Consider the following 55,771-nt stretch of genomic DNA (forward strand, 5'->3'; position numbering starts at 1 on the left):
GCCCGCAGGAACTGCCTCGATGCTTTCCAGTGGCTCCCCGCGTTCGCGGGGATGACGGTGTATGCACAACCTCCCCACCCCCTCGTCACCCTCGCGAACGCGGGGGCCCACTAGACGTGGCCCGCAGGAACTGCCTCGATGCTTTCGAGTGGTTCCCCGCGTCCGCGGGGATGACGGTGTATGCACAACCCTCCCCCCCTCGTCACCCTCGCGAACGCGGGGGCCCACTGAACGGGACCCGCAGCCCGTGCCTCAGTCCGCCACGGTCACGCGGTTGCGGCCCTCGCCCTTGGAGCGGTAGAGCGCCTCGTCCGCGCGCTTGTAGAGGCTGGCGCGGGTGTCGCCCGGCTCGCTCAGGGCCACGCCGATGCTCACCGTCAGCACGCCGGAAACCTGCGAGCCCTCATGGGGGATGCCCAGGGCCTCGACACGCTGGCGCACGCGTTCGGCGGTCCGGGTGGCGAAGTCCGGCACCAGGTCGCAGAACACCAGGGCGAACTCCTCGCCCCCCAGGCGGGCGGCGATGTCCAGGGAGCGCCGGGGCAGCGCGCCCAGGGTCTCCGCCACCGCCTGCAGGGCGGCATCGCCCATGGGGTGGCCATAGCGGTCGTTGTAGGACTTGAAGTAGTCCACATCCACCAGCATCAGCCCCAGGCAATGGCGCTCGCGCTGGCTTTCGAGCAGGGCGCGCTCGAGCAGGATCTCGAACATGCGCCGGTTGAACAGCCCGGTGAGGCTGTCGCTGTCGGCCAGCTCCTTGAGCGCCGCGCGGGTGAGGAACTGGCGGCGCGTGGCCGACTCCTGGAAGTAGCGCGACATGCCGGCGAAGAACATGGCGACCAGCGGGTAGATGGACAGCGCGACGAAGTCGTCGAGATACCCCGCCGGCAGAAAGGCCGGGATCGCCACCAGCATGGTGATGAAGGTGACCAGCGCGCAGACCACCGAGCCCCAGTAGCTGTAGCCGACGGGGAAGAAGATGGCGATCAGCACCAGGATCATGCCGTCGAGGTTGAAGGGCATCCCGACCTGCTCCAGCACCTGCATGTAGAGGATGTTGCTGACCAGCGTCGTGGTGCCGATGAAGAACACGGTGCAGGGCACCCAGAAGGCGCCGGCCGAGCGATCGTTGCCGTAGAGCACCATGGTCGCCGAGAGCATGATCCCGGCCAGGGCGATCAGGCGCATGCCGAAGATCGCCGGGGTCAGCGTCGCATCGTAGTGGCGCAGGGCGTAGAAGATGTCGAAGCCGAGGAAGAACAGCAGCGCCAGCAGCAGCGTGCAGAGGGCGCCGATTCGCGTGGTGCGAAAGGCCCGGTAGTTGGAGAGGCGGTATTCCGCCTCCAGTTCGGGCTCGAAACGCAGCCAGCCGAAGCCTTTGTTGAGCTGCCGCGTGTAGCGGCTCTCGGCGTAGTGGCTGAGCAACAGCTGGACCTTATCCATCCCTGACCTCACCTCCCGCACCCTCGGGTAAACAGCTTTCAGGGGATCGCCCATGAAAGCCGACATGCCAAAAGTATGGCATGGCGCCACCAGCGCCAACCGTCCCCACATCAATCCTTGTGCGGGTTTCAGGCCATACCGCTGGTCGTCAGGCGCCGCCTCGCGCCCCCTGGCGCCATGCCGTTGAAACGCTTGAAGACGCGACTGAATGCCGCATCCGTGGTTCCGGTGCGCTGCTAAGCTCGCCGCCTCACAGACGCATGGATGACGACGATGAAACTGCTACTGCCGCTGGCCCTGCTGGTGATGGGCTCGAATGCTCTGGCCCAGGGCTGCGACTACCACCCTGCCCCCCAACAGACACTGGCCGGCGGAAAGCGGGCGGGCATGCCGCTGGTGCTGGCGGGCAAGGAGAAGGTGCAGCTGGGCCTGGTGGAGCAGCCCGAGCTGCTGCTGCACAGCGGCGACCTGCTGATCGCCCGCTACCCCGGCGGCCACAGCCTCGCCCACCACCCGATGACGCAGCAGGAGCTGGGCAATGCCGGCCTGGGTACACCGGCGCAGCAGGTGCGCCTGCTGTTCGGCGACGACAGCGCCGCCACGCCCGAGGCCCGCGAGTGGGTGTTCGCCATGCGCCAGGCCATGGACCTGTGCAGCGAAAAGGCCAGCCTCACCCCCTACCGCATCGACGGCATCGAACTCTTCGCCTGGCGCACCAGCCAGGACGGCAAGCCCTACCAGGTGTTCTTCATCCCCGATGGCGAGCAGGTGCATTACCTCGAAGTGCGCGGCCCCGCCGCCTTCGCCGACAAGGTGCTGGCCGGCGTGCACAGGCGGCCACCGAAGCCATAGCGGAGCGTCGGGTTTCACCCGACCTACGAGAGCCAGCGTCGTGCACGCCCGTAGGTTGGGCCGAGGTACGAGGCCCAACGCGCGGAGTCGAGTCCGCACCGTTGGGCCTCGCTGCGCTCGGCGCCAACCTACGGAGAGCGGTCCATCATCGCCTGCATCAACTGCCGATCACGCCGCCGTCGTTCTTGGTGATGAGCACGGTGGTGGAGCGCGGGCGGCTCTTGCCGTCGCTGGCGGGGTAGCTGATGCCGGGGTGCTGGATGTTGACCCACATGCTGCGGCCGTCCGGGGTGAAGGTGATGCCGGTGAGTTCGCAGCCGCGCGGGCCGACGAGGAAGCGGCGCACCTCACGGGTCCTGGGGTCGGCGCAGAGCAGCTGGTTGCAGCCAATGCGCGCCATGGCCGGTTCGATGTCGTCGAAATCGGTCTCGATCCACAGGCGGCCGGCGGGGTCGAAGGCCAGGCCGTCCGGCGAGGAGAAGGCGTCGCCGTTGATGGTGCCGATGAGGTTGGCCGGCACCGGCTGGCCCTTGTCGTCCCTGGCGCCCTGGGGTTCGCCGGCGAGGAGGAAGATCTCCCATTCGAAGGTGGTGGCGGTGGGGTCGCCGCCCGCCTCGTTCCAGCGCAGGATCTGCCCGTGCAGGTTGTGCGGGCGCGGGTTGGCGGCGTTCACCGGCTTCTTGGTGCCGCGCTCGTCGTTGTTGGTGAGGGTGACGTAGACCTCGCGGGTCTCCGGGTGCGCGGCCACCCACTCGGGGCGGTCCATGGGCGTGGCGCCGAGAACGTCGCCGGCGGCACGGGCGTTGAGCAGCACCTCGGCCTGGCTGGGGAAGCCGTTCTCGGCGGTGAGGCCGTTCTGCCCGTGCACCAGGGCCAGCCACTGGCCCTTGCCGTCGTCGTCGAAGCGGGCGACGTAGAGGGTGCCCTCGTCCAGCAGGTCGCGGGCGGCCTTGGGGTTGGCGGCGTCGAAGCGGCCGCTGGGCACGAACTTGTAGATGTACTCGCCCTTGGTGTCGTCGCCGTAGTAGTAGGCCATGCGCCCGTCCTTGCCGAGGGACAGGGTGGAGCACTCGCGGCAGAAGCGGCCGACGGCGGTGCGCTTCTTCGGCTTGCTGGTGGGGTCGAAGGGGTCGATCTCCACCACCCAGCCGAAGCGGTTGGGTTCCTGCACGTGGCCGTCGTGGGGCTGGTCGCGGTAGGGCGTGGCGTCGAAGCGGGCGTCGGCGGTCTCCCAGCCGTAGTTCTTGCTCAGCCCTTCCTTGGCGATGCCGTAGCGCTTGTGCGACACGCGCTGGGCATGGTCGGCCGCGTCGCGGTTGATGAAGTAGTTGTGCCAGTTCTCCTCGCAGGCGAGGTAGGTGCCCCAGGGGGTGACGCCCATGGAGCAGTTGTTGAGGGTGCCGATCACCTCCCGCCCGCTGGGGTCGGAGGCGGTCTTCATCAGCGGGTGGCCGGCCAGCGGGCCGCTGAGCTGCAGGGGCGTGAGGGTGGAGATGCGGCGGTTGTAGCGCGAGCCGGCGACCCGCTGCCAGTGGCCGTCGCCGTCCTTCTTCACCTCGATGACGCTGACGCCGTGGGCGGCCTGCTCCTTCTTCACGTCCTCCACCTTGCGCTTGCCATCGACGTAGACGATGCCGGCGGCGTGCAGGGTGGGGTTGATGTACTCGTGGTTGATCACCAGCAGGCCGTGGTCGTCGGGCGCCTCCGGGAAGGGGAAGAAGTGCATGCCGTCGTGGTTGTCGCCGGCCTGCTTGAGCTGGTCCTCCCAGGTTTCGCTGGCGTCGCCCTTGAAGGCCGGGGCATCGGCGAGCACGGCATCGCCCCAGGAGAAGAACGGCCGGGCGCTGTAGCCCTCGGCGACGATGACCTGGTCGAATTTCGCATCGAACTGCTGGGGCACGCCCTTGAAGCCCAGCAGGGCGTCGCCGGCCACCGCGCGGCAGGCGCTGATGCCGCCGCCGAAGAAGCCCAGGGCGGCCATGGCCAGGCCGCCCTTGAGCACGTTGCGGCGGCCGGCATCGACCATCTGGTCCAGGGGGCGGTTGCCGCTGGGGTTGATGGCCACGTCGTCGTGGGCGGCGAGTGCGGCGTGGAAAGCGTCGTAGTCCCGGTTCATCACGTCTCTCTTCTGGTTATGCGCCGGCGCTGCGCGCTCAGCGTTCGATGCGGTAGTGGAAGGTGTTGCGCACGCCGGGCACGGCCACGGGCTGGCCGTTTTCGAGGCGCGGCTGGTAGCGGAAAGTCTGCGCCGCGGCCAGTGACGGGCGGATGAACAACGGGTGACAGTCGCCCACCACCTGCGGGTCCTCGACGCGGCCTTGCGGGTTGACCCGGTACTCCACCGTGCAGTCGCCCTGGATGCCCTTGTCGAGGGCGCGCTGGGGGTAGTCCGGCGCCTCCTTGGCGATGGGCAGGTACTGGCGGCTGTTGGCGGTGGCTTCGGCAGCGGCCTGGCGGGCACGCTCGGCAGCCAGGCGTTGCTGTTCCGCCTGGCGGGCCAGCTCTTGCTGGCGCTGCTGCTCGGCGGCGGCGCGCTCGGCCTCCAGGCGCTGCTGCTCGCGGCGCTGGGTTTCCCGCTGCACCTGCTCCTGGCGCTTCTGTTCTTCCACGCGCCTGCGGGCCAGGGCGGCCTGCTCCAGCTTGCGCTGCTCGATTCGCGGGTCCGCCTGCGGCGGCACCGGCTCGACGGGCGTCGGCAGCGGTTCCACCGGGGCGGCTTCCGCGACAGCCGGCTGCACCGGCGCGGGAACCGGTTCGGGGGCTGGCGCAGGCAGGCTGATCAGTTGGGTGGTAAGCACCCGCTGGGCCGGTTCGGCGGGGCGCTCGGGGGCCCAGCCGGCTATCAGCAGCGCCAGCACGCCCAGGTGCAGGGCCAGGGCGCAGCCGGCGGCGAAGGCGTTGCGCCAGGTACGGGCGCTGGGCAGCGACAGACGGGAGAGAGGCGCATCGCTCATGACCATCACGCTCATTGCGGCGCCTCGGTGATCAGCCCCAGGTTGGCCACCCCGCCCTGCTGCAGCGCGGCCATGGCTGCCACCACCTTGCCGTAGCCGGCGTCCTGGTCGGCGCGGATGTACACCTGGGTGTCGCCGCGCTCGGCGATCAGCGCGCCCACCTTGGCGGTCATCTCCTCCAGGGCCACGGCGCTGTCGGTCTGGCTTTCGGTGTCCAGCTCCGTGCCCAGGTTCCAGTAGTAGCCGCCGTCGGCCTTCACCGAGAGGGTGAGGATGCGCTGCTGGCTGTCACGGGGCAGCGCCTCGCTGGCCACCTTGGGCAGTTCGATCTTCACGCCCTGGGTGAGCATCGGCGCGGTGACCATGAAGATCACCAGCAGCACCAGCATCACGTCGATGTAGGGCACCACGTTCATTTCGGCCTTGGGGCCGTGCTTGCGCTGGGGACGGACGAGCATGCTGCACCTCAGGCTGCGGCGGCGACGGGGTTGGCGCCGGCCAGGCGGCGTTGCAGGCGGCCCTGCAGTTCGTTGCCGAAGGCGTAGTAGCGCGCCACCAGGCCCTGGGCGCGGGCCGAGAAGCGGTTATAGGCGATCACCGCGGGGATGGCGGCGAACAGGCCGATGGCGGTGGCGATCAGCGCTTCGGCGATGCCCGGGGCGACGGTGGAGAGGGTCGCCTGCTGCACCTGGGACAGGCCGATGAAGGAGTTCATGATCCCCCACACGGTGCCGAACAGGCCGATGTAGGGGCTGACCGAGCCGACGGTGGCGAGGAAGGTGAGGCCCTTCTCCAGGCGCTCTTCCTCCTCGGCGATGGCGACGTAAAGGCTGCGCTCGACGCCGTCCACCACCCTCTCCGGGGCGATGCCCGGCTCGCGGCGCAGCTGGGCGAATTCCTGGTAGCCGGCGTGGAAGATGCGCTCCAGGGCGGCGTCCTCGTCCGGCTCGCCGTCCTTGCGCTGCAGCTGGCCGAGTTCGGCGGTGCCACGGAAGCGCGCCTGGAAGGCCTTGGCCTGGCGCTCGACGCGCGCCAGCAGGGCGCCGCGCTGGACGATCAGGTACCAGCTGAACAGGGAGGCGAGCAGCAGGATCGCCATCACCCCTTTCACCAGCAGGCTGGCGTCGCTGATCAGGCCCCAGACGGTCATCTGTTCCAGTGTTGCGTGCATGGTTGGTTCCTCGTGTTGCCGGGCCCCGCGGGGCCCTATTCGATTACGCGGCGATGACGGGTTGATGACAGGTCAGTGCAGGCCCAGGGTCCGGGCCACCTCGGCCCAGGGCACGAACTTGAAGTTCTGGGTCTGCTCGGGCATGCGCTTGCGGCCGTCCTGCACCACCAGCATTCCCTGGGTCCAGGGGCCGCCGAGGTTGGCGGAGGTGACTTCCAGGCCGTCGGTCTCCGAGGCGCCGTCGATGCCGGCGGCGGCGTTGAGGCCGACGCGGAAGGCACCGCGCAGGGCGAAGGGCGGCTCGGCGTCGAGCACCACGTAGCTGTCGTTGCCCTGGCTGGAGATCACCAGGTAGTCGCGGGCCTCGCTCTGGTACAGGCCCAGGCCCTCGACATCGGCGTGCAGCGTCTCGCCCACCTTCATCACCGACTTGAGGTCGGCGGGGGCGTCGGCGCGGGCGTCCAGGGCCCAGACGCCGACGTCTTCCTCGCCGATGAACAGGCGCTGGCGCTGGTCGTCGGCGACGCAGCCCTCGGGCTGGCTCTCGACGCGGAACTCGCGCACCAGTTGCCCGCTCGCCTCGCCGCTGGCGCCGTCCAGGCGGTACTGCAGGAAACGCCCGTCCTTGCCGTTGGCGAAGGCGTAGAGCTCGCCGGAGGCCGGCTGGAACAGGCAGATGCCGTAGATCTCCTTGAGCGGGGTGCGCACCTCGCCGGCCGGCTTCACCTCGCCGGTGACGCGGTCGATGGCGAACAGGCTGAGGCTGTTGGTGTCGCGGTTGCTGGCCACCGCCAGGTCGACCCGCTGGCCGCCCAGGACGAAGCCGGGGCGCACGTCGACGTTGTTCAGGCGGCCCACCGGCAGCTCCTGCAGCAGCTGGCCGTCGAGGCCGTAGACCAGCAGGCCCTGCTTCTTGTTGGTGCCGAGCACGCGGCTGGCGGCCGCATCGTTGGGGTTGACCCAGATGGCCGGGTCGTCCGCCGCGTCGCCCTGGCGGCCCACCGGCTCGCTCTGGCGCAGGGCGGCGACGCTGGGCAGCACCGGCGGCAGGGCCACGGGCTGCGCCTGCCAGTCCAGCCGGCCCTGGTAGAGGCGCCCGCTGGCGTCGTCCTGCAGCAGCAGGTCGGTGCCCTGGGCGCTGGCGGCCACGGCGATGCGCTCGGGCTCGTCCAGGCCCGGCAGCGCCAGGCTGGCCACCGCGTTCCAGGCCTCGCCCTGCTGCTGGTAGAGGTGCAGGCGGGCGGCGGAGGGGTCCAGCGCCAGCAGGCCGCCGGGGACCACGGCCATGGCGCCGGCGCTTTTCGCCAGGCCGCCGAAGGGGGCCACCAGGTCCACCGGCACGCGGGCGCTGTCGGCTTCCGGGTGGGCCGGGTAGGCCCAGAGGCCGACGTTCTCTTCGTTGACGAACAGGCGGTTGGCGGCGTCGTCCACCTGGCAGTACTCGGCGGCCGGCGGCAGGGCCAGGCCGCGCACGTGGCGGGCTTCGGCATTCAGGCGCGGGCCTGCGCCCACCAGCCACTGCTCGCCATGGCCGTCCTCGCCCACCAGGAACAGGTAGAGGTTGCGGGCGTCGTCGCGGTACAGGCAGAGCCCGGCAACGGCGTAGTCACGGGCCGGCAGTTGCAGCGGGGCGCCCCAGCGATGGGTCTCGGTATCCAGGCCCACCAGGGTGGCCTGCTGGGTGGCGTTGTCGAGGCTGGCAACGATCACGCCCTTGGGGCCGGCGCTGCGCAGGTCGAGGCTGGAGAAGGAGCCAGGCAGGCGCGCCAGCTCGCGGCCTTCGCCGTCCAGCAGGAGCAGGCCGTTGCGCTCGCTGGCGGCCAGGCGCAGGGCGGAGCCGGGCAGCGGGCGCAGGTCGTCGGCCCTGACCTTGGCCGAGGCGCCCCAGGGGCTGAGAGCCAGTTGCGGGGCCTGGGCTTCGGCGGCCGGCTGCGGCTGGCAGGCGGCCAGGCCGAGCAGGGCGGCGAGCAGCAGGGGGTTGCGGGTGCGGGTGTGGGTCATCGGGCGGTTCCAGGCGATACGGGGGAACGGCCCTCCCCTAGCGGGGAGGGCGCGGCGATCAGAAGTGGGTGAAGGTCAGGCCGAGGCTGTAGGTGGGGCCGTATTCCTCGTACTGGGCGTTGTAGCTGCGGCTGCCGGTGTAGACGTAGTAGCTCTCGTCGGTGAGGTTCTGCGCCTCGAAGGACAGCTGCAGCTCCTTCGTCAGGAAGTAGCGGGCGCTGAAGTCGACGAAGGTCTGCGCATCCACGTGCAGGTCGTGCTGGCGGTCGCCCACCGGGGCCACTTCGTAGAGGTAGTCGGACTTGTAGTTGGCCGAGAGGCGCAGGCTGAGCGTGTCGTTCTCCCAGCCCAGCATCAGGTTGCCGACGGTGTCGGACTGGTTGGGCAGGTCGATGTCGCGCTCGAGGGTGCGGCCGCTGGCCTGGTCGAAGCCCTCGATGCTGGCGTCGGAACGGCTGAAGGTGGCGTTGGCGCCCAGCAGCAAGCCGTTCCAGGGGGCGGGCAGCCAGTCGAACTTCTGCGAGTAGGCCAGTTCCAGGCCGTAGAGCTTGGCGTTGTCGCCGTTGGCGAAGGTGTTGGCTTCGTCGAAGGTCGCCCAGGCGCCGCTGCCGGCCAGGTCGGTGTTGTAGATGAAGTTGTCGATGTCCTTGTAGAAGACGAAGGCCGAGACCACGCCGGCGCGGCCCAGGTAGTGCTCGATGCCCAGGTCGAAGTTGCTCGACTCCAGCGGCGACAGGTCGGGGTTGCCGAAGCTGGCTTCGTCGCCGTCGATGACGAAGCCCGGGGCCAGCTGGCCGAAGGTCGGGCGCACCACGGACTTGGTCCAGGCGGCGCGCAGCTGGGTGTCCTTGTCGATCTGGTAACGCGCGTGCAGGCCGGGCAGCCAGTGGTGGTAGTCGCGCTTGCGCTCGATGCTTTCGAAGTCGCCGTCGCGGATGCCGGTGCCCTTGGCCTCGAACTCGGTGCCCTCGTAGCGCATGCCGGCGATGAAGCGCCAGTCGTCCACGTCCAGGGTGTTCATGAGGTAGGCGGCGTTGATGTCTTCGCTCATGTCGAAGTCGTTCACCCGCGACTCTTCCTCGTTGTAGAAGTCGGCGGCGTTGAGCTGGCCCAGCAGGCCCTTGACGGCGCTGGCGCTGATGCCGGGGCCGAAGCGGTCGAGGGCGTAGTGCACGGTGCCCTTCTGGAACTGGCCGAGGTTGAGCTGCTCGTCGGTGAAGAAGGTGTCCAGGTCCTCGTAGGTCCAGGCTTCCAGGTCGTTGGTCTTGTCGCGGCGGCTGAGCTTGCCGCCGAACTTGGCCTGGGCGGCGTAGCCGGAGAGGTCGTAGTCGCGGGCGAGGTCGAGGCGGATGTTCTTCTCGGTGTCCTCGGTGTTCTGCTTTTCCCAGTCGACCTGGTCGAGGGCGAAGTTGGCCGGGTCGTAGAAGGCGTCCTCGACGTTGAGGCGGGGCTTCTTGCTGTCGTCGAAGCCGGTGCCGGTGAAGTCGCGGGTGCCTTCGAAGGTGGCGCCGGCGATGTGGCCGGGGCTGTCTTCGCTGGACTGGCTGTAGCCGGCCTGCCCGCTCAGGGTCCACAGGCCCATCATGCGTTCGCCGCCGAACACGTAGGACTGGATCTCCTGGGTTTCCTCGCGGTCCTTCAGCTCGCGGTAGCCCTCGCCGTCGCCGGTTTCGCCGGGCAGGCGCGCGTCGTCGAACTCGATGCCGGCGGCGTTGCGCGTCTCGCTGTCCTTGAAGCGGCTGTAGAGGGTGCGCAGGTAGTAGCTGGAGCTGTCGTCGGGCTTGTAGTCGAAGTTGAGGCCGCCGCCGGCACGCTCGCGGGTGATGGCGTAGTCACGCTGTTCCAGTTCCTCCAGGCGGGCGCCGTCCTCGAAGTCCCAGGCGCCGCCGGTCTCGACGTTGTCGGAGCCGAACTTGCGCTCCTGCCAGCTCAGGGCGGCGGCCACGCCGAAGTTGTCGATGCCCTCGCCCAGGCTGAAGCGGTCGCTGATGGCGCCGGAGAACTTGGGGCTGGTCTTGTCGGTGTTCTCGTCGTAACTCGCCTCGGTGCTGCCGGTGTAGAACAGGCCCTCGTGGTCGAAGGCGGAGAGGCTCTCCACGTCGACGGTGCCGCCGAGGGAGTTGGCGTCCATGTCCGGGGTGAGGGTCTTGATCACGGTGAGCGACTGCACCAGCTCGGCGGGCAACACATCCAGGGCCACGGCGCGGCGGTCGCTTTCCGGGGCCGGCACCAGGGTGCCGTTGATGGTGACGCTGTTCAGGTCCGGGCCCAGGCCGCGCACGCTGACGAAGCGGCCTTCGCCCTGGTCGCGCTCCACCGAGACGCCAGGCAGGCGCTGCACCGCTTCGGCGGCGTTCTGGTCCGGCAACTGGGCGACGCCGTCGGCATGCACCACGCTTTCAACGCTGTCGGAGGCGCGCTGCTCCTTCAGGGCCTTGTCGATGCTCACGGCCTGGCCGACCACTTCGACGTGCTCGGTGGCGCCGGCGGCGTCCTCGTCGGCGGCCAGCGCGACGCCGGCCATGGCCAGGCTCAGCGCGCTGAAGGTGAAGCCCGCGAGCCGGGCGGCGGTGCTGCGCTTGTACATGAATGCTCTCCCCAGGATGGAATCCAGGCCGGGCAAATGGCCCGGCAACTTGGGAGCGGACGCTAGGCAGCGCGGATGAAGCTTCTGTGACAGGACAACGGCACAGGGCCCCAATGGCGGGGTTTTGCGGGGGTAACCCTGGGGTTTTGAGCTGATAGGACCCGCCAGCGCCGCTGTAGGGGAATTCATTCGCCCACCGCCCCGCAGGGGCGACGCAGCGTCCAGGCCACACGGGGCAGCCCTGCGGGCTGCCTGGCGAATGAATTCGCCCCTACGAAATGCACCCCGGACACCTGAAAATCCACGCACCTGCCCTGAGCCGATCCGACCCTCCCACCCCGCTCCGGCGCTGCAACCTCGCCGTCACAATCATCTGCTCTGCTGGCCCGGTCGAACCTCCCGGACACCGCCATGACCTCCCTGCTCAAGCTGCATCGCCTCAAGCTCACCGCGCTGTTCCTGGCTGCCAATGCCGGGTTGCTGCTGCACCTGGCGGTGGGCGACCTGAAGGCGGCGTCGGAGTGGGTCTGGCTGGACATCCTCGGCGAGGGCGGCTCGGCGCTGCTGGCGCTGGTGTGGATCGGCCTGGTGCTGAAAAGCCGGCCCGCCGGGCGGGTCACCAACCTGCTGGTGCTGGGGCTGGCGGGGGTGTTCTTCTCCTGGTGGATCGACAGCCTCGATGAGTTCATCCGCATGCCCGACACGGTGCACTGGGACCACTGGCTGGAGTCGGTGCCCATGCCCATCGGCCTGGTGCTGCTGACCCTGGGCATCTACCACTGGCACCGCGAGCAGCTGGCCATCAGCGCGCAGATGGAGAAGCGCGAGCGGCTGTTCCGCGAGCACCGCCAGTTCGACACGCTCACCCCGCTGGGCGACGCCGACTACCTGCGCCGCCAGCTGGAGCTGGGCCTGGGCGAGGCCGCCGCGGACGGCCAGCCGCTGTCGCTGGTGATCCTCGACATCGATGACTTCAGCCAGGTCAACGACCGCTTCGGCCACGACGAAGGCGACCACCTGCTGCTGGCGCTGACCCAGTTGCTGCTGCTCAACCTGCGCCGCCAGGACCTGCTCTGCCGCCTGGCCGGCGACCGCTTCGTGGTGCTGCTGCCGAACACCGGCGAGCGCCAGGCGCACCAGCTGGCCACGGAGCTGGGCGAGGCTGTGGCGCACTTCGCCCACCGCACCCGCCAGCACGGCGAGCGCCTGCAACTGCGCGCCAGCACGGCAGTGGCGATGGCGCTGGAGGAAAGCCCCGAGGCGCTGCTGCAACGGCTCAACCTGGCCCTGGCGAAGGCCCGCTCGCCGCGCCTGGCCCATAGTGCCTGAGGTGCGCGATGACCATCAGGGGTGACTGGTACGAGTGCGACAGCCGCTTCATCCCGGCCCACGGCCAGCCGGCGGTGCTGATCGACCTGGCGCTCTCGCGGGGGATCGACAGCCATCGCCTGCTGCGGGGGACCGGGCTGTTCTACGAGGACATCCTCGCCGGCGGGCAGCTCGTCAGCCCGCAGCAGTTCCTCGGGCTGATCGGCAACGCCCGGCGCCTGCTGGCGGCCGACGACACGGCCTTTCTCTTCGGCCAGCGGCTTTTGCCCGGCCACTACGGCGCCGCCAGCCACACCCTGCTGCACGCCGAGCACCTGCAGGATGCGCTGGGCCAGTTGATCCGCCAGCGGTCGCTGCTGACGCCGTTGCTGGCGCCCCGGCTGTTGCTGGACGAGCAGGACGCCTGGCTCTACTGGGTGGACGCCTGCGGGGCGGGGGAACACCGGCGCTTCCTGCTGGAGGCGAGCATGACGGCGGTGGCGGCGCTGTGCCGGCGCCTGGGCGGGGAGCGGCTGCCGTGGCGCTACCACTTCGCCCATGCCCAGCCGCGCTGCATCGAGCAGTACTGGGTGCACCTGGGGGAGGAGGTGCGCTTCGACCAGCACGTGGACGCCATGCAGGTGCCGCGCGCCTGGCTGACCCGGGCGCTGCCGGAGGCGTCGCAGACCGCCGGCCAGGTTGCACGCCAGGAATGCGCGCGCCACCTGGCGGCGCTGGGCCATCGCGCCAGCCTGCTGGACCGGCTCTACGGCTGGCTGCTGGAGCGGGTGCGCGAGGCGCCGGTGCTGGAGGATGCGGCCCAGGCCTTCGCCATGAGCCCGGCCACTTTCAAGCGCAAGCTGGCCAAGCACGGCACGCACTACCAGGAGCAGCGCGACCTGGTGCGCAAGCACGTGGCGCTCTACCTCTACCGCATCAAGGGCTACGGCAACGACGAGGTGGCGGCGTACCTGCACTTTCACGACAGCACCAACTTCCGCCGCTCGCTCAGGCGCTGGACGGGGCTCTCCCCCAGCGCGCTGCGCCAGCTGTTCGGGGCCTGACCGCGCTACTCGTAGAACAGGGTGAGGATGGCGGTGGTCAGCACCTGCCCCGGGCTGACCGTGGGCTCGAGCTGGTAGTAGCGCGCGACCAGCGGAATCGCGCTGGGACCGCCAGCGGTGCCGGTGTTCAGGTGCTCGTTCCTGACGCCCAGCGCCAGGGGCGCCCCGCCATTGCCCTTGAGCAATTGCACGCCGATGCCCCTGGCCATGTCCCGGCCTATCACGTTCTTGAGCACCGAGCCGGCTTCATGCAGCCCGTCCACACGGTAGGAGATGCGGATATCCGGGTCGCAATCGAGATTCAGGCTGAAGGCCTTCTCCCGGGTCGTGCTGCCGACCCCAGTGAAGTGATGCAGGTTGGTGGTCGGCAACGTCACCGTGGTGTCAGGGGTGCGCAGGCTGCAGCCCTTCTTGGTGAAAACCAGCTGGGTGGGCGGGAAGGTCAGCTCGTTGGTCAGCAGGTTGTGGTAGTAGACCCGGATCGGGTTGAGCTTGAGCGTGCCCGTCTCGATGGGCCCGGTCTTGATCAGTTGGATCCACCAGCGCTGGGCGGGCACGTAGCTGGTAGCCGAGATCTCCGTCACGGTGCGCGGGAAGCCCATGAAGGCGCCGCCGCTCATGGTGGCGGGCGGGCGGTTGGCGTTGTTGCTCCAGGCCACCTTGATGCCGATGCCGGGCACCCCGGTTTCATAGACGTGTTCAAGGGCCGTCCGGGCGGGCCCATCGACGTAGCCGCGGTCCTGCCAGAGGGTGCCCGGCCCGGAGCAGGACGCGCTGGCCTCCCCCGTACCGACCCAGCCGTTGGTATCGAAAAGCACCGTACCGACCGGGGCGTCGCGCTGCTGTGAAAGGGTTGTGGGCAGCGGGTAGAGGGTCTTCTGGCCCGAGCCGCTGCAACTGGCCCCCCAGGCCAGTCCGGAAACGAGGAGCGCCAGAGCGCCTGCCAGCCTGCTGCAGATGAGAAGGTTCATGGGATCGCCCAAAGAGAATGCGAGCGAAAATCCTAACGACCGCAAAAGTGGCGACACGTAGGAAAAAGCCTCGGGCAATCCGCCCCTAGCTGTAGGCCATCACCGCTGATCGCCGGATGGCACGGCTCCGCCGGCCGCTTCACCGGCACACCGTGACTTCAGCGGGCATTCGGGTAGCCTTGTCACTCCCTGACCCGCCCGAAGCCTCGCCATGCCAGATGCACCCGCCTTTCTCGACGAAACCGACCGCCAACTGATCGCCGCCTTGCAGATCAATGCACGGGAAAGCGTCGCCACCCTTGCCCGCCGCCTGGGCATCGCGCGCACCACGGTGAACTCACGCCTGGCACGCCTTGAGCGCACCGGTGTCATCAGCGGCTACGGGGTGCGCCTGGGCCAGCGGGTTGCGGAGGGGGGCCTGCAAGCCTATGTAGGTATCACCGTGCGGCCCCGCAGTGGCAAGGACGTGCTGCGCCGGCTGACTGGCATGGCCGAGGTCCAGCTGCTGTGCACGGTGAGCGGGGAGTTCGACTACGTGGCCTGGCTGCGGGCCGAGTCGCCGGAGCGGCTGGACCTGTTGCTGGATGAGATCGGCAATGTGGAGGGGGTGGAGCGCACCACCACCTCCATCATCCTCAGTTGCAAGATCGACCGGGGCCAGCCATTGCCGGGCCCGGCCTGAGCGGTCAGCGGTAGAACAGGGTCAGCGTGGCCGTGGCGACCACATGGCCGGGAGTCACCAGCTCCTCGACCTGGCGGTAGCGGGCCATCAGCGGGATGCGCACGATTTTATCGCCCACCGCACTGCGCCCGAGGGGATGCTCGCTGCCGATCGTCAGCGGGATGCCCTGCGGGTCGGTCAGTTGCACCCCGACGCCACGTGCCAGGGTGATGCCAACGGTGTTCTTCAGGGTCGACGCATCATGGGTCAGCCCGTCGAGACGGTAGGCGATGTCGAGGTCGGGATCGCATTCCAGGTCGATGCTGACATCGAGCGGCCAGGCAGTGCTGCCGATGCCGGAAAAATCCTTGAGCCAGGTCTTGTGCAACGTGCGGGTGAGGACACTGCCTTCGACCAGGCGGCAACTGCGAGCCTGGAAGGCGATGGCGATGGCGGGGAAGACCAGGGCGTTGGTGCGCTCGTCGTGGTAGTGCACCTCCACGCTCGGGATGCTGTAGGTGCCGCTGGAGATCGGCCCGGTCTTGATCAACTGGATCCACCAGTTGCTCGCGGGGGTGTAGCGGCCCCAGGCCAGCGCGTCCGTCTTGCGCGGCGAGTTCATGAACTCGCCGCCACTCATCTGCGCCGGCAGCGTCGTCGCGTTCCGCGACCAGGCCACGCGGATGCCGATGCCCGGCACGCCGCTGGGGTAGACGTTCGCATGCCCCGCAACGCTCGCCCCGCTGGTAAAGCCCCGGCGCAGCCAGAGGTCGCCGTGCTGCAGGAACCCGCCGCAAGTGACGTCCGCCTTGCCGCCCTGGACCCAGCGCTGGGTATCGAACAGCACGAGGCCATTCGGCGCGTCGCGCGGCACCACCAGTTCCGGTGGCAGGGGGGCCATGGTCGGGGGCGCCCCGGCAGCCATCTTGCAGTAGGCCGTGATCCCCCACGCAGGCTGCTGGCTGATCACCAGTATCGAGAAGGAAAGGATGAATGAACGAACGAGCCCAGCGTGCATGAGGCATCTCCCGGTGTTTCGGATTCGAAGGCCCGGATGATCGCCGATCCATACCGGCACCCGGCCCGCGCGCGTCTTGCCCTGTTGGAAGACTTGTCTCTATGCATGGATGAATTTTCCGTCGCTGCCTGGCTGGGCAAAATGGAACTTCGCCATAACGATCAAAATGATCGTCATTTCGCTATAAAAACAGGCTTAGTGACGACACAAAACGTCTTATGGACGAAAAACAGCCTCCCTAGAATGACGCCAACGCTGCCCAGACAGCCCTCTCATTCTTCAGGTCGCCATGCACACCACCAATCGCCACCCCGCCGCCGGCAAGAAGCCGATCACCATCTTCGGCCCCGACTTCCCCTTCGCCTTCGATGACTGGATCGAACACCCCGCCGGCCTGGGCAGCATTCCCGCCGAGCGCCAGGGCGAGGAAGTGGCCATCGTCGGCGCCGGCATCGCCGGGCTGGTGGCCGCCTACGAGCTGATGAAGCTGGGCCTCAAGCCCGTGGTCTACGAGGCCTCGAAGATGGGCGGGCGCCTGCGCTCGCAAGCGTTCGAAGGCACCGAGGGGATCATCGCGGAGCTGGGCGGCATGCGCTTCCCGGTGTCGTCCACGGCCTTCTACCACTACGTCGACAAGCTCGGCCTCGAGACCCGCCCCTTCCCCAACCCGCTGACGCCGGCCTCCGGCAGCACGGTGATCGACCTCGAGGGCAAGACCTACTACGCCGAGAAGATGGCCGACCTGCCGGCGCTGTTCCGCGAGGTGGCCGATGCCTGGGCCGACGCGCTGGAGGACGGCGCGCAGTTCAGCGAGATCCAGCAGGCCATCCGCGACCGCGACACCAAGCGCCTGAAAGCGCTGTGGAACAGCCTGGTGCCGCTCTGGGACGACCGCACCTTCTACGACTTCGTCGCCACCTCCAAGGCCTTCGCCAAGCTGTCGTTCCACCACCGCGAGGTGTTCGGCCAGGTGGGCTTCGGCACCGGCGGCTGGGACTCGGACTTCCCCAACTCCATGCTGGAGATCTTCCGCGTGGTGATGACCAACTGCGACGACCACCAGCACCTGGTGGTGGGCGGCGTGCAGCAGGTGCCGCTGGGCATCTGGCGCCACGTGCCGGAGCGCATGGCCCACTGGCCGGCGGGCACCAGCCTTTCGTCCCTGCACAACGGCGCGCCGCGCCCGGGGGTCAAGCGCATCGCCCGCGCCGCCGACGGCCAGTTGGCGGTGACCGACGCCTGGGGCGACACCCGCCACTACGCGGCGGTGCTGACCACCTGCCAGAGCTGGCTGCTGACCACCCAGATCGAGTGCGAGGAATCGCTGTTCTCGCAGAAGATGTGGATGGCCCTGGACCGCACCCGCTACATGCAGTCGTCGAAGACCTTCGTGATGGTCGACCGGCCCTTCTGGAAGGACAAGGACCCGGTCACCGGCCGCGACACCATGAGCATGACGCTCACCGACCGCCTCACCCGCGGCACCTACCTGTTCGACAACGGCGACGACAAGCCGGGGGTGATCTGCCTCTCCTACTCCTGGATGAGCGACGCGCTGAAGATGCTCCCGCAGCCCATCGAGAAGCGGGTGAAGCTGGCGCTGGACGCGCTGAAGAAGATCTACCCGGACGTGGACATCGCCAGCCACATCATCGGCGACCCGATCACCGTCTCCTGGGAGGCGGACCCGCATTTCCTCGGCGCCTTCAAGGGCGCGCTGCCGGGCCACTACCGCTACAACCAGCGCATGTACGCGCACTTCATGCAGGACGACATGCCCGCCGAGCACAAGGGCATGTTCATCGCCGGTGACGACGTGTCCTGGACCCCGGCCTGGGTGGAAGGCGCGGTGCAGACCTCGCTCAACGCGGTGTGGGGGATCGTGAGGCACTACGGCGGTGCCACCCATGCCGACAACCCCGGCCCGGGCGATGTGTTCGCCGAACTCGGCCCCATCGCCCTGCCGGAATGACCAGGAGAGACGCCATGCGCATCGCCCTCTACCAGTGCCCGCCCCTGCCGCTGGACCCGGAGGCCAACCTCGCGCGCCTGCACCGCCAGGCGGCCGAGGCAGCGCGGCGCGGCGCACGCCTGCTGGTGGGCCCGGAGATGTACCTGAGCGGCTACAACATCGGCCGCGCGGCGGCACAGACCCTGGCCCAGCCCAGCGATGGCCTCTGGGCGCAGCGCATCGCCGCCATCGCCCGCGAGCAAGGCATCGCCATTCTTTACGGCTACCCGGAACGGGGCGCTGACGGCGCCCTGTTCAACTCGGCGCAACTGATCGACGCGCGGGGCGAGCGCCGGGGCAACTACCGCAAGACCCACCTGTTCGGCGAGCTGGACCGGGGCCTGTTCAGCCCGGGCGAGGTGCCCTGCCCGATCATCGAGCTGGAAGGCTGGAAGCTCGGCGTGCTGATCTGCTACGACGTGGAATTCCCCGAGAACGTGCGGCGCCTGGCCATGGCCGGCGCCGAGCTGGTGCTGGTGCCCACCGCCAACATGGTGCCGTACGATTTCGTCTGCGACGTGCTGGTGCGCACCCGCGCCTACGAGAGCCAGTGCTACCTCGCCTACGCCAACTACTGCGGCGCCGAGGGGGCCATCCGCTATTGCGGCCTCTCCAGCCTCAACGGCCCGGACGGCGAACAGACCGCCCGCGCCGGCCGCGACGAGACCCTGCTGCTGGCCGACCTCGCCCACGAAGCCCTGCAGACCTCGCGCGCCGCGATCACCTACCTGCACGACCGCCGGCCGGAACTCTATCGGCCCTAGGTTGGCGCCGAGCCCTGCTGCTCGGAAATCGACCACCCAACGAAGCGTTGCGCAGTGCAAGGCGCGCAGCCAGGTACACACACCTTATCCACAGCCCCATCCACGGTTTCCGGGGACAGGTAGGACGGGTGAAACCCGCGTGGGCTTCGCGCCCGGACCCTCGGGTTGCACCCGACCTACGAACCCGCACCGCCCCTGGGTTGGCGCCGAATGCTGCGAGGCCCAGCAGGACCATGGCGAACCCAGCTGCTCGGAAATCGACCACCCGGCGAAGCGCGTTGCAGTGCAAGGCGCGCAGCCAGGTACACACACCTTATCCACAACCCCATCCACGGATTCCGGGGACAGCTCCCGGCAGGAGCGAGCCCTGCTCGCGAAGCCTTTCATCGCCCTGAATGAAAGACCGCCCGGGGCAAAGGGCAGGGCCACCGGGCGGTTGAGAAAACGGACTCGAGGGGACAGGGTCAGGTCAGCACGGCGTGGGGGCCGGTGAGGTAGTCGAGCAGGCGGAACAGCGTCGGCGCCAGGGCGCTGCAGTGGGGGAAGCCGTCGCGGATGGCGGCGGCGCTTTCCACCGAGCCATTCAGCGCCAGGTCATCGGGGCAGGCTTCGAGCAGTTCGTGGATGCTTTCGGGCGTGCTTTCCAGGTGGCATTGCAGGCCGATGGCGCGCTCCTTCCAGACGAAGCCCTGGTTGGCGCAGGCAGCCGAACCATAGAGCGGGATGGCGCCCGCCGGCAGGTCGAAGGTCTCGCCGTGCCAGTGCATGGCCATGAGGCGCTGCGGCAGCATGCGGCCCAGCGGCGAGTGCTCGGCGAGGGCGTGTTTCTCCATGGGCCACCAGCCGATCTCGACCTGCCCGCTGCGCACCTGCGCGCCGAGGGCTTCGGCCAGCAGCTGGGCGCCCAGGCAGATGCCCAGCACGCGCTTTTCAGCGGCCAGGGCCGCGCGGATCAGCGCCTTCTCGCCAGCGAGCCAGGGCAGCACGGCCTCGTCGTGGACGCTCATCGGCCCGCCCATGACGATCAGCAGCTCGAAGGCCTCCAGCTCCGGCAACGGGCAGCCGGCATAGAGGTCGTGCACCCGCACCTGGGCGGAACGCAGGTCGAGCCATTGGGCGATACGGCCGATGCCTTCGAAGGGGACGTGCTGGAGGATGGCGACGCGCATATCAGGCGGGCTCCTTGTGTTTGCCCTTGGCCAGGGCGAAGGCGCGGTTGAGGCGCTTGAGCATCTCGTCGACGTTGGCGTGGCTGACGGTGAGCGCCGGGGAGAAGCGCAGGCAGTCGCTGGCCAGGCCGTTGATCAGCAGGCCTTCGTCGAGTGCGGCACGGACCACGGCGTCGGCGCGCTGCTCGATCAGCGGCATGCCGATCAGCAGGCCATGCCCGCGCAAGGGACCGTGGCCATGGCGGCGGGCGACGCGGGCGAGGCCTTCGCGCAGGTGCTGGGCGACATCGCGCACCTGTTCGAGGAAGCCCGGCTCCAGCACGGTGTTGAGCACGGCGAGGCCGGCGGCGGTCATCAGCGCGTTGCCGTGGTAGGTGCCGCCCTGCTCGCCCGGCTCGAAGCAGCAGGCGTTGCCCCGGGCGAGCAGTGCAGCCAGGGGCACGCCGCCGCCCAGGCCCTTGCCGAGGGTGATGATGTCGGCGCGTACGCCGTAGAGGTCTTCGGCCAGCAGGGCGCCGCAGCGACCGATGCCGGTCTGCACCTCGTCGAGGATCAGCAGCACGCCGCGCTCGCGGCACAGGCGTTCGGCGCCCTGCAGGTATTCGAGGGTGGCGGGGATCACCCCGGCCTCGCCCTGCACCGGCTCCAGCATCACCGCTACGACACTGTCGTCGACGGCAGCGCGCAGGGCGTCGAGGTCGTTGAACGGCACCTTGGTGAAGCCGGGCACCTTGGGCTCGAACAGGGCCTGGAAGGCCGGCTTGCCGGAGGCGGACAGGGTGGCGAGGGTGCGGCCGTGGAAGCTGTTGCCGGCGGTGACGATGCCGTAGGCGCCGCCCCGGTGCAGCTGGCCCCATTTGCGCGCGAGCTTGATCGCGCCCTCGTTGGCTTCGGCGCCACTGTTGAGGAAGTAGACCTGGTCGCTGCCGCTGGCCTGGCACAGGCGCGAGGCGAGCTTGAGCATGCCGCGGTTGTAGAACGCGGGACCCGGGTTGATCAGGGCCTCAGCCTGGCGCTTGAGCGCCTCGACCACGACGCCGGGGCTGTGGCCGAGGCTGTTGACCGCCCAGCCCTGGGTGAAGTCCAGGTAGGCGCGGCCGTCGGCGTCCCACAGCCAGGAGCCCTGGCCCCGCACGAAGACCTGGGGCGGGCGTTCGACGGTGCGCATCAGGCGCAGGCCGGCGAGGGGGTCACGCATGGTCGGGGACCTCTTCATGGCGGTATTCGATACCCAGCAGGCGCAGGCCTTCCGGGCCCTGTTCGAGGATGCGGCGCAGCTCGCGGCGACGGCGGATGCGCAGGCCGAAGCCTTCGGCGAGGGGAAAACGCTCGCGCAACAGGGCGGTGGTTTCCACGTAGCGCGCCTGGCTCACCTCCAGGGTGGCGAGCAGCACGCCGTGACGTTCCAGGTTGATCTGGTAGTCGCTCATGCGCGCATGCCCTCCAGCGGCAGGCCGTGCAGGCGTGCATTCCAGTCTTCGACCTGGCCGCTGGCCAGGCGCCGCGCGGCACCATCGCGCCAGCGGCCGCTCAGGGCTTCGCAGGCCTGCAGCAGGTGCAGGCCCTCGCGCTCCAGGGGCTCGTGGAAGTAGGCACGCACGGCACGGGCGACGCTGAGTTCCGGATGCGGGCGGTCGAGCAGCGAGAGGCGATCCTCGGTGCTGACGAAGCCGGGTCGCAACACGCGGTAGAACCAGCCGCAGCGACCGGTGTCCTGCACCAGGCGCGGCAGTTCCTCGATGCCCCAGCGACGGCTCAGGCGGTAGCAGGGGGAACGCGGCTGGCTGACCTGGATGATGGCTTCGCCCCAGCGGAAGCTGTCGCCGATGCACACCTGCTCTTCGGTGAGGCCGTAGGTGGAGAGGTTCTCGCCGAAGGACGGTGCCTTCCAGGCGAGATGGCGGTAGTGCTTGCGCCAGTAGCGGTAGTGCTCGGCCGGGTAGTGGTGCAGGGCGCGCTCGGGGCCGCCGTGGAAGCGCGGGTCGCCCTGCTCGTCGCTGCCCAGGCCCTGGGGCCAGAGCCAGAGCCGGTGTTCCACCGGGCGCTTGTCGATGGCGCTGCTGAGTCCACCGCCGATATCTTCGGCTTTGCCTATGAATACACCCTTTACTTCCAGGCCCTGCATGTCGTGCTCCAGCGCTTGAACCAGGTTCTATGGCCGCTAGACTAGGGCCTTGCCGCTGCGCATGACATTTCGATTTTTCAGTTTCTTCGATAAGTAACTCTTATGGATTTCCGCCAGCTCCGCTATTTCGTCGCGCTCTACGAGGAAGGCCATGTCGGCCGCGCCGCCGAGCGCCTGAGCATTTCCCAGCCGGCGCTCTCCCAGCAGATCCGCCAGCTGGAGCAGGGGCTGGACGTGAGCCTGTTCCAGCGCACCGGCAAGCGCCTGCTGCCGACCCTCGCCGCGCACACGCTCTACAACCATGCGCTGCCGCTGCTCGACGGCATGGAGCGGGCACGCGAGGCGTTGCGCAACTTCCGTGGCCAATCGCCCCGCAGCCTGGCCATCGGGGTGCTGCAGACGGTCAACGCGAGCCTGGTGCCGCTGCTGCTGGAGCGCCTGCGCGAAGCCCAGCCGCACCTGGTGGTGCAGATCTACGAGCTGTCGGGCCTGGATATCGAGCGGCGCCTGCTGACCGGCAACCTGGATATCGGCATCGGTTTCCTGCCGCCGCGCCAGCCGGGGCTGCACAGCCAGTTGCTGTACGAGGACGAGCTGCAGCTGGTGATTCCCGAGGAGCACCCGCTGAAGGAGTTCCGCAAGGTCTCGCTGGCCCAGGCCGCGGAGTTGCCGATGCTGCTGCTGGGGGAGGAGTTCCGCGTGCGGCAGATCTGGCAGGAGCAGTTGGCGCTGATCGGCCGCCGCCCTCAGGTGCAGGCGGAGCTGAACCACATGGCCGGCATCCTCGACAGCCTGCCGCATACGCGCCTGGCCACGGTGCTGCCCGGCCGCGCGCGGCAGTTGCATGCCAACCAGGCGCTGCTGTGGAAGCCCCTGAGCGAGCCCCGCGTGCCGTTGAAGGTGGGGCTGGTATTCCGCGATGCCCAGCGCCAGCAGGCGACGCTGGAGCTGCTGCAGGCACTGCTGGAGAACCTGGTGCCCCCCGCCGCGTGATGCCGGGCCCGGAAAAAGAAAAACCCCGCCGAAGCGAGGTTTTTGCAGACTTGTATCCCTGACATCCCTGATCTACCCACCATCCTGGCGGAAATCCGGCGTAGTCCCTGTTTTTCAGTGCGCTTCCTGCGCTACGTCCCTATGGAGTGAAGATTAGTCCTGCAGACATGTAGGCGGAAGCAGAGAACGCCTTCAGAAAATGTAAGCAATATCTTACAAAATAGAGGTTTGACGACCTGATCACAAAAGGCCATCACCTCGGCGGAATGCCCCGTTCCAGAGGCCATGCAGCAACCAAGCAAGCGATCGGTAGGCTTTGTCTTCAGAATAGTCGCTTGATAGACTCGGTTGTCCTACAAGAATGATATGGCCGGCCTTTTCGGTGCGGTCGACTGGGGTCATGACCATGCGCGTAGTTGCGATTGCCCTTTGCTGCCTCACCCCTTTCATCGCCACCACCGCCCTTGCCGGCGGCCAGGACAGGCTCCCCGACCCCAAGGCGGCCGTGAGCCAGGTCTTCTGGCCACAGCTCTATGCGGGCGCCGGCACCACGCTGTATTGCGGCAAGGCCTTCACCGGGGAAAGCGGCCTGCTGGCAGCCAGCCCGGTCTATTCCATCAAGCAGATCAAGAGCGCGCTGCGCTGCGTCACCGACAGCCAGTGCAAGAGCGCCAACGCGCAATACCCCTTCATGCTCGCCGACCTGCACAACCTCTACCCGGAGCTGGCGCGGGTCGAGCTGGCGCGGCGCAATGCGCTGTTCGGCATGGTGGGCGATGTGCCGAGCAAGTTCGGCGCCGAGTGCGATCTCAAGACCAGCTTCCAGTTGGTGGAGCCCCGCGATGCCGCCAAGGGCAACGTGGCCCGGGCCATCTTCTACATGCATATCGAATACGGCCTGCCCATCGTCGGCCAGGTGCAGATGTTCAAGGAGTGGCACCGCCTGGACCCGGTGGACGCCGAGGAACGCGCACGCAACGAGCAGATCGCCGCATTGCAGGGCACCCGCAACCGCTTCATCGACGACCCGGCCCTGGTGGACACGCTGATTGCGGATTGAAGGGGCGCAACCAGGCTTCGGAGCCTGCAGCCGCCGCTCACTCCGAACGTAGGGTGTGCTGCGCGCATCTGGGACTCGCCGGAAGCACCGAGCGGCGGTGCGCACGGCACACCCTACGGCACGAGCTCATCCTGTCAGCCCTCGGCGCGAACCGTCACAGGCACAGAGCCGATGACTCATGACCACGTCCTGAAGACGCGGTTTCCCACGCTCAAATGAAAAAGCCCCGCATCGGCGGGGCTTTTTCGTTTGCGGGGGCCGCTTAGAACTGGGCGGCGTCCAGCAGGTACAGCGACTCGCTACCGGCTTTCACCGAGGCGGTCAGGGAGTGGATGCGCGGCAGCAGACGGGCGAAGTAGAAGCGCGCGGTGCCGAGCTTGCTGGCGTAGAACTCGTCCTGGCCTTCCTTGCCCAGTGCAGCCTTGGCCATCAGTGCCCACATGTAGGCGTAGGCGGTGTAGCCGAAGGCGTGCAGGTACTCGACCGAGGCGGCGCCGATCTCGTTGGGGTTGGACTTGGCGCGTTCCAGCAGCCAGGCGGTCAGGTCGTCGAGGTTGGCGATGGCGGCGTTCAGCGGCTGGACGAACTCGGCCAGGTCGGCGGAGGCGCTGCCGGTGAAGGCCTTGATCTCGTCGGAGAAGTGCTTGTAGAACGCGCCACCGCTGCCGACGACCTTGCGGCCGACGAGGTCCAGGGCCTGGATGCCGTTGGTGCCTTCGTAGATCTGGGTGATGCGCACGTCACGCACCAGTTGCTCCTGGCCCCATTCGCGGATGAAGCCGTGGCCGCCGAAGATCTGCTGCCCGTGGACGGTGGTTTCCAGGCCGAGGTCGGTGAGGAAGGCCTTGGCGACGGGGGTCAGCAGGGCGACCATTTCCTCGGCGCGTTTGCGCACGACGGGGTCTTCGCTGTACTTGGCGGTGTCCAGCTGCATGGCGACGTAGGTGGAGAAGGCACGGCCACCTTCGTTGGCGGCCTTCATGGTCAGCAGCATGCGACGCACGTCGGGGTGCACGATGATCGGGTCGGCGGCCTTGTCCTTGGCGACCGGGCCGGTCGGGGCGCGGCTCTGGATGCGGTCGCGGGCGTATTCGACGGCGCTCTGGTAGGAACGCTCGCCGGAGGCCAGGCCCTGGATGCCGACGCCCAGGCGCTCGTAGTTCATCATGGTGAACATGGCGGCCAGGCCCTTGTTGGGGGCGTCGACGATCCAGCCGGTGGCGCCATCGAAGTTCATGACGCAGGTGGCGGAGGCCTTGATGCCCATCTTGTGTTCGATGGAGCCGCAGGACAGGGCGTTCTTCTCACCCAGGGAGCCGTCGGTGTTGACCATGAACTTGGGCACCAGGAACAGCGAGATGCCTTTCGGGCCGGCAGGCGCGTCGGGCAGCTTGGCCAGGACCAGGTGGATGATGTTCTCGGTGAGGTCGTGCTCGCCACCGGTGATGAAGATCTTGGTGCCGGTGAGCTTGTAGCTGCCGTCGGCCTGGGGTTCGGCCTTGGTGCGGATGATGCCCAGGTCGGTGCCGGCGTGGGGTTCGGTCAGGCACATGGAACCGGCCCAGACGCCCGCGTACATGTTCGGCAGGTACTTTTCCTTGAGCTCTTCGCTGGCGTGCGCGTTGATCGACAGGCAGGCACCGGCGGTGAGCATGGGGTAGAGGCCGAAGGAGAGGTTGGCCGAGTTGACCATTTCCTCGACCTGGGCGGAGATCGCCTTGGGCATGCCCATGCCGCCGAAGACCGGATCGCCACCGACGCCGACCCAGCCGCCTTCGGCGTAGGTCTTGTAGGCCTCGGGGAAGCCGGCCGGGGTGCTGACCACGCCGTCGTTCCACTGGCAGCCTTCCTCGTCACCGGAACGGTTCAGCGGGGCGATGACGCCGCCGGTGACCTTGCCGGCCTCTTCGAGGATCGCGGAGGCGGTTTCCGCATCGACGGTCTCGGCCAGGGCGGGCAGTTCAGCCCAGAGCTTGGCGACCTCGAAAACTTCATTGAGGACGAAGCGCATATCGCGCAGGGGCGCTTTGTAGTCAGCCATGTGCAAAACCTCGCAGGAACTCTACAGGTGGCCGGGAAGGCCGGTTTCACGGAACAGGCCGGCAGTGTACCCGAACAACTTTTGAGACACATAGGGTCGTTGCGTGACCATATGTTATCGAACAGTCACAAACGGCAAGCCCGATGAAAAGGGCCCGCACGTGGCGGGCCCCTGGATACGCCGAGAGTAGACGCTCAGAGCGCGAACTGTTCGGCCGGCAGGGCCATCAGGCAGTCGCTGCCGGCCTCGACCCCCGCCTGATGGGCGGTGGTGCGCGGCAGCAGGCGCTTGAAGTAGAAGTCGAAGGTGGCCAGCTTGGTCTGGTAGTACGCGGCCTCGCTGGTGCCGGCATCGAGCTTGGCCTGGGCGACCACGGCCATCTGCAGCCAGAACCAGGCGAGCACGATGTAGCCGGAGTACATGAGGTAGTCGACGGAGGCGGCCCCCACTTCGTCCGGGTTCTTCATGGCGGCCATGCCGACCTTCTGGGTCAGCTCGCCCCACTGCTGGTTGAGGCGCGCCAGTTCGGCGACCTGCCCCTTGAACTGCGGGTGCTCGGCCTGGGCCTGGCAGAACCTGTGCACGCGCTTGGTGAAGCCGCGCAGCAGCTTGCCCTGGCTGCCGAGCACCTTGCGACCGAGCAGGTCGAGGGCCTGGATGCCGTTGGTGCCTTCGTAGATGGGGGCGATGCGGCAGTCGCGCACCAGTTGCTCCATGCCCCACTCGCGGATGTAGCCGTGGCCGCCGAACACCTGCATGCCGAGGTTGGTGGCCTCCAGCCCGGTCTCGGTCATGAAGGCCTTGCAGATGGGGGTGAGGAAGGCCAGCAGGTCGTCGGCTTCCTGGCGCTGCTCGGCATCCTGGCTGCCGTGGGCGATGTCGAGCAGTTGGGCGGTGAAGTAGGAGAGCGCGCGGTTGCCTTCGTTGAAGGCCTTCATGGTCAGCAGCATGCGGCGCACGTCGGGGTGCACGATGATCGGGTCGGCGGCCTTCTCCGGGGCTTTCGGCCCGGTGAGCGCGCGCATCTGCAGGCGGTCGTTGGCGTAGCGCACGGCGCCCTGGTAGCTGGCCTCGCCGAGGCAGAGGCCCTGCATGCCGGTGCCCAGGCGGGCGTGGTTCATCATGGTGAACATGCAGTTGAGGCCCTTGTTGGCCTCGCCGATCAGGTAGCCGGTGGCGGCGTCGAAGTTCATCACGCAGGTGGCGGAGGCCTTGATGCCCATCTTGTGCTCGATGGACCCGCAGGAGACGGCGTTGCGCGCACCGACGCCGCCATCGGCGGCGGGCATGAACTTGGGCACGATGAACAGGGAGATGCCCTTGGTGCCGGCGGGCGCGTCGGGCAGCTTGGCGAGGACGAGGTGGACGATGTTCTCGCTCATGTCGTGCTCGCCGGCGGAGATGAAGATCTTGGTGCCGCTGACCGCGTAGCTGCCGTCGGCCTGGGGCACGGCGCGGGTCTTGATGATGCCCAGGTCGGTGCCGCAGTGGGGCTCGGTGAGGCACATGGTTCCGGTCCAGCGGCCTTCGGTCATGCGGGTCAGGTAGGTCTGCTTCTGTTCCTCGGTGCCGTGGGCGTGGATGGCCGACATGGCGCCGTGGGTGAGGCCGGGGTACATGGCCCAGGACTGGTTACTGGAGGCGACCATCTCGCTGATGATCAGGCCGAGGGAATGGGGCAGACCCTGGCCGCCGTAGGCCGGGTCGGCGGCCAGGCCGTTCCAGCCCCCTTCCACGTACTGGGCGAAGGCTTCCTTGAAGCCCTTGGGCGTGGTCACCACGCCGTCGTTCCACTGGCATTCTTCCTCGTCGCCGGAGCGGTTGATGGGCGAGAGCACCTGCTCGCAGAACTTGGCACCCTCTTCGAGGATCGCCGAGACCATGTCCGGGGTGGCGTCGCTGGCACCAATGGCGGCGTAGGTCGCCGGGAAATCGAAGACTTCGTCGATCAAGAAGCGCATGTCGCGCAGGGGGGCCTTGTACTCGGGCATGGCAGGGTTCTCCTTGGGCGAGCGCCAGGGTCGGCGCCAATCAGCCGACCCTACTGCGCGCCCGGGCCCCGGACAACGAAGCTGCCGGCGCTGAATGCAGCGCCATAACCTGCTGCGCTAGGCGCCGGCCTTGCGCACCCGCACCGCGCCACGGCGGTTCTGCCCATGCAGGAACACGCGGTTGCGCCCCGCGCTCTTGGCGCTGTAGAGCGCCTGGTCGGCCACCTTGATGACCTCCTCGGGGGTGCGCTGCTCGGCATCGCGCTCGGCGACGCCGATGCTGATGGTGACCGAGACGCTCTGCCCGGCGGCGCCGCTGCGCTTGCTGCGGCCCTGCTCGTCGCTCTTGGGGCGGCTGTCCTTGTCGCGCAGTTGCATGGCGTAGTTTTCGATCGACTCGCGCACGGCCTCCAGGTGCGGCTGGCATTCCTCCATGGTCTTGCCGGCGAAGACGATGGTGAATTCCTCGCCACCATAGCGGTACGCCTTGCCGCCGCCGGTGACCTTCTTCAGGCGCGCGGCGACCATGCGCAGCACCTGGTCGCCGACATCGTGGCCGTAGGTGTCGTTGAATTTCTTGAAGTGGTCGACGTCGGTCATCGCCAGCACGTAGTTGCGCCCGAGGCGTTGCAGGCGTTCGTTCAGGGCTCGACGGCCGGGCAGCCCGGTGAGTTCGTCGCGGAAGGCCATCTGGTAGGCCTCGTGGGCCACCGAGGCGGTCAGCGCGAGCATCGCCAGGCTGCTCATGGCGTGCAGCGCGTGGGGCAGGACGAAGACCTTGGGCAGCATCCACCAGATGCCGAGCAGGGCCAGCAGCTGCGCGGCGTGCTGCGGGCGGGGCTGGCGGGCATAGGTGACGGCGAGGGCGATCAGCGCGCCGACGAAGGCGAAGTAGGAAAGCTGGATCAGGCTCATCCAGGTGCCATGCAGCAGCGGCCAATGCACGGCGGTGAGCACCGGCAGCAGGGACTCGGGGTAGCTGCGGCCGAGGGCGACGGCAACGCCCACCACGGCGAGTATCACCGCCCCCCGGGCGACGAAGTCCTGGAGCAGGTGGGTGCGCTCCTGCCAGCAACCGAACAGGCCGAAAAGCAGCGGCAGCAGCAGGCTGCTGAGGTGGAACACCAGCGCCGCGTCTTCGCGGACCACACGCTCGGCCTGGTAGTAGTCGACCTGGGTGTCGAGCAGGTAGTAGGCGAGGTAGAGGATCAGCAGCAGGAACAGCTGGCGCAGGCGGCCATAGGCGGCGCAGAAGGAACCACCGAGCAGCAGAAGGAGCGTGGGCAGTACGTTGAACAGCGAGACGAAGAACTCGGTCATGCCCGGCAGCGAGCCCATCACGCCGCCGGCCAGGATCAGGGCCAGGGGCGGGACGAAATGGCTGACGCGAAATGACGAGAGAGACCGCACTGATGCTGATCCAGACAGGTGTCGAAAGGGGATGGGGAGCTGGCCATATGATTGCATTTCTGCCAGGGCCACGCACCCGTCCAGGCGACGAAACGCCGCTATCGTCGCGCTTTCGCGAGCCTTTCCCGGTCTATTCGCGCCAAAGAAAAAGCCCGCCTTGCGGCGGGCTCCTTCGTACAGCGCTGAACCTTAGTAACCGAGGGCGAAGTCTTCTTCGGCCAGGTCCATCAGGTTGTTGGCGCCGGACAGCATGGTTTCGACGTGGGTACGGGTACGCGGCAGAATGCGCTTGAAGTAGAAGCGCGCGGTCTGCAGCTTGGCCTTGTAGAAGGCGGCATCGCCTTCGCCGGCAGCCAGTTTCTCGGCAGCCAGGCGGGCCATGTCGGCCCAGAAGTAGGCCAGGCAGGCGTAACCGGAGTACATCAGGTAGTCCACGGAGGCGGCACCGACTTCTTCGCGATCTTTCATCGCGGCCATGCCGACCTTCATGGTGACGTCGCCCCACTCCTTGTTCAGCTTGGCCAGGGGCTCGACGAATTCCTTGACGGCTTCGTTGCCTTCGTTCGCCTGGCAGAACTTGTGGACGATCTTGGTGAAGCCCTTCAGCGCTTCGCCCTGGGTCATGAGGATCTTGCGACCCAGCAGGTCCAGCGCCTGGATGCCGGTGGTGCCTTCGTACAGCATGGAGATGCGGCTGTCGCGAACGTTCTGCTCCATGCCCCACTCGGCGATGAAGCCGTGGCCGCCGTAGATCTGCACGCCATGGTTGGCCGACTCGAAGCCGACTTCGGTCATGAACGCCTTGGCGATCGGGGTCAGGAAGGCCAGCAGCGCGTCGGCGGCTTTCTTCTCTTCCTCGTTCTGGCTGTACTTGACGATGTCGACCTGCTTGGCGGTGAAGTACACCATCGCACGGTTGCCTTCGGCGAAGGCCTTCATGGTCAGCAGCATGCGACGCACGTCCGGGTGGACGATGATCGGGTCAGCGGGCTTCTCGGGCGCTTTCGGGCCGGTCAGGGCACGCATCTGCAGGCGCTCGCGAGCGTATTTCAGGCCACCCTGGAAGCCGATCTCGGCATGGGCCAGGCCTTGCAGCGCGGTACCCAGGCGAGCGGTGTTCATGAAGGTGAACATGCAGTTCAGGCCTTTGTTCGCCGGGCCGATCAGGAAGCCGGTGGCGCCGTCGAAGTTCATCACGCAGGTGGCGTTGCCGTGGATGCCCATCTTGTGTTCGATGGAGCCACAGGCCACGGCATTGCGCTCGCCCACGCCGCCTTCGGCGTTCGGCAGGAACTTCGGCACGATGAACAGGGAGATGCCTTTGGTGCCGGCCGGTGCATCGGGCAGGCGGGCCAAGACGATATGGACGATGTTGTCGGCCATGTCGTGCTCACCGGCGGAGATGAAGATCTTGGTGCCGGTGACTTTGTAGGAACCATCGGCCTGGGGCTCGGCCTTGGTGCGCAGCATGCCCAGGTCGGTACCGCAGTGCGGCTCGGTCAGGCACATGGTGCCGGTCCACTCGCCGGAGACCAGCTTGGTCAGGTAGGTGTGTTTCTGGTCGTCGGTGCCATGGGCGGACAGGGTGTTCATCGCGCCGTGGGACAGGCCGGGGTACATGCCCCAGGACCAGTTGGCCTCGCCGACCATTTCGCTGATGGCCAGGCCGAGCGACTCGGGCAGGCCCTGACCGCCGTGGTCGACGTCATGGGCCAGGCTCGGCCAGCCGCCTTCTACGAACTGCTTGTAGGCTTCCTTGAAGCCGGTCGGGGTTTTCACGCCGGACTCGCTCCAGGTGCAGCCCTCGGTGTCACCCACGCGGTTCAGCGGAGCGATCACCTGCTCACAGAACTTTGCACCTTCCTCGAGAATGGCGTCGACCATGTCCGGGGTGGCGTCCTGGCAGCCAGGCAGGCTCTGATAGTGCGCTTCGTAGCCGAGCAGTTCGTCACGAACGAAGCGGATATCACGCAAGGGGGCCTTGTAATCAGGCATAGCAGTAAACCTCTACGGTGGGTTCCTAGTTAAGGTGACCGGCACATCGGTCGCTTACAACATCACGGTAGTCGCTGTCGGTTGCACGCTGGCCGCCCGACAATCAAACAGGTGTTTGAAACATACGTTTACGCCATTCCCTTGTCAAGCATCCGCCTGTCGCGGCTCAGGCGCGGATATCCAGCAGGGGCCCGGGGGCGTCGGAGCGAGCGACCTGGAGGTAGAGCCCAAGCTCCTGAGTGGCGCCCGGTGGGGACGCTTCGGAGGCGTCGTCCGTCTCGGCGCGCGCCTCGGCCTTGCGAGCGGTTTCCTCGGCGGCTTCCTCGCGGCGCAGCTGGCCGAGCTCGACCAGCGCCTGAGCGGCCTTAGCGGCAGCCTCGGCGGCGACGCGGCGGTCCTGTGCGGAGGGATCGGCCGGCGCCAGCGCCGCGCGTTGCACCACCTCCATCTTGCGCAAGGTGGCCTCGGGATCACCGGCAACGGCACTGACGTCGATCCCCACTTCGCCGCCCACAGCATAGGATTGGCCGTCCGGCCCGCGCTTGAAGGTGTAGCTGGGTGAGCCCGCGTAGGCGGCACCTACCGAGGCATGGGCCTGCTCATGGGCGCGGACTTCTCGGTCCCGCGCGGCCAGCTCGGCGATTTCCTGCAGGTCCTGTTGTTCCTGCTGACGGGTCTGGCGCGTGGCGGATGCACCTGCGCCGCGCGCATCGGCAGCACGCGTTTCGGATGAGGAAGCCAGTTCGCCGGAAGAGGCGGGATCACGAAGGGGGGAAGAGGATTCGGATGCAACGCTGTCAACCGCGCCGCGCGTGGGCAGGAGCGTCCTCGCCGACGAAGGGAGATATGCAGCACTGCCGATCCGCATGGGGCCCTCCCTGCCCGCGCCAGGCCACCGCCGCTATCGCAGTCGGGAAGCCGTCAGTCAGGCACGGGTGTCGATCAGGGTTCCGAGTACATCGTCAGCGGTCTTGATCACCTGGGCTCCGGCTTCCGCCTGGAACTTGCCGACGTTGAGGTCCACCAGGTTGCTCGCCTGGTCGACATCGTTGAATTCCTGGACTCGGGCGCTGGGGGCCTGCTGGTTGCGCTGCACGGACGAGCCCGCGATATCCGCACCGGCCTGGTCGATACGACGCTGGCCCGATTGCAGAGCACTCAATCCTGCGCTGAAGGCACTACCGGAGATTTCCATCACCAACCTCGAAACAAGAGATCAACGCCGTAATTGAAGCAGAAAACGTCTAAAAAACGTACAAACAAAAGGCTATGGACGCCGTTCTGCTTATAGCGCCAGAGGGGCCAGGTCCAGGCAGGCCGCGACGGCTGCGGGCGTGGGGGCCGCCAGGCGGGGGATACGGCCCAGGCACGGGGCCGGAAGCCGCTCCGCCAGGGTGGCGAGGTTCTCTTCCAGGCGCGAGGTCGCCGGGTCCACCAGGTTGGCCACCCAGCCGGCCAGCGGCAGGCCATCACGCAGGATCGCCTCGGCACTGAGCAATGCGTGGTTGATGCAGCCGAGCCGCACACCCACCACCAGGATCACCGGCAGGCCCAGTGCGATCGGCAGGTCCGAAAGGCTCGCGCGACCGGCCAGCGGCACCCGCCAACCACCGGCGCCCTCGACCAGGGTGAAGTCCGCCCCCTTGCCGATGATCCGCCGCACCGGGCCTTCCAGCGCGGCCAGGTCCAGCTCGACGCCGACCTCGCGCGCCGCCAGGTGCGGCGCGATGGCGGGGGCGAAGGCCAGCGGGTTGACCTCGTCGTAGGCCAGCGGCAGCGTGCACTCGCCCAGCAGTGCCAGGGCGTCCTCGTTGCGCAGGCCGGCGGGGGTCGGAACACAGCCGGACGCCACCGGCTTGCTCGCCGCCGTGGACAGCCCGGCCAGGCGGGCGGCGTGCAGCAAGCCCGCGGCCACCGTGGTCTTGCCGATCTCGGTGTCGGTGCCGGCGATGAAGAAGGCCGCGCTCATTCAGGGCTCCTTGCGCAAGAGGCCGTGGACGACCTGGTAGGTGACGGGCAGGCCGCCGGCATCGCGCCGACGCTCGTAGGCATCGATCAGGGCGAGCATGCGCGCCCTGCCGGTCAGGCCACCGGGGCGCCCGGGATTCAGGTTGTGCGCACCCAGTGCCTTGAGCTCATGGGTCAGGCTGCGCAAGTCGGGGAAATGCAGTACGCGAGGACGGCGCTCCAGCAACAGCGGACGCAGGCCACTGCTCGCGCACAGCGCCTGATAGCGGCTGAACTCACGGAAGCGGTTGACGTGGACGAAGCCGTCCACCTCCTGCCAGCTGTCGCGCAACTCCTGCAGAGTGCCGACGCACAGGCTGCTGAAGACCAGCAGGCCGTTCGGCCGCAACACCCGCCGCGCCTCGCTCAGCACCGCCGCGAAGTCACCGCACCACTGCACCGCCAGGCTGCTGAACACCAGGTCCAGGCAACCGTCCACGAGCGGCAGGCGCTCGGCATCGCCGGCGGCGAAGTGGCGGGCCCCACCCAGTGGGCGGGCGTGTTGCAGCATGCCTTCGGCGATATCCAGCGCCAGGCCTTCGGCCGTGGGAAAGCGCTCCGCCAGCACCCGCGAAAAATGCCCGGTGCCGCAGCCCAGGTCGAGCCAGCGTCCGGGGACGAAGCCCTCGGGCAGGCTGTCGAGCAAGGCACCGCCGACGGCCCGTTGCAACTCGGCGACGCTGTCGTAGCTGGCCGCCGCGCGGGAAAAGGAGGCCGCGACCTGGCGCTTGTCCGGCAGGGGCGATGCCTCCACCGAAAGGCCGGGCGACGGGACGACGACGGATTCAGACATCTTCACCTTCGAACATGAACGCCAGCATGGCCTCGGCGACCGCATCCGGGCACTCCACCGGCAGCCCGTGGCTGGCCTCGCGGATCACCGCCGCCTCGACATCCGGCAGCCAGTCCAGCAACGCCTGGCAGGCGGCGGCCGGCACCAGCGCATCGCGCCCGGCGAACAGGTGCAACTGCGGGCCGCTGTAGGCACGCAGGGCGCTGCGGGTGTCCAGCCCAGACAGCAGTTGCAGGCCGGCCTCGAGCACCTCCACCGGGGTGGACGGCTGGGTGACCTGCAGTTGCCGCGCCAGGGTGCGCGGGTCCTTGGCGCCCTGGCTCACCAGCAGGCGAAAGCGCTTCAGGGTCAGTTCGGGGTCGAGGCCGAAGGCCTCGTGGAAGGCGGCGAAGACATCGCCGGGCATGGCGCTCGGCCAATCCTCGCGGGCACGGAAACACAGGTTGCTGGCAAGCCCGATCAGCCCACGGCAGGACTCATCGCGCCGGGCGGCCAGTTGCGCCGCCAGCATCCCGCCGAGGGACCATCCCGCCAGCCAGCAATCGATTGGCAGGCGCGCATCGAGCTCGTCGAGCCAGGCTTCCGGCTGCGCCAGGTCGGGCAGTGGCTCGATCTCGATGTTCAGGTGCGGCGCACGCTCGTACAGCGCATCGCGAAGGGGCTCCAGGGCAGCCGGGCCGAGCGCCCAGCCGGGCAGCAGGATGAGTCGGTCACGCATCGGTTCTTCCTTCCTTAGCCAGAATGTTCCAGCTTTCGGACAACGCCTGGAGCAACAGTTCCAGCTGGGCCTCGCTGTGGGACGCGCTGAAGGTCACCCGCAGGCGCGCGCTGCCGGCCGGCACCGTCGGCGGGCGGATGGCGCCGACGAGGATGCCGCGTTCGCGCAGCAGGGCGGCGAGGCGCAGGGCCCGGGCGCTGTCGCCGACCATGATCGGCTGGATAGGCGTCGGGCTGTCCATCAGGCTCAGGCCGATCCCGGCGGCCCCCTCGCGGAAGCGCTGGATCAGCCTGTTCAGGTGCTCGCGGCGCCAGCTTTCCTTCTGCAGGAGTTCCAGGCTCTTGAGCGTGGCGCAGGCCACCGCGGGCGGCTGGCTGGTGGTGTAGATGTAGGGGCGGGCGAACTGGATCAGCGTCTCGATCAGCTCTTCACTGCCCGCAACGAAGGCGCCGGCGGTGCCGAAGGCCTTGCCCAGGGTGCCGACCAGCACGGGCACATCCTCCAGGCCGAGGCCGAAGTGCTCGACGATGCCGCCACCGGTGGCCCCCAACGGGCCGAAGCCATGGGCGTCGTCGACCATCACCCAGGCGCCCTGCTCGCGCGCCTTGGCACAGAGCGCGGGCAGGTCGGCGAGGTCGCCATCCATGCTGAAAACGCCATCGGTGACCACCAGCGTGTCGCCTTCGGCCTTCTCCAGCCGCGCGGCGAGGCTGGCCACATCGTTGTGCAGGTAGCGCGAGAAGCGCGCGCCCGACAGCAGGCCGGCATCGAGCAGGGAGGCGTGGTTGAGGCGGTCCTCCAGCACGCTGCCGCCCTTGCCCACCAGTGCGGTGACGGCCCCCAGGTTGGCCATGTAGCCGGTGGAGAACAGCAGCGCACGCGGGCGCCCGGTGAACTCGGCCAGGGCCAGTTCCAGCTCGTGGTGCGGCCCGCTGTGACCGATGACCAGGTGCGAGGCCCCCCCACCAGCGCCCCAGCGCTCGGCACCGGCACGCAGCGCGCCGATCACCTCGGGGTGGTTGGCCAGGCCCAGGTAGTCGTTCGAACAGAAGGCCAGCATCGCCCGGCCGTCCACCACCACATCCGGCCCCTGGGGGCTTTCCAGCAGGGGACGCTGGCGGTAGAGGTCGGCGGCGCGGCGCTCGGCGAGGCGGGAAGCGAGATCGAAGGGCATAGAAAGCTCGAAGCGGGAAGCTAGAAGCTGGAAGCCCGAGCCACCCGCTTCAAGCTTCCGGCTTCAGGCTTCCAGCTCGCCGTCGTTAAACAGCAGCGTTATAGAAGAGCTTGGAGTCTCTCTGCTCCACCAGTGCCTGCTCGATGGCGGCCTGGTGCACTTCATCGGCGTGTTCCTCGCGTTCCTCGGGCTTGATGCCGAGGCGGGCGAAGAGCTGCATGTCCTTGTCGGCCTGGGGGTTGGCGGTGGTCAGCAGCTTCTCGCCGTAGAAGATCGAGTTGGCGCCGGCCATGAAGGCCAGGGCCTGCATCTGCTCGTTCATCTGCTCGCGACCGGCGGAGAGGCGCACATGGGACTTGGGCATCATGATCCGCGCCACGGCCAGAGTACGGATGAAGTCGAACGGGTCGACGTCCTTCTCCTCGGCCAGCGGCGTGCCCTTGACCTTCACCAGCATGTTGATCGGCACCGATTCCGGGTGCTCCGGCAGGTTGGCCAGCTGGATCAGCAGGCCGGCGCGGTCGTCCACCGACTCGCCCATGCCGAGGATGCCGCCGGAGCAGATCTTCATCCCCGCCTCACGCACGTAGGCCAGGGTCTGCAGGCGCTCGCCGTAGGTGCGGGTGGTGATGATGTTGCCGTAGAACTCCGGCGAGGTATCGAGGTTGTGGTTGTAGTAGTCCAGGCCGGCATCGGCGAGCGCCTGGGTCTGCTCCTGGTCCAGGCGGCCGAGGGTCATGCAGGTCTCGAGGCCGAGCTTCTTCACGCCCTTCACCATCTCCAGCACGTAGGGCATGTCCTTGGCGGAGGGATGCTTCCAGGCGGCGCCCATGCAGAAGCGCGTGGAGCCGATGGCCTTGGCCTCGGCGGCGGCCTGCAGGACCTTCTGCACCTCCATCAGCTTTTCCTTGTCCAGGCCGGTGTTGTAGTGGCCGGACTGGGGGCAGTACTTGCAGTCTTCGGGGCAGGCACCGGTCTTGATCGACAGCAGGGTGGAGACCTGTACGCGGTTCGGGTCGAAGTGCGCGCGGTGCACGGTCTGCGCCTGGAACAGCAGGTCGTTGAAGGGTTGCTCGAACAGCGCACGCACGTCGGCGAGGGACCAATCGTGGCGGGTGGAGACGGCTACGGTTGCACTCATGGGGAGCTTCCTTCGACGCGTGGATCGCGCCTCTTGTAAGGGGAAATCCCGACGGCGAGCGCGGGAATTCAGGCTGTTGGGCATCTTGATTTTGGGCTATGACGCTGTCAACCAAAAACTCGACACAGGTTTACATCTGGTTATTTTTTAACCATACAGAACCCTTGGGCGCCGCCTGGATCAAACACCAGACGGTCATGACGCATAAGGAACGAGCATGGGTAACGACGGCTTCTTCAGTTGGCTGGGCGAGGCGATCGGCAAGGTGATCCGCTTCATCGTCGATCTGCTTTCAACCGTCCTCGGCGGCATCTGGGCGGCGATGGACGACTTCCTCCGGGGCCTGGCGCGGGCCATCGGGATGGATGCGTCGATCTTCAGCTTCGTCGTACTCATTCTCGGCCTGCTCCTGCTGTTCGGCGGCATACGCGCATTGCTGCGAAAGGGCATCATCAGCGGCCTGATCCTCATCTTCCTCGGCCTGATCGTCATGAGCTGGCTGATCCACTGACCTCGCCCGTGGAGGGGCGCCATGGACCGGCTCGTCCACCTGCTGCGCCACCTCGTCCGAACCGCCCCGACCTGCGCGCTGTGCAGCGCACGGGCGCAAGGCGGCGAACTGCCCATCTGCACCGACTGCGAAGCCGACCTGCCCTGGCTGGCCGGGCGTTGCCGGGTCTGCTCCCTGCCACTGCCCGCCCACGGCCTGACCTGCGGCGAATGCCTGAAACGGCCACCCGCCTTCGATACCGCCTGCATCCCCTGGCGCTACGACTTCCCGGTCGACAGCCTGATCACCCGCTTCAAGCACCAGGCCCAGTGGCCCCTTGGCCGCCTGCTGGCGGAACTCCTGGCGCGCCACATCGAGCACGTGCAGGGCACCGGCGAGCCGCGCCCCGACGCCCTGCTGGCCGTGCCGCTGGCAACCCGCCGCCAGCGCCAGCGCGGCTTCAACCAGGCGCAGATGCTGGCGGGCTGGCTCGGCCGCCGCCTGCGGGTGCCAACGCACGACGATTGGCTGCTGCGCCCACGGGACACGCCCGCCCAACAGGGCCTGGATGCCGCCACCCGCAAGCGCAACCTGCGCGGCGCCTTCCAGCTGGCCCCGCACGCCAGCCCCCAGGGGCTGCACCTGGCGCTGGTGGACGACGTGTTGACCACCGGCACCACCGCGCAATACCTCGCCCAGCTGCTCAAGCGCGCTGGCGCCGAGCGGGTCGACATCTATTGCCTGGCGCGCACGCCCAAGCCCGGCACGCTGCCCTGAGGCATGGCTTGACTGGCGTCCCCGACTCACTCAGCCTGCTGCGCCATATTCAGCAACAGCCGTCGACCATGAGCCAGCTCACGCCCCTGACCCAACAACTGACCCGCCGCCCGCAGCGCATGGCCCTGCTGGAGCAGATCGCCGTCCAGGGCTCGATCACGCGTGCGGCGAAGGCGGCCGGCCTCAGCTACAAGGCCGCATGGGACGCCATCGACGAGCTCAACAACCTCTCGGAGAAACCCCTGGTCGAACGCAGCGTCGGTGGCAAGGGCGGTGGCGGCGCGCGCCTGTCCGCCGAAGGCGAACGCCTGCTGGCCCTGTTCAAGCGCATGGAGAGCCTGCAGGCACACCTGCTGGAAAGCGCCGAGAGCGAGCAGGACCTGGAACGCCTGGGCCGCCTGATGCTGCGTACCAGCGCCCGCAACCAGCTCAGCGGCAAGGTCGTCGCCGTGCAGGCCCAGGGTCGTAACGACCTGGTGGACGTCGAGCTGCCTGGCGGCGCCCGCATGCGCGCGCAGATCACCCACGACAGCAGCGAGAAGCTGGAGCTCACCCCTGGCCGCGGCGTGATCGCCCTGATGAAGGCCGGCTGGCTCAGCGTGCAGCCCCTCGGCGTGCAGCCCGATCCACAGCTCAACGCCCTGGAAGGGCGCATCGAAGCGATCCTGCCCGACGATGAAGGCCCCAGCGAAGTCCGCATCGCCCTGGCCAACGGCCAGACCCTCTGCGCCCTGGCCGAACCCGCGCAGCTCGAAGCCGACGGACTGCGAGCGGGCAGCATGGCCCGCGCCCTGTTCGCCCCCAGCCTGGTGCTGCTCGGCACCCCGCTCTGACACGCGACGAACGATAGACCGCCCCGCCGGTGCCATAGGCGCTAGACTTGCCGCCCAATCACCGGAGTCGCCCATGTCCCATCCCTTCGCCGAACTGACGCCCGACCTCGTGCTCGACGCCGTGGAGGGCCTGGGCTACCTCAGCGATGCCCGCGTACTGGCCCTCAACAGCTACGAGAACCGCGTCTACCAGGTCGGCATCGAAGACGAACAGCCGCTTATCGCCAAGTTCTATCGGCCGCAGCGCTGGACCGACGCCGCGATCCGCGAGGAGCACGCCTTCAGCGCCGAACTCGCCGAGCACGAAGTGCCGGTGGTCGCGCCCCTGTCGCGCGACGGCGAAACCCTGTTCGAGCACGCCGGCTTCCGCTTCGCCCTGTTCCCCCGCCGTGGCGGCCGCGCGCCCGAGCCCGGCAACATGGACCAGCTCTACCGCCTCGGCCAGTTGCTCGGCCGCCTGCATGCGGTGGGCGCCGTGCGCCCCTTCGAGCACCGCGAAACCCAGACCGTCCAGGCGTTCGGCCATGACTCGCTGACTACCCTGCTGGAGGGCGGCTTCGTCCCCAGGAGCCTGCTCCCGGCCTACGAGTCGGTGGCCCGCGACCTGCTCAAGCGCCTCGACCAGCGCTTCGGCGAAGTGCGCTACACCGCCATCCGCCTGCACGGCGACTGCCACCCCGGCAACATCCTGTGCCGCGACGAGACCTTCCACTTGGTCGACCTCGACGACTGCCGCATGGGCCCGGCGGTGCAGGACCTGTGGATGATGCTCGCCGGCGAGCGCCACGAGCGCCTGACGCAACTCTCCGAGCTGGTGGACGGCTACCAGGAGTTCCACGACTTCGACCCGCGCGAGCTGCCGCTGATCGAAGCCCTGCGCGCCCTGCGCCTGATGCACTACAGCGCCTGGCTCGCGCGGCGCTGGGACGACCCTGCCTTCCCCATGAGCTTCCCCTGGTTCGGCAGCGAGCGTTACTGGGGCGACCAGGTGCTGATCCTGCGCGAGCAACTGGCGGCGATGGACGAGGAACCGCTGCGGCTGTTCTGACGCGCGGACGATGCGGCAGGTGCCCAGGACGTCCGGCGTAACGTAATCCTTACGCGGGGATGGCCCCGGGGCCTCCGACACGATCCTGAGCAGACAGACAAGTCGGGCGAGTGGCCTCTAGAATGTCGGACCTTTCGTTAGTGACCTAAGCAAGGACCCTACATGGCCACCGCCAACCCGCGTCGCGGGTACATCCTCGGCCTGACCGCCTACATCATCTGGGGCCTCTTCCCCATTTACTTCAAGGCCATCCAGGCCGTGCCGGCGCTGGAGATCATCGTCCACCGCGCCATCTGGTCCGCCCTGTTCGGCGCCCTCCTGCTGCTGGTCTGGAAGCACCCCGGCTGGCTGCGCGAACTGCGCGAGAACCCCAGGCGCTTCGGCATCCTCGCCGCCAGCGGCGTACTGATCGCCTCCAACTGGCTGGTCTATGTCTGGGCGGTGAACAACGGGCGCATGCTCGAAGCCAGCCTCGGCTACTACATCAATCCCCTGGTGAACGTGTTGCTGGGCATGCTCCTGCTCGGCGAACGCCTGCGCCGCCTGCAATGGATCGCGGTGGCCCTGGCGGCAGTCGGCGTGGCACAACAGATCTGGCAGGTGGGCAGCCTGCCCTGGGTCTCCCTGACCCTGGCGCTGACCTTCGGCTTCTATGGGCTGATCCGCAAGCAGGCACCGGTCGCCGCCCTGCCCGGCCTGGTGGTGGAAACCTGGCTGCTGCTGCCCCTGGCGCTGGGCTGGCTCATCCTGCACCCGGCGGCCCAGACCAGCCAGGTGGCCTTCTGGGGCACCTCCGAGGCCTTCTGGCTGATCGCCGCCGGCCCCATCACCCTGGTGCCGCTGGTGTGCTTCAACGCCGCTGCTCGCCACTTGCCCTACACCACGCTGGGCTTCCTCCAGTACCTGGCGCCGACCCTGGTGATGCTGCAGGCGATCTTCCTCTTCGACGAGCACTTCGATCCGAGCAAGCTCCTGGCGTTCTGCTTCATCTGGGCCGGCCTCGCGGTCTACAGCGTCGACGCCTGGTTCACCCTGCGCCGCAACGTCGGCTGAGCAGAAAACGTACGATCGGCTGCAGGCAGCGCCCCGCCTGGCCTGCAGCCGTCGCTCCAGAGCTTATCCACAGCTCCGTCCCCGTGCTTTGTGCACAAGCCCCTGATTCCGCTCGTTTTTCAGCCAGAATGCCCCAGCCCGCGCAGGGCCTGATCCAGCACCGGCGCTCCCCAGGTTATCCACAGGCTTGCCCAGGGTTTCCGGGGATAGCCGTCACGACGCCGGCGATTGCAGGTCCAGCTCCACCATCAGGTCGTCGGCCAGGGCCTCCAGCCGCTTCTGCAGCACATCGAGGGACAGGGTCAGCGGCACCGCCAGCACCGCCTCGGCATGGAACAGCGGCTCGCTGCTCATGGGCGCCGGCTTCACCTCGGTGACCAGGCTCTCCACGTTCACTCCCTGCTCGGACAGCAGGCGGGTGATGTCGCGGACGATGCCGGGGCGGTCGTTGCCCACCAGGTCCAGGAGGATCGGCTTCCAGGTGCAGGAGGGCTCGATGCCGCTCTCCGCCAGCATCACGCGGATGCCATGGGCCGCCAGGCCTTGCAGCCCTTCCACCAGCTCGTCATACCCCTCCGCCGGCACCGCCACCCGCAGGATGCCGGCGAACTGCCCGGCCATGCGCGACATGCGGCTCTCCAGCCAGTTGCCGCCATGGGCGGCGATGCACTGGGCGACTCGCTCCACCAGCCCGGGCTGGTCGGGGGCGATCACCGTCAATACCAGATGGTCCACGCTCGACTCCTTATCTGTAGTGGGCCGCCTCAGGCGAGGCTCAGCCAGTAGGTCAGGTACACCTGGTCGCGCACATAGCCCAGGCGCTCGTAGAGCGCCTGGCCGGCCAGGTTGGTCTTCGCCGTCTCCAGCTGCAGACCGCAGGCACCGGTGGCCTCGCCGTGGGCGCGAGCGGCGTTCATCAGGTCTTCGCCCACGCCCTGGCGGCGGGCATGCGGGGCGACGTAGAGGTCGCTGAGCAGCCAGGCGGGCGCCATGGCCAGGGACGAAATGAAGGGATAGAGCTGCACGAAGCCCTGCGCCCTGCCTTCCAGGCTACGCGCGATGAACAGCACCGAGTCGCCACGCGCCAGGCGGTCGCCGAGGAAGTCACGCACCTCGCCCAGCGGCCGCGGTACTTCATAGAAATCCAGGTAGCCGGAGAAGAGCTCGGCGAGTTCATCGATATCCGCGGCGGTTACGGCGTGCACGGCCATGGGAAAACTCCATTTTTGTAGTGTGGGCAGTATAGAAAAGAGCTGAAGGTAGTCCCGGAATATGCGTTTCCAGGCTGCGGCACTGGGTCGCAGACACGATTTCTCATTAATCGTGTACGTTTTTAAGATTTTTCTGGAACAATCCACCTGTTTCTTGAGAACATTCTGCTCCCGCCGTGACTGCAAGGCGTTTTCTGGTCGCATAGCGACGCACGCCCATGATTTTTACGACGGCTTCATGTAGTATGCCGCGGCTCGGACTACAAGCACTGGAGCACGGTCCGCAGCGGATATTGAGCAGAGTGAGGCAAGCAATGACTGAGCGCGTTCAAGTCGGTGGCCTGCAGGTCGCCAGAGTCCTGTTCGACTTCGTGAACAACGAAGCCATCCCCGGAACCGGCATCAGCGCCGAGAAGTTCTGGGCCGGCGCCGAAGCGGTCATCAATGACCTGGCGCCCAAGAACAAAGCCCTGCTCGCCAAGCGCGACGAACTCCAGGCGCAGATCGACGCCTGGCACCAGGCCCGCGCCGGCCAGGCCCACGATGCCGTGGCCTACAAGGCCTTCCTGCAGGAAATCGGCTACCTGCTCCCCGAGCCGGCCGATTTCCAGGCCACCACCGCCAACGTCGACGAAGAGATCGCCCGCATGGCCGGCCCGCAGCTGGTGGTGCCGGTGATGAACGCCCGCTTCGCCCTGAACGCCGCCAACGCCCGCTGGGGCTCGCTGTACGACGCGCTCTACGGCACCGACGTGATCAGCGAAGAGAATGGCGCCGAAAAGGGCAAGGGCTACAACAAGGTCCGGGGTGACAAGGTCATCGCCTTCGCCCGCGCCTTCCTCGACGAAGCCGCCCCGCTGCACGACGGCTCCCATGTCGACGCCACCGCCTACGCCATCAAGGACGGCGCCTTCGCCGTGACCCTGAAGGACGGCACCGAGACCGGCCTCAAGGACGCAGCCCAGTTCATCGCCTTCCAGGGTGATGCCGCGGCCCCGCAAGCCCTGCTGCTCAAGCACAACGGCCTGCACTTCGAGATCCAGATCGACCCCAGCAGCCCCATCGGCAAGACCGATGCCGCTGGCGTCAAGGACGTGCTGATGGAAGCCGCCCTGACCACCATCATGGACTGCGAGGACTCCGTCGCCGCCGTCGATGCCGACGACAAGACCGTGGTCTACCGCAACTGGCTGGGCCTGATGAAAGGCGACCTGGCCGAGAGCGTGTCCAAGGGCGGCGAGACCTTCACCCGCACCATGAACCCGGACCGCGTCTACACCAAGGCCGACGGTTCCGAGCTGACCCTGCACGGGCGCAGCCTGCTGTTCGTGCGCAACGTCGGTCACCTGATGACCAACCCGGCCATCCTCGACGCCGCCGGCAACGAGATCCCGGAAGGCATCCAGGACGCGCTGTTCACCAGCCTGATCGCCCTGCACAACCTCAACGGCAACACCACCCGCAAGAACACCCGCACCGGCTCGGTCTACATCGTCAAGCCGAAGATGCATGGCCCGGAAGAAGTCGCCTTCACCACCGAGATCTTCGGTCGCGTAGAGGATGTGCTCGGCATGCCGCGCAACACCCTCAAGGTCGGCATCATGGACGAGGAGCGCCGCACCACCATCAACCTCAAGGCGTGCATCAAGGCCGCCAGCGAGCGCGTGGTGTTCATCAACACCGGCTTCCTCGATCGCACCGGTGACGAAATCCACACCTCCATGGAAGCCGGCGCCGTCGTGCGCAAGGCCGCGATGAAGAGCGAGAAGTGGATCGGTGCCTACGAGAACAACAACGTCGACATCGGCCTGGCCACCGGCCTGCAAGGCCGCGCCCAGATCGGCAAGGGCATGTGGGCCATGCCCGACCTGATGGCCGGCATGCTCGAGCAGAAGATCGGCCACCCGCTGGCCGGCGCCAACACCGCCTGGGTCCCGTCGCCGACCGCCGCCACCCTGCACGCGCTGCACTACCACAAGGTCGACGTGTTCGCCCGCCAGGCCGAACTGGCCAAGCGCGCGCCGGCTTCGGTGGACGACATCCTGACTATCCCGCTGGCGCCGAACACCAACTGGAGCGCCGAGGAGATCCAGAACGAACTGGACAACAACGCCCAGGGCATCCTCGGCTACGTGGTGCGCTGGATCGACCAGGGCGTCGGCTGCTCCAAGGTGCCGGACATCAACGATGTCGGCCTGATGGAAGACCGCGCCACCCTGCGCATCTCCAGCCAGCTGCTGGCCAACTGGCTGCGCCACAAGGTGGTGACCGAGGAGCAGATCCTCGCCAGCCTCAAGCGCATGGCCCCGGTGGTCGACCGCCAGAACGCCAATGACCCGCTGTACCGCCCGCTGGCCCCCAACTTCGACGACAACGTGGCCTTCCAGGCCGCCGTCGAACTGGTGGTCGAAGGCACCAAGCAGCCCAACGGCTACACCGAGCCGGTCCTGCACCGTCGTCGCCGCGAGTTCAAGGCGAAGAACGGCCTGTAAGCCGAGCTCCACAAAAAACCGCCCTTCGGGGCGGTTTTTTCATGCCAATAGAAAACCGGTCGATCAGGGCAGCAGCGGCAGCAGCTCCGCCTCGATCAGCTCCAGCGGCCGCAGCGAGCGCTGCACCCGGGCCACGCCGAGCGCCCCCTCCAGCGCCGCGATCAGCAGCCAGGCACGGCTCTCGGCGGCTGCCGCCGGCACACCGTCCGCACTCAGCGCCTGCTCGAACACGCCATGCCAGCCATCCAGTGCAACGCCGCAACGCCGGTGAACACCGTTCAACTCATCGTCGATGCTCAAGGTGGTGGCGAAGATCGGGCAGGATTCGGCGTAGTCCGAGGCCTGCAGCCAACCGCGCAGCGTCGCGGTGAAGCCCAGCAGCGCGTTGCGGGCATGGGGCGCCCGGCTCGCGGCCTGCTGGAGATGCGCACGCACCTCGCTGGCGACGAAGTCGATGGCCGCGCCGACGATCTCCGGCTTGCCATCGGGGAAGTAGTGGTAGAGCGAGCCCTTGGGCGTTTCCGAGCGCGCGATGATGTCGCCCAGGGCGGTGCCGAAATAGCCCTTGCTCGCCAGCAGTGAAGCGGTGGCACGCACGACGCGATCGGCAGCGTTGGATTTCTTCGGCACAGGGACGTCTCCAGGAGCAATGGCGCGCCGGCCGCCCGGCGCGCGCAAAGCATGCCCGAGCCTCAGGGAATATGAAACACGGCGCTGCCGCGGGCCACGGGGTGTTCCCCGCAGCGCAGGTCCGCACTGGCGAAGGCCAGGCGCTGGCCCACCTTGTGGATCGCCGTGCGCACCTCCACCAGGTCCCCGAGCCGCGCCGCCCCGCAGAAATCCAGGCTCAGGTTCACCGTCGCCATCGCCAGCGGCGGGTCCTGGGAGAATGCCGTGGAATAGCCCAGCGCCACATCCGCCAGGGTGCAGAGCAGCCCGCCATGGGCCGTGCCCCGCAGGTTGCAGTGCTTCTCCCCGATACGCACTGCGATCACCAGGCCGCCGCTCTCGTCGCGGCGGCAATACAGGGGCCCCAGGAGATCGAGGAATGGGCTGCTGCGAAACAGCGGCTCGAAGCCGGGAAGCACTTCGCTCTCCATCAGCGCGCGCCCTCGCCGCCGACTCTGGCCACGCTGGCCAGGGCCACCGCCACCAGCTTCTCCTCGCCGCCCTTGATCGCGAAGACCTCGGCGAAGGTCGCCAGTGTCCGGCTGGATGCCTTCAACACCCGCCCTCGGGCCACCAGGCGCTCGCCCACTGCCGGCGCCAGCAGGTTGAGTTTGTACTCCGAGGTCACCACATCCCCCGCCACCGAGGCCGCCGCCCAGGCACAGGCGCTGTCGGCCATGAAGCCGACCACCGCCCCATGTACGAAGCCATGATGCTGGTGCATCACCTCGGGCTTCACCTCGACCTCCAGCTCGACGGCACCCGCGCCGATGGCATTGACGCGTGCCCCCATCAGCGCGGCGAACGGGGTGGCGCTGATCACCGCTTCGAGTCGTTCCTGCAAACGCGGATCATGGTTCATGACGCTTCCTCCTGAAAAATGGCCGGCTTTCTATATAGACCGGTCTAACTATTCTGATCACAAATCGATCGACCACAAGCAGCGGGCGGCCCGTATCAGGCCGGCGAATGCCGGGCCAACCAGCGGATCGATGGGAAATGGAGAAAAGAAAAAACCGCCTTGCGGCGGCTTCAGGCGCTTTTCAGCGCGAGGACTTCGGCCTTCGCTTGCCTCGCCCTCACCGGAGGCTTGCTCGGCGGCGTGCCCAGCTCGTTGCGCACCAGCGTGACCAGGCGGGTGATGTCCACGGGCTTGAGAAGGAAATCCACCACCTTCATGTGCATGGCCTCGATGGCGTCCTGCACGTCGGCATCGCCCGAGGACGAGGTGATGATCACCGGCAGGCTCGCCCGCGCCGACTGGCGCACCTGGCGGACCAGTTCCAGGCCGCTGCCGCACTGCATGTGCAGCTCGGTCACCAGCAGGTCGATGGAGGGCCGCGCCAGCAGCAGGGCCAGGGCCTGCTCGCCGCTGTCGGCGGTGATGCAACTGATGCCGTGGGCGGTCAGGCGATCGGCCAGGGAGTCGCGGGCGGCTTCGTCATCGTCCACCAGCAGCACGCTGGGCTGGGCGTTCGGCACGCGCACCAGCTCATCCAGGGCTTTCATCTCCTCTTGGCTCAGCAGGTCACCGTAATTCATGGGTTTCACCTCGTAGCGGCCATCGCAGGCACGCTGCTCCGCACAAAGTCAGAGTGCGCGGGATTACGCGTGTGTGATAGCGGAACATCATAAGAGTTCCCGTTTCGCCGCCGAACGGTGCAAAAATTGACCAGCGCAGCGGTGGCGCTCGCAAACCCTCGCCCCAGACGGCTGCTGCCGCACCGGGAAGCGGTCGGGGCCGGCTCTATACTTACGTCCAATGTGCAGCGCCGCCCCGGCCACCGACCATGCACCCACAACAAGAGCGCCGTGGAAAACACAGCATGAGCACGACGGACGCCTTCGGCCAGGCGGGCAAGCAGGCGGTGATGCAGAACGTCCATGGCACCATGGAATTCCTGCAGAAGTTCCCCCCCTTCAACCAGATGGAAAGCGCCCACCTGGCCTACCTGGTGGAAAACTGCCTGCTGCGCTTCTATGGGCGCGGGGAATCCATCATCAAGCCCAGCGACGGGCCGGTCGAACACTTCTACATCGTCAAGCAGGGCCGCGTGGTCGGCGAACGCCCGCATTCGGCCAAGCGCGGCACCGAGACCACCTTCGAGATCGCCGGCGGCGAATGCTTCCCCCTCGCCGCCCTGCTCGGCGAGCGCGCCACCCGCACCGAGCACCTGGCCGGCGAAGACACCTTCTGCCTGCTCCTGGCCAAGCCCGCCTTCGTGCGCCTGTTCGCCCTCTCCGGCCCGTTCCGCGACTTCGCCCTGCGCGGCGTCAGCAGCCTGCTCGACCAGGTCAACCAGCAGGTGCAACTGCGCGCGGTGGAAACCCTCGGCGCCCAGTATTCGCTGGACACCCGCCTCATCGACCTGGCCGTGCGCCAGCCCATCGCCTGCCCGCCGCACATGCCCCTGCGCGATGCCGTGCGGCTGATGCACGAGAACCAGGTGGGCAGCATCGTCATCGTCGACGAGCAGCAGCGGCCCCAGGGCATCTTCACCCTGCGCGATTTGCGCCGGGTGATCGCCGACGCCTGCGCCGACCTCGGCCAGAGCATCGCCGAGCTGATGACCCAGCAGCCCTTCCACCTGCCGCCGGATGCCAGCGCGTTCGATGCCGCCATCGCCATGACCGAGCGCCACATCGCCCACGTCTGCGTGGTGGACGACGGCCGCCTGCGCGGCGTGGTCTCCGAGCGCGACCTGTTCTCCCTGCAGCGCGTCGACCTGGTGCACCTGGCCCGCACCATCCGCCACGCCGGCCGCGTCGAGGCCCTCGCCGCCCTGCGCAGCGACATCCAGCGCCTGGTGGACAGCATGCTCGCCCACGGCGCCAGCTCCACCCAGATCACCCACATCATCACCCTGCTCAACGACCACACCGTGTGCCGGGTGATCGAGCTCGCCATCGAAGAGCAGGGCGACCCGGGCGTGCCCTTCACCTGGCTGTGCTTCGGCAGCGAAGGGCGCCGCGAGCAGACGCTGCACACCGACCAGGACAACGGCATCCTCTTCGAGGCCCGCGACGCCGCCGAGGCCGCCGCCATCCGCGGGCGCCTGCTGCCCCTGGCCGAACGCATCAACCAGGACCTGGCCACCTGCGGCTTCGAGCTGTGCCGCGGGCGCATCATGGCCGGCAACCCCGAGCTGTGCCTGTCGCGCCAGGAATGGAGCCGCCGCTTCGCCGGCTTCATCCGCGAGGCCACCCCGGAAAGCCTGCTGGGCTCGAGCATCTACTTCGACCTGCGGGCCGTCTGGGGCGAACGCGAGGGCTGCGAGCAACTGCGCCGCGAGGTGCTCACGCAGGTCGCCGACAACCGCCTGTTCCAGCGCCTGATGGCCGAGAACGCCCTGCGCCAGCGCCCGCCCGTGGGCCGCTTCCGCGATTTCGTGGTGGCCCGCAAAGGCGCCGAGAAGGACACCCTCGACCTCAAGGTCCAGGGCCTCACCCCCTTCGTCGACGGTGCACGCCTGCTGGCCCTCGCCCATGGCATCGACAGCTGCAACACCCTCGAACGCCTGCGCCAGCTGGTCGCCCACGAAGTGATAGACGCCCAGGACGGCGCCGCCTTCGAGGAGGCCTACCACTTCATCCAGCAGACCCGCATGCAGCAGCACCAGCAACAGGCCCGGCAGGGGCTGCCCTTCACCAACCGCCTCGACCCGGACAGCCTCAACCACCTGGACCGACGCATCCTCCGCGAATCCTTCCGCCAGGCCCAACGCCTGCAAGGCAGCCTCGCGCTGCGCTACCAGCTATGAATGCCTTCTCCTGGTTCACCCGGCGCCAGCGCCCGGTCCTGACAGACGACCAGCAGCAGCGCCGCGACGCCCTGCCCGCGCCCCAGGCGCTGGATGACCGGCCTCTGGCCGAGCAGCGCTTCGTGGTGCTCGACCTGGAGACCAGCGGCCTGGACATGAGCCGCGACCTGGTGCTGTCCATTGGCGCGGTGAGCATCGAGGCCGGCGCCATCCCCCTCGGGCGCGGCTTCGAAGCGACCCTGTACCGGAACGCCGCCACCTCCCCCGCCGTGCTCATCCACGGCATCGCCCCCAGCGTCTCCGCCGCCGGCCTGGCGCCGGCCGAAGCCTTGCTGGACTTCATGGACTACCTGGACGACAGCCCGCTGCTGGCCTTCCACGCCCCCTTCGACCAGCGCATGCTCGCCCGCGCCCTGCGCCAGGACCTGGGCCTGCGCCTGCGCCACCCGTTCCTCGACATCGCCGAACTGGCCCCCCTGCTCTGCCCCGACGCCGGCATCCGCAACGGCGGGCTGGACCAGTGGGCCGAGTACTTCGGCCTGCAGGTGCAGCAACGCCACCACGCCAGCGCCGATGCCCTGGCCACCGCCGAGATGGCCCTGATCCTCTTCAGCCGCGCGCGCCAGCAAGGCCTTGGCAGCCCCGCCGCACTGGCCGCCGCCCTGGCCCGCTGGCAGCGTCGCCAGCAACAACCCGGCCTCTGAGCCGGCGCCATGCGAACGGTCGTCGCCAGCCGACGGCCTGCGATTGCGGCCGGGTGCCAGCATCGGCATAATTGCGAATCATTCTCGCTCCATTTCCTACCAGCCTGCTTCGCGCGGCGGAGGTTGCAGTGTCGCTTGGGGAAACCACGAACCATGCTCTGGCGGGCGCGCTCTATCGCGACCATCGCGACTGGCTGCTCGGCTGGCTGCGGCGCAGCCTGAACTGCCCCCATCGGGCGGAAGACCTCAGCCAGGACACCTTCGTACGCATCCTCGGCAAGGCCGACCTGCACCAGGTGCGCGAGCCCCGCGCCCTGCTCACCACCATCGCCCGTGGCCTGCTGGTGGACCATTTCCGTCGCAGCGCCCTGGAACGCGCCTACCTCGAGGAACTGGCCCTGGTCCCCGAAGCGGTGCAGCCAGGCCTGGAGGAACAGGCGCTGATCCTCGAATCCCTGCGCGAGATCGACCGCCTGCTGGGCACGCTCTCCAGCAAGGCCCGCGCCGCCTTCCTCTACAACCGCGTCGACGGCCTCGGCCACGCCGAGATCGCCGAGCGCCTGGGCGTTTCCGTGCCGCGCGTGCGCCAGTACCTCGCCCAGGGCCTGCGCCAGTGCTACATCGCCCTCTACGGTGAACCGACGTGAATCGCGCCCCGGTTTCCTCACGGGTTCTCGACGAAGCCATCCACTGGCAACTGTGCCTGGGCTCCGGTGACGCCAGCGCGGGCGAGCAGGCGGAATTCCTCCAGTGGCACGCCGCCAATGCCGAGCACGCCCGCGCCTGGGCGCAACTGGCCGGCCTCGACCAGCAGTTCGTCGCCGCCGGCAACGCCCCGGCCCGCCGCGCCCTGCTGCGCTCCCCGCGCCGCATGCGCCGCAGCGCCAGCCTGCTCGGCCTGGTCCTGGTCGGTGCCCTGGCCCTGGGCCTGGCCAACCAGCAACGCCCACTGAGCGACTGGCTGGCCGACGAGGTCACCGCCAGCGGCGAGCAGCGCGACCTGCTGCTGCCCGACAGCACCCACGTGCGCCTCAACAGCCGCAGCGCCCTGGACATCGAGTTCGACCCGGCCCAGCGCCGCATCCACCTGCGCCGCGGCGAGATCCTCGTCGAGACCGCCCACGGCGACCCGCGCCCCTTCGTGGTCGGCACCGAGAACGGCGACCTGCGCGCCCTCGGCACGCGCTTCCTGGTGCGCGCCGAGAAGAACGGCACGCGCCTGATCGTCCTGCAGTCGGCGGTCGCCGCCCACCCGGTCCAGGCCGACGACGAGCGCATCATCAAGGAAGGCCAGCAGGTGCTGATGCGCAGCACCCGCCTGGACACCAGCCAGAACGCGCCGGTCGGTGCCGACGCCTGGGTACGCGGCATGCTGGTGGTGGAGAACGCGCGCCTGGCCGACCTGCTGGAGCAGTTGGGCGAGTACCGCAGCGGCTACCTGGGCGTCGCCCCGGAAGTCGCCGACCTGCGCATCAGCGGCAGCTTCCCCCTGAATGACAGCGATCTCGCCCTCGACGCCCTGCCCCCCAGCCTGCCCGTGCGCATCGAACGCCATACCGGCTGGTGGACCCGCGTGGTGCCCGCCAACAATTAGCGCCTCATCCGGCGCTCCCTGGTAGCCCGGGCTTGAGCCCGGGAGAACCGGTATCCGGCAGACTTTCAAAAAAATTTCTCAGTGCCCCTATCACTTTTCCATCCTGATCCGGCAACAGGTCATTGAGACTTATTTCCTATCAGGAGTCGTTCGCAATGACGCTTGCCTTCCGCCCCAGCCTGCTTGCCGCCGCCATCGTTCTGGGCAGCCTGTCCGCCCATGCCGTCGCGCAAACCCAGCAGTACACCCTGCCCGCCGCGCCCCTGGCCAGCACCCTGAGCCGCATCGCCAGCGAAGCGGGCATCGTGCTGAGCATCGATCCGAGCCTGACCAGCGGCAAGACCGCCCAGCCGGTGCAGGGCGAGTATTCGCCGGTCGCCGCCTTGAACGCCGCGCTGAACGGCAGCGGCTTGCAACTGGTGCAGAACGGCAACAGCTACAGCCTGGCCGCGCTGCCGCAGGACGCCATGGTCCTGCCGAGCACCAACATCGACGGCGCCGCTGCCAGCGAAAGCGCCTGGGGCCCCACCACCGGCTACCTGGCCCAGCGCACCGCCGCCGGCACCAAGACCGACACCGCCCTGGCCGAAGCCCCGCGTTCGATCTCCGTCGCCACCCGCGAGCAGATGCAGGACCGCAGCGTGCACAGCCTCGACGACGCCGTGAAGTACATGCCCGGCATCGTCTCCGCCAGCTTCGGCAGCGACACCCGCTACGACTGGATGCGCGTGCGCGGCTTCGAGCCGACCCACTTCCTCGATGGCCTGCCGCTGCCGCGCGGCGTCTACGCCAACCCGAAGCCGGAAACCTGGAACCTGGACCGCCTGGCCCTGCTGCGCGGCCCGGCTTCCTCCGTATACGGCCAGACCCCGCCCGGAGGCCTGCTGGACATGGTCAGCCGTCGCCCGAGCGCCGAGACCCGCCACGAGATCGAGGTGCAGTACGGCAGCGACAACCATCGCCAGATCAACTTCGCCAGCACCGGCAAGATCGACGAGCAGGGCCAGTTCCTCTATGGCCTGAGCGGCGTGGTGCGCGACAGCGGTACGCAGATCGACCACGTCGACAACAAGCGCTACAACCTCGCCCCCAGCCTGACCTGGAACATCGACCCCGACACCACGCTGACCCTGCTGTCGCAGTTCACCCGCGACGATACCGGCACCACCAGCCAGTTCCGTCCGATCCAGGGCACCAAGATCGACATGCCGTTCGGCAAGATCTCCCACCACAAGAACCTGGGTGACCCGGACTACGACTTCTACGACCGCACCTACTATGCGCTGGGCTATGCCTTCGAACATCGCTTCAACGAGGTCTGGCAGTTCCGCCAGAACCTGCGCTACACCAAGTCCGAGCTGTCGTTCCAGACCGTCACCGTCAACAGCTACATCCCATCGCTCGCCGGTTCCGGCTATGTGGTCGACGCCAATGGCAATGTCGGTCGCAACAGCACCAACACCGATGAGGCGATCAGCCAGTTCGCGGTGGACAACAACTTCCAGGCGGACTTCACCACTGGCGAAATCGATCACACCCTGCTGCTCGGCCTCGACCACCAGCGCATCGAGACCGACTACATGTCGGTCTTCGGTACCGCCTTCAACGGCTACGCACCGCCGGACATCAACGTCAACAACCCCGTATACGGCCAGCCGATCGTGCGTCCGCCGCGCTCCCTGGCGTTCTACGACTACAACCAGAAGACCATCCAGACGGGCCTCTACGTCCAGGACCAGATGGCCCTCGACCAGTGGCGCCTGACCCTCGGCGGCCGCGAGGACTGGGTGCACACCGGCACCACCTTCCTCAACCAGGGCGATGCCACCAACACCGAGCGCGACAAGGCCTTCAGCGGCAACGCCGCCCTCAGCTATGTGTTCGACTCCGGCTTCACCCCCTACCTGTCGTACGCAGAATCCTTCCAGCCCACCAGCAACGCCACCGCCTCACCGACCGACTCGTTCAAGCCCACCGAAGGCAAGCAGTGGGAACTGGGCGTGAAGTACCAGCCGCCGGGCAGCGACATCCTGCTGAGCGCCGCCGTCTACGACCTGACGCAGCAGAACGTCTCGGTGACCAACCGCATCAACGGCACACCGGTCACCAGCCAGGACGGCGAAGTGAAGGTCAAGGGCCTGGAGCTGGAAGCCGTGGGCGACGTCACCGACAGCCTGAAGCTGATCGCCTCCTACACCCAGGCGAAATCCGAAGTGCAGGACGGCGAGTACAAGGGCAAGCGCCTGCAACTGATGCCCAACCGCCAGGCCTCGCTGTGGGCCGACTACACCTGGCACAACGGCATGCTCGACGGCTTCGGCATCGCCGCCGGCGCCCGCTACACCGGCAACACCTTCGGCGACCAGGCCAACAGCGAGCTCGGCTTCGCCAAGTCCTACACCGTGTTCGACGCCGCCGTGCACTACGACCTCGGGCGCCTGGACAGCAGCCTGAACGGCGCGTCGCTGGCGCTCAACGCCACCAACCTGCTGGACAAGGACTACCTCTCCACCTGCGACGGCTACTACTGCTACTACGGTGACGAGCGCAGCGTCGTCGCCAGCGCCACCTACGCGTGGTGACCCCCTCGCCGCCAACCACGTACCACCGAGGCCGCCCGCCGGGCGGCCTCGGGCTTCCGGACGGATCATGAAAACCACCACCCTCCGCCGCTGGTCCTTCGTCCACACCTGGACCAGCCTGATCTCGACGGCCTTCCTGCTGCTCCTGGCACTGACCGGCCTGCCGCTGATCTTCCACCACGAGATCGACCACCTGCTGGGCGACGCCCCGGTGCTGCGCGAGATGCCGGCGGACTCGCCGCGCCTCGACCTGCAGCAACTGGTGCAGGCCGCCGAGGCCCATCGCCAGGGCGAGGTGGTGCAGTACCTGGGCTGGGAAGACGACGAACCCAACGGCGTGGTGGCCATCACCGCCGCCACCGCCGGCACCGAACCCAACTCCTCGCACACCTTCATGCTCGACGCCCGCAGCGGCGAGCCGGTGGCCATGCCCTCGGCCAACGGCGGCTTCATGATGACCATGCTGCGCCTGCACGTGGACCTGTTCGCCGGGCTGCCGGGCAAGCTGCTGCTGGCCTTCATGGGCCTCTTGTTCGTGGTCGCGATCGTGTCCGGCGCGGTGCTCTACGCGCCCTTCATGCGCCGCCTGGAGTTCGGCACCGTGCGCCACGACCGCTCCCCCCGCACCCGCTGGCTGGACCTGCACAACCTGATCGGCATCGTCACCCTGACCTGGGCCCTGGTGGTCGGCGTCACCGGGGTGATCAGCGCCTGCGCCGACCTGGTGATCGCCGCCTGGCGCAACGAGAGCCTGGCCGCCATGGTCGAGCCCTACCGCGACGCCCCGCCGCTCACCGAGCGCGCCCCGGCCACACGCCTGCTGGAGATCGCCGGCCGGGCGACGCCAGGCATGGCGCCGGACTTCATCGCCTTCCCCGGCACGCGCTTCTCCAGCGAGCACCACTACGCGGTGTTCATGAAGGGCAGCAGCCACCTCACCTCGCACCTGTGGACGCCGGTGCTGATCGACGCGCGCACCCTGGAGGTCACCGCCGTCGGCGAGCGCCCCTGGTACATGGACGCCCTGGCCATGTCCCAGCCACTGCACTTCGGCGACTACGGCGGCCGGCCCATGCAACTGCTGTGGGCGACCCTGGACGTGCTGACCATCGTCGTCCTCGGCAGCGGGCTCTAC

General features: G+C 68.0%; 50 protein-coding genes (1 of these 50 cut by a window edge). 20 read left to right on the forward strand and 30 right to left on the reverse strand.

Going from position 1 to position 55,771, the window contains the following annotated elements; genetic code table 11:
- Window positions 1-252: 252 nt before the first annotated feature.
- Window positions 253-1,443 (reverse strand): GGDEF domain-containing protein, encoded by a 1,191-nt coding sequence (locus tag ACYJSS_RS29030; protein WP_158545561.1) that lies wholly within the window; start codon window positions 1,441-1,443, stop codon window positions 253-255.
- A gap of 273 nt (window positions 1,444-1,716) precedes the next feature.
- On the opposite strand from ACYJSS_RS29030, the gene ACYJSS_RS29035 reads away from it, so the two are divergent.
- Window positions 1,717-2,295, forward strand: coding sequence for a hypothetical protein (locus ACYJSS_RS29035; protein ID WP_236206436.1), 579 nt, complete (start codon window positions 1,717-1,719; stop codon window positions 2,293-2,295).
- Window positions 2,296-2,452: 157 nt separating this feature from the next.
- On the opposite strand, the gene ACYJSS_RS29040 is transcribed toward ACYJSS_RS29035, so the two are convergent.
- From ACYJSS_RS29040 to ACYJSS_RS29065, 6 genes are all read right to left on the reverse strand, one after another.
- Window positions 2,453-4,411, reverse strand: coding sequence for a PhoX family protein (locus ACYJSS_RS29040; RefSeq protein ID WP_236206437.1), 1,959 nt, complete (start codon window positions 4,409-4,411; stop codon window positions 2,453-2,455).
- Between the two features lie 37 nt (window positions 4,412-4,448).
- Window positions 4,449-5,264 (reverse strand): energy transducer TonB, encoded by an 816-nt coding sequence (locus tag ACYJSS_RS29045; RefSeq protein WP_236206438.1) that lies wholly within the window; start codon window positions 5,262-5,264, stop codon window positions 4,449-4,451.
- On the reverse strand, window positions 5,261-5,707 hold the full coding sequence (gene tolR, locus ACYJSS_RS29050) for a protein TolR (protein WP_021221553.1): 447 nt from the start codon (window positions 5,705-5,707) through the stop codon (window positions 5,261-5,263). The genes ACYJSS_RS29045 and tolR overlap by 4 nt, the downstream gene beginning before the upstream one ends.
- 8 nt (window positions 5,708-5,715) lie before the next feature.
- Window positions 5,716-6,420, reverse strand: a complete 705-nt coding sequence (tolQ, locus tag ACYJSS_RS29055; RefSeq protein ID WP_236206439.1) for a protein TolQ — start codon at window positions 6,418-6,420, stop codon at window positions 5,716-5,718.
- 72 nt (window positions 6,421-6,492) lie between these two features.
- Entirely contained in the window at window positions 6,493-8,421 is a 1,929-nt protein-coding gene (locus ACYJSS_RS29060) for a phytase (protein ID WP_236206440.1), read from the reverse strand.
- Window positions 8,422-8,479: 58 nt separating this feature from the next.
- A complete protein-coding gene (locus ACYJSS_RS29065) occupies window positions 8,480-11,008 on the reverse strand; it encodes a TonB-dependent receptor (RefSeq protein ID WP_236206441.1) in 2,529 nt (842 codons plus the stop codon).
- Between the two features lie 411 nt (window positions 11,009-11,419).
- On the opposite strand from ACYJSS_RS29065, the gene ACYJSS_RS29070 reads away from it, so the two are divergent.
- Entirely contained in the window at window positions 11,420-12,337 is a 918-nt protein-coding gene (locus ACYJSS_RS29070) for a GGDEF domain-containing protein (RefSeq protein ID WP_236206442.1), read from the forward strand.
- 8 nt (window positions 12,338-12,345) lie between these two features.
- Window positions 12,346-13,380, forward strand: coding sequence for an AraC family transcriptional regulator (locus ACYJSS_RS29075; RefSeq protein ID WP_236206443.1), 1,035 nt, complete (start codon window positions 12,346-12,348; stop codon window positions 13,378-13,380).
- A 5-nt stretch (window positions 13,381-13,385) separates the two neighbouring features.
- Here ACYJSS_RS29075 and ACYJSS_RS29080 read toward each other — a convergent pair whose 3' ends face one another.
- A complete protein-coding gene (locus tag ACYJSS_RS29080; RefSeq protein ID WP_236206444.1) occupies window positions 13,386-14,351 on the reverse strand; it encodes a fimbrial protein in 966 nt (321 codons plus the stop codon).
- 211 nt (window positions 14,352-14,562) lie between these two features.
- On the opposite strand from ACYJSS_RS29080, the gene ACYJSS_RS29085 reads away from it, so the two are divergent.
- Window positions 14,563-15,033: an Lrp/AsnC family transcriptional regulator gene (locus ACYJSS_RS29085; protein WP_236206445.1), complete on the forward strand. Its 471-nt coding sequence runs from the start codon at window positions 14,563-14,565 to the stop codon at window positions 15,031-15,033.
- A 4-nt stretch (window positions 15,034-15,037) separates the two neighbouring features.
- Here the strand turns inward: ACYJSS_RS29085 and ACYJSS_RS29090 are convergent, their stop codons facing one another.
- On the reverse strand, window positions 15,038-15,913 hold the full coding sequence (locus ACYJSS_RS29090; RefSeq protein WP_459481153.1) for a fimbrial protein: 876 nt from the start codon (window positions 15,911-15,913) through the stop codon (window positions 15,038-15,040).
- 406 nt (window positions 15,914-16,319) lie between these two features.
- On the opposite strand from ACYJSS_RS29090, the gene ACYJSS_RS29095 reads away from it, so the two are divergent.
- Both ACYJSS_RS29095 and ACYJSS_RS29100 read left to right on the forward strand, forming a co-directional pair.
- Complete coding sequence (locus tag ACYJSS_RS29095) at window positions 16,320-18,002, forward strand: flavin monoamine oxidase family protein (protein WP_236206447.1); 1,683 nt, start codon at window positions 16,320-16,322, stop codon at window positions 18,000-18,002.
- Between the two features lie 14 nt (window positions 18,003-18,016).
- Entirely contained in the window at window positions 18,017-18,805 is a 789-nt protein-coding gene (locus tag ACYJSS_RS29100; protein WP_236206448.1) for a carbon-nitrogen hydrolase family protein, read from the forward strand.
- Between the two features lie 464 nt (window positions 18,806-19,269).
- Here ACYJSS_RS29100 and ACYJSS_RS29105 read toward each other — a convergent pair whose 3' ends face one another.
- From ACYJSS_RS29105 to ACYJSS_RS29120, 4 genes are read right to left on the reverse strand one after another with little or no spacing between them, the layout of a single operon-like run.
- Entirely contained in the window at window positions 19,270-19,974 is a 705-nt protein-coding gene (locus ACYJSS_RS29105) for a type 1 glutamine amidotransferase (protein ID WP_236206449.1), read from the reverse strand.
- A gap of 1 nt (window position 19,975) precedes the next feature.
- Window positions 19,976-21,172 (reverse strand): aspartate aminotransferase family protein, encoded by a 1,197-nt coding sequence (locus ACYJSS_RS29110; protein ID WP_236206450.1) that lies wholly within the window; start codon window positions 21,170-21,172, stop codon window positions 19,976-19,978.
- Window positions 21,165-21,404: a hypothetical protein gene (locus tag ACYJSS_RS29115; protein WP_236206451.1), complete on the reverse strand. Its 240-nt coding sequence runs from the start codon at window positions 21,402-21,404 to the stop codon at window positions 21,165-21,167. Before ACYJSS_RS29115 ends, ACYJSS_RS29110 begins: the two co-directional genes overlap by 8 nt.
- Entirely contained in the window at window positions 21,401-22,099 is a 699-nt protein-coding gene (locus ACYJSS_RS29120; RefSeq protein WP_236206452.1) for an MOSC domain-containing protein, read from the reverse strand. The genes ACYJSS_RS29115 and ACYJSS_RS29120 overlap by 4 nt, the downstream gene beginning before the upstream one ends.
- A gap of 102 nt (window positions 22,100-22,201) precedes the next feature.
- Here ACYJSS_RS29120 and ACYJSS_RS29125 point away from each other — a divergent pair, with 102 nt between their 5' ends.
- Window positions 22,202-23,092, forward strand: a complete 891-nt coding sequence (locus tag ACYJSS_RS29125) for a LysR family transcriptional regulator (protein WP_111259551.1) — start codon at window positions 22,202-22,204, stop codon at window positions 23,090-23,092.
- A gap of 406 nt (window positions 23,093-23,498) precedes the next feature.
- Entirely contained in the window at window positions 23,499-24,152 is a 654-nt protein-coding gene (locus tag ACYJSS_RS29130; protein WP_236206465.1) for an endonuclease I family protein, read from the forward strand.
- A gap of 262 nt (window positions 24,153-24,414) precedes the next feature.
- Here ACYJSS_RS29130 and ACYJSS_RS29135 read toward each other — a convergent pair whose 3' ends face one another.
- The 11 genes from ACYJSS_RS29135 to bioB all read right to left on the reverse strand — a co-directional run bounded on the left by ACYJSS_RS29135 (window position 24,415) and on the right by bioB (window position 37,422).
- Window positions 24,415-26,193, reverse strand: coding sequence for an acyl-CoA dehydrogenase C-terminal domain-containing protein (locus tag ACYJSS_RS29135; protein WP_236206453.1), 1,779 nt, complete (start codon window positions 26,191-26,193; stop codon window positions 24,415-24,417).
- Window positions 26,194-26,387: 194 nt separating this feature from the next.
- Entirely contained in the window at window positions 26,388-28,184 is a 1,797-nt protein-coding gene (locus tag ACYJSS_RS29140; RefSeq protein WP_111259553.1) for an acyl-CoA dehydrogenase C-terminal domain-containing protein, read from the reverse strand.
- Window positions 28,185-28,301: 117 nt separating this feature from the next.
- On the reverse strand, window positions 28,302-29,594 hold the full coding sequence (locus tag ACYJSS_RS29145; protein WP_236206454.1) for a GGDEF domain-containing protein: 1,293 nt from the start codon (window positions 29,592-29,594) through the stop codon (window positions 28,302-28,304).
- A gap of 189 nt (window positions 29,595-29,783) precedes the next feature.
- Window positions 29,784-31,589 (reverse strand): phenylacyl-CoA dehydrogenase, encoded by a 1,806-nt coding sequence (locus ACYJSS_RS29150; RefSeq protein ID WP_111259555.1) that lies wholly within the window; start codon window positions 31,587-31,589, stop codon window positions 29,784-29,786.
- Between the two features lie 166 nt (window positions 31,590-31,755).
- Window positions 31,756-32,457, reverse strand: coding sequence for a putative metalloprotease CJM1_0395 family protein (locus tag ACYJSS_RS29155; protein ID WP_111259556.1), 702 nt, complete (start codon window positions 32,455-32,457; stop codon window positions 31,756-31,758).
- A gap of 57 nt (window positions 32,458-32,514) precedes the next feature.
- Window positions 32,515-32,784: a pyrroloquinoline quinone biosynthesis protein PqqE gene (locus ACYJSS_RS29160; RefSeq protein WP_111259557.1), complete on the reverse strand. Its 270-nt coding sequence runs from the start codon at window positions 32,782-32,784 to the stop codon at window positions 32,515-32,517.
- Between the two features lie 90 nt (window positions 32,785-32,874).
- Window positions 32,875-33,558, reverse strand: coding sequence for a dethiobiotin synthase (gene bioD / locus ACYJSS_RS29165; protein ID WP_111259558.1), 684 nt, complete (start codon window positions 33,556-33,558; stop codon window positions 32,875-32,877).
- Window positions 33,559-34,389, reverse strand: a complete 831-nt coding sequence (bioC, locus tag ACYJSS_RS29170) for a malonyl-ACP O-methyltransferase BioC (RefSeq protein WP_236206455.1) — start codon at window positions 34,387-34,389, stop codon at window positions 33,559-33,561.
- Window positions 34,382-35,107, reverse strand: a complete 726-nt coding sequence (locus ACYJSS_RS29175; protein WP_236206456.1) for an alpha/beta fold hydrolase — start codon at window positions 35,105-35,107, stop codon at window positions 34,382-34,384. Before ACYJSS_RS29175 ends, bioC begins: the two co-directional genes overlap by 8 nt.
- On the reverse strand, window positions 35,100-36,281 hold the full coding sequence (gene bioF / locus ACYJSS_RS29180; protein WP_236206457.1) for an 8-amino-7-oxononanoate synthase: 1,182 nt from the start codon (window positions 36,279-36,281) through the stop codon (window positions 35,100-35,102). The genes ACYJSS_RS29175 and bioF overlap by 8 nt, the downstream gene beginning before the upstream one ends.
- Window positions 36,282-36,366: 85 nt before the next feature.
- Window positions 36,367-37,422 carry a biotin synthase BioB gene (gene bioB / locus ACYJSS_RS29185; RefSeq protein ID WP_111259562.1) on the reverse strand — a complete coding sequence of 352 codons (1,056 nt, stop codon included), beginning with the start codon at window positions 37,420-37,422 and terminating at the stop codon, window positions 36,367-36,369.
- Between the two features lie 217 nt (window positions 37,423-37,639).
- On the opposite strand from bioB, the gene ACYJSS_RS29190 reads away from it, so the two are divergent.
- The 5 genes from ACYJSS_RS29190 (at window position 37,640) to rarD (ending at window position 41,623) form a co-directional block, all read left to right on the forward strand.
- Window positions 37,640-37,933 (forward strand): hypothetical protein, encoded by a 294-nt coding sequence (locus ACYJSS_RS29190; protein WP_111259563.1) that lies wholly within the window; start codon window positions 37,640-37,642, stop codon window positions 37,931-37,933.
- A gap of 21 nt (window positions 37,934-37,954) precedes the next feature.
- Entirely contained in the window at window positions 37,955-38,689 is a 735-nt protein-coding gene (locus ACYJSS_RS29195) for a ComF family protein (RefSeq protein ID WP_236206458.1), read from the forward strand.
- Between the two features lie 68 nt (window positions 38,690-38,757).
- Window positions 38,758-39,522 carry a TOBE domain-containing protein gene (locus ACYJSS_RS29200; protein WP_236206466.1) on the forward strand — a complete coding sequence of 255 codons (765 nt, stop codon included), beginning with the start codon at window positions 38,758-38,760 and terminating at the stop codon, window positions 39,520-39,522.
- 73 nt (window positions 39,523-39,595) lie between these two features.
- Window positions 39,596-40,570: a serine/threonine protein kinase gene (locus ACYJSS_RS29205; protein WP_111259566.1), complete on the forward strand. Its 975-nt coding sequence runs from the start codon at window positions 39,596-39,598 to the stop codon at window positions 40,568-40,570.
- A 162-nt stretch (window positions 40,571-40,732) separates the two neighbouring features.
- On the forward strand, window positions 40,733-41,623 hold the full coding sequence (gene rarD, locus ACYJSS_RS29210) for an EamA family transporter RarD (protein ID WP_111259567.1): 891 nt from the start codon (window positions 40,733-40,735) through the stop codon (window positions 41,621-41,623).
- Between the two features lie 213 nt (window positions 41,624-41,836).
- Here rarD and ACYJSS_RS29215 read toward each other — a convergent pair whose 3' ends face one another.
- Complete coding sequence (locus tag ACYJSS_RS29215; RefSeq protein WP_111259568.1) at window positions 41,837-42,358, reverse strand: glycine cleavage system transcriptional repressor; 522 nt, start codon at window positions 42,356-42,358, stop codon at window positions 41,837-41,839.
- Between the two features lie 29 nt (window positions 42,359-42,387).
- Entirely contained in the window at window positions 42,388-42,834 is a 447-nt protein-coding gene (locus tag ACYJSS_RS29220) for a GNAT family N-acetyltransferase (RefSeq protein WP_111259569.1), read from the reverse strand.
- A 314-nt stretch (window positions 42,835-43,148) separates the two neighbouring features.
- Here ACYJSS_RS29220 and ACYJSS_RS29225 point away from each other — a divergent pair, with 314 nt between their 5' ends.
- A complete protein-coding gene (locus ACYJSS_RS29225) occupies window positions 43,149-45,326 on the forward strand; it encodes a malate synthase G (RefSeq protein ID WP_111259570.1) in 2,178 nt (725 codons plus the stop codon).
- A gap of 63 nt (window positions 45,327-45,389) precedes the next feature.
- Here the strand turns inward: ACYJSS_RS29225 and ACYJSS_RS29230 are convergent, their stop codons facing one another.
- The 4 genes from ACYJSS_RS29230 to ACYJSS_RS29245 all read right to left on the reverse strand — a co-directional run bounded on the left by ACYJSS_RS29230 (window position 45,390) and on the right by ACYJSS_RS29245 (window position 47,537).
- Window positions 45,390-45,956: a TetR/AcrR family transcriptional regulator gene (locus ACYJSS_RS29230; RefSeq protein ID WP_111259571.1), complete on the reverse strand. Its 567-nt coding sequence runs from the start codon at window positions 45,954-45,956 to the stop codon at window positions 45,390-45,392.
- 62 nt (window positions 45,957-46,018) lie between these two features.
- Window positions 46,019-46,426 carry a PaaI family thioesterase gene (locus tag ACYJSS_RS29235; RefSeq protein WP_111259572.1) on the reverse strand — a complete coding sequence of 136 codons (408 nt, stop codon included), beginning with the start codon at window positions 46,424-46,426 and terminating at the stop codon, window positions 46,019-46,021.
- Window positions 46,426-46,857 (reverse strand): PaaI family thioesterase, encoded by a 432-nt coding sequence (locus tag ACYJSS_RS29240; RefSeq protein WP_236206459.1) that lies wholly within the window; start codon window positions 46,855-46,857, stop codon window positions 46,426-46,428. The genes ACYJSS_RS29235 and ACYJSS_RS29240 overlap by 1 nt, the downstream gene beginning before the upstream one ends.
- Before the next feature lie 170 nt (window positions 46,858-47,027).
- Window positions 47,028-47,537 (reverse strand): response regulator, encoded by a 510-nt coding sequence (locus ACYJSS_RS29245; protein WP_111259574.1) that lies wholly within the window; start codon window positions 47,535-47,537, stop codon window positions 47,028-47,030.
- A 284-nt stretch (window positions 47,538-47,821) separates the two neighbouring features.
- Between ACYJSS_RS29245 and ACYJSS_RS29250 the strand changes: the two genes are divergently transcribed.
- From ACYJSS_RS29250 to ACYJSS_RS29275, 6 genes are all read left to right on the forward strand, one after another.
- A complete protein-coding gene (locus ACYJSS_RS29250) occupies window positions 47,822-49,756 on the forward strand; it encodes a putative nucleotidyltransferase substrate binding domain-containing protein (RefSeq protein WP_236206460.1) in 1,935 nt (644 codons plus the stop codon).
- Window positions 49,753-50,460 carry a 3'-5' exonuclease gene (locus ACYJSS_RS29255; protein WP_236206461.1) on the forward strand — a complete coding sequence of 236 codons (708 nt, stop codon included), beginning with the start codon at window positions 49,753-49,755 and terminating at the stop codon, window positions 50,458-50,460. Before ACYJSS_RS29250 ends, ACYJSS_RS29255 begins: the two co-directional genes overlap by 4 nt.
- A 128-nt stretch (window positions 50,461-50,588) precedes the next feature.
- Window positions 50,589-51,107: an RNA polymerase sigma factor gene (locus ACYJSS_RS29260; protein ID WP_111259577.1), complete on the forward strand. Its 519-nt coding sequence runs from the start codon at window positions 50,589-50,591 to the stop codon at window positions 51,105-51,107.
- On the forward strand, window positions 51,104-52,054 hold the full coding sequence (locus tag ACYJSS_RS29265; RefSeq protein WP_236206462.1) for a FecR family protein: 951 nt from the start codon (window positions 51,104-51,106) through the stop codon (window positions 52,052-52,054). Before ACYJSS_RS29260 ends, ACYJSS_RS29265 begins: the two co-directional genes overlap by 4 nt.
- Window positions 52,055-52,209: 155 nt before the next feature.
- Complete coding sequence (locus ACYJSS_RS29270; protein ID WP_275672248.1) at window positions 52,210-54,636, forward strand: TonB-dependent siderophore receptor; 2,427 nt, start codon at window positions 52,210-52,212, stop codon at window positions 54,634-54,636.
- Between the two features lie 67 nt (window positions 54,637-54,703).
- Window positions 54,704-55,771, forward strand: partial view of a PepSY-associated TM helix domain-containing protein gene (locus ACYJSS_RS29275; protein ID WP_236206463.1) — the 5' portion only. Its footprint extends 57 nt past the window's final position; the window shows 1,068 of its 1,125 coding nt (coding positions 1-1,068); its start codon is at window positions 54,704-54,706; its stop codon lies off the right edge, out of view.

It is taken from the genome of Pseudomonas sp. No.21, assembly GCF_054558415.1.

Excerpts from the sequence above, each read along its gene's own strand:
- ACYJSS_RS29235 (WP_111259572.1), bottom strand. The coding sequence starts at position 46,426 with ATGGAGAGCGAAGTGCTTCCCGGCTTCGAGCCGCTGTTTCGCAGCAGC.
- ACYJSS_RS29105 (WP_236206449.1), bottom strand. The coding sequence starts at position 19,974 with ATGCGCGTCGCCATCCTCCAGCACGTCCCCTTCGAAGGCATCGGCCGT.
- ACYJSS_RS29155 (WP_111259556.1), bottom strand. The coding sequence starts at position 32,457 with ATGCGGATCGGCAGTGCTGCATATCTCCCTTCGTCGGCGAGGACGCTC.
- ACYJSS_RS29090 (WP_459481153.1), bottom strand. The coding sequence starts at position 15,913 with ATGGCCCCCCTGCCACCGGAACTGGTGGTGCCGCGCGACGCGCCGAAT.
- bioD (WP_111259558.1), bottom strand. The coding sequence starts at position 33,558 with ATGAGCGCGGCCTTCTTCATCGCCGGCACCGACACCGAGATCGGCAAG.
- ACYJSS_RS29240 (WP_236206459.1), bottom strand. The coding sequence starts at position 46,857 with ATGAACCATGATCCGCGTTTGCAGGAACGACTCGAAGCGGTGATCAGC.
- ACYJSS_RS29035 (WP_236206436.1), top strand. The coding sequence starts at position 1,717 with ATGAAACTGCTACTGCCGCTGGCCCTGCTGGTGATGGGCTCGAATGCT.
- ACYJSS_RS29200 (WP_236206466.1), top strand. The coding sequence starts at position 38,758 with ATGAGCCAGCTCACGCCCCTGACCCAACAACTGACCCGCCGCCCGCAG.
- ACYJSS_RS29175 (WP_236206456.1), bottom strand. The coding sequence starts at position 35,107 with ATGCGTGACCGACTCATCCTGCTGCCCGGCTGGGCGCTCGGCCCGGCT.
- ACYJSS_RS29270 (WP_275672248.1), top strand. The coding sequence starts at position 52,210 with ATGACGCTTGCCTTCCGCCCCAGCCTGCTTGCCGCCGCCATCGTTCTG.
- ACYJSS_RS29255 (WP_236206461.1), top strand. The coding sequence starts at position 49,753 with ATGAATGCCTTCTCCTGGTTCACCCGGCGCCAGCGCCCGGTCCTGACA.
- ACYJSS_RS29075 (WP_236206443.1), top strand. The coding sequence starts at position 12,346 with ATGACCATCAGGGGTGACTGGTACGAGTGCGACAGCCGCTTCATCCCG.
- ACYJSS_RS29115 (WP_236206451.1), bottom strand. The coding sequence starts at position 21,404 with ATGAGCGACTACCAGATCAACCTGGAACGTCACGGCGTGCTGCTCGCC.
- ACYJSS_RS29225 (WP_111259570.1), top strand. The coding sequence starts at position 43,149 with ATGACTGAGCGCGTTCAAGTCGGTGGCCTGCAGGTCGCCAGAGTCCTG.
- tolQ (WP_236206439.1), bottom strand. The coding sequence starts at position 6,420 with ATGCACGCAACACTGGAACAGATGACCGTCTGGGGCCTGATCAGCGAC.
- bioB (WP_111259562.1), bottom strand. The coding sequence starts at position 37,422 with ATGAGTGCAACCGTAGCCGTCTCCACCCGCCACGATTGGTCCCTCGCC.
- bioF (WP_236206457.1), bottom strand. The coding sequence starts at position 36,281 with ATGCCCTTCGATCTCGCTTCCCGCCTCGCCGAGCGCCGCGCCGCCGAC.
- ACYJSS_RS29040 (WP_236206437.1), bottom strand. The coding sequence starts at position 4,411 with ATGAACCGGGACTACGACGCTTTCCACGCCGCACTCGCCGCCCACGAC.
- ACYJSS_RS29065 (WP_236206441.1), bottom strand. The coding sequence starts at position 11,008 with ATGTACAAGCGCAGCACCGCCGCCCGGCTCGCGGGCTTCACCTTCAGC.
- tolR (WP_021221553.1), bottom strand. The coding sequence starts at position 5,707 with ATGCTCGTCCGTCCCCAGCGCAAGCACGGCCCCAAGGCCGAAATGAAC.
- ACYJSS_RS29190 (WP_111259563.1), top strand. The coding sequence starts at position 37,640 with ATGGGTAACGACGGCTTCTTCAGTTGGCTGGGCGAGGCGATCGGCAAG.
- ACYJSS_RS29195 (WP_236206458.1), top strand. The coding sequence starts at position 37,955 with ATGGACCGGCTCGTCCACCTGCTGCGCCACCTCGTCCGAACCGCCCCG.
- ACYJSS_RS29130 (WP_236206465.1), top strand. The coding sequence starts at position 23,499 with ATGCGCGTAGTTGCGATTGCCCTTTGCTGCCTCACCCCTTTCATCGCC.
- ACYJSS_RS29045 (WP_236206438.1), bottom strand. The coding sequence starts at position 5,264 with ATGAGCGTGATGGTCATGAGCGATGCGCCTCTCTCCCGTCTGTCGCTG.
- ACYJSS_RS29070 (WP_236206442.1), top strand. The coding sequence starts at position 11,420 with ATGACCTCCCTGCTCAAGCTGCATCGCCTCAAGCTCACCGCGCTGTTC.
- ACYJSS_RS29060 (WP_236206440.1), bottom strand. The coding sequence starts at position 8,421 with ATGACCCACACCCGCACCCGCAACCCCCTGCTGCTCGCCGCCCTGCTC.
- ACYJSS_RS29160 (WP_111259557.1), bottom strand. The coding sequence starts at position 32,784 with ATGGAAATCTCCGGTAGTGCCTTCAGCGCAGGATTGAGTGCTCTGCAA.
- ACYJSS_RS29080 (WP_236206444.1), bottom strand. The coding sequence starts at position 14,351 with ATGAACCTTCTCATCTGCAGCAGGCTGGCAGGCGCTCTGGCGCTCCTC.
- ACYJSS_RS29205 (WP_111259566.1), top strand. The coding sequence starts at position 39,596 with ATGTCCCATCCCTTCGCCGAACTGACGCCCGACCTCGTGCTCGACGCC.
- ACYJSS_RS29245 (WP_111259574.1), bottom strand. The coding sequence starts at position 47,537 with ATGAATTACGGTGACCTGCTGAGCCAAGAGGAGATGAAAGCCCTGGAT.
- ACYJSS_RS29125 (WP_111259551.1), top strand. The coding sequence starts at position 22,202 with ATGGATTTCCGCCAGCTCCGCTATTTCGTCGCGCTCTACGAGGAAGGC.
- bioC (WP_236206455.1), bottom strand. The coding sequence starts at position 34,389 with ATGTCTGAATCCGTCGTCGTCCCGTCGCCCGGCCTTTCGGTGGAGGCA.
- rarD (WP_111259567.1), top strand. The coding sequence starts at position 40,733 with ATGGCCACCGCCAACCCGCGTCGCGGGTACATCCTCGGCCTGACCGCC.
- ACYJSS_RS29140 (WP_111259553.1), bottom strand. The coding sequence starts at position 28,184 with ATGCCCGAGTACAAGGCCCCCCTGCGCGACATGCGCTTCTTGATCGAC.
- ACYJSS_RS29085 (WP_236206445.1), top strand. The coding sequence starts at position 14,563 with ATGCCAGATGCACCCGCCTTTCTCGACGAAACCGACCGCCAACTGATC.
- ACYJSS_RS29220 (WP_111259569.1), bottom strand. The coding sequence starts at position 42,834 with ATGGCCGTGCACGCCGTAACCGCCGCGGATATCGATGAACTCGCCGAG.
- ACYJSS_RS29250 (WP_236206460.1), top strand. The coding sequence starts at position 47,822 with ATGAGCACGACGGACGCCTTCGGCCAGGCGGGCAAGCAGGCGGTGATG.
- ACYJSS_RS29135 (WP_236206453.1), bottom strand. The coding sequence starts at position 26,193 with ATGGCTGACTACAAAGCGCCCCTGCGCGATATGCGCTTCGTCCTCAAT.
- ACYJSS_RS29030 (WP_158545561.1), bottom strand. The coding sequence starts at position 1,443 with ATGGATAAGGTCCAGCTGTTGCTCAGCCACTACGCCGAGAGCCGCTAC.
- ACYJSS_RS29120 (WP_236206452.1), bottom strand. The coding sequence starts at position 22,099 with ATGCAGGGCCTGGAAGTAAAGGGTGTATTCATAGGCAAAGCCGAAGAT.
- ACYJSS_RS29095 (WP_236206447.1), top strand. The coding sequence starts at position 16,320 with ATGCACACCACCAATCGCCACCCCGCCGCCGGCAAGAAGCCGATCACC.
- ACYJSS_RS29150 (WP_111259555.1), bottom strand. The coding sequence starts at position 31,589 with ATGCCTGATTACAAGGCCCCCTTGCGTGATATCCGCTTCGTTCGTGAC.
- ACYJSS_RS29100 (WP_236206448.1), top strand. The coding sequence starts at position 18,017 with ATGCGCATCGCCCTCTACCAGTGCCCGCCCCTGCCGCTGGACCCGGAG.
- ACYJSS_RS29110 (WP_236206450.1), bottom strand. The coding sequence starts at position 21,172 with ATGCGTGACCCCCTCGCCGGCCTGCGCCTGATGCGCACCGTCGAACGC.